Genomic DNA, 54,614 nt, shown 5'->3' on the forward strand with positions numbered 1-54,614 from the left:
ATTCCGCCGCGCAAGAACGCCAAGCCATGGAAACCCGACACTCCTGGCGCGATCGCGCGGAACGAGGCCCTCCGCGCGTCGAAACGCTTCGGCCGGACGATATGGCGACGATGGAGCGGCTATCACCGCCGAAGCCGCGTCGAAACAAAGATGCACTGTGTCAAACTGCTGGGTCAGCGCCTTATGGCGCGGGACTTCGACCGTCAGGTCGCGGAGTTCCAAGTTCGTGTTGCCGTCCTGAACGGCTTCACCACTCTCGGCACGCCCATTACAGAAGTCGTGGGATAAGTCTGTCCGGGGATAGGGGAACCCTCACCGTCAGACCATTTGTGCAACAGAGCCGCTTCACTCCATAAATGTATTTTGTCGCATCAATCGCCAAATGCGTTGATGTGAAGCGAGACGACACAATGCCGTCTGGTTACACTGCCCTTGGACAAATTTCGAAATTGCTAAATCAGATGGACAAACCCTGAAAAGCCCGCCCGATTTTAGTTTCTTTGAAAAGCTGACAGCCCACTCTAACTTTGCAACTTCGCCGCCGTATAAATCCGCCCCAAATCACCAGCCCACTCACCGTTGTACAACGCCAAATACCGGTCCGCCTGCGTCATCCCCGTTGCCAAACTCGCCTCCAATGGGGCCAAAAGCGCCGCTTCCCCCTGCCCCCGTGCGGCCAACCCGGCCGTCGACAAACCAACGGCAGCCCGCGCCAAATCCAGCAGTTTCACGCCGCCCGCCTCGCCCGCCAGCCCGGAAACGGAGGCCGCCACGCGCAGCCCTTCGCGGGTTTCGGCGTCCAGCCCTTTGACCAAATCCCAGGCCGCATCCAGCGCAGCAGAATCATACATCAACCCCACCCAAAACGCGGGCAGCGCCAATGTGTAATCGCGGCTGCCTATATCGGCCCCGCGCATTTCAATGTATTTCTTCACCCGCGCTTCGGGGAAAACGGTGGTCATATGGTCCGCCCAATCAGACAGAGTTGGTTTTTCGCCCGGCAGCGCAGGCAGTTCCCCTTTCAGGAAATCACGGAACGATTGGCCCAGCGCGTTGATGTAAACCCCATCGCGGTAAACAAAATACATCGGCACATCCAGCACCCAATCAACGTAGCGTTGAAAGCCCATGCCATCTTCAAACGCCCACGGCAGCATGCCCGTGCGGCTGTTATCAAGCCCCCGCCAAATCCGGCTGCGCCACGATTTATGCCCGTTCGGCTTGCCATCAAAAAACGGCGATGACGCGAACAGCGCCGTCGCCACAGGCTGCAATGCCAGCGACACCCGCAGTTTTTTCACCATATCCGCCTCGGACGCGAAGTCGAGGTTCACTTGCACCGTGCTGGTCCGGTACATCATCTGCGTGCCATGCGTGCCCACGCCGCCCATATAATCGGTCATCAACCGGTAGCGGCCTTTGGGCATCCGGTCCATCTGGTCATGCGACCATTCGGGCGCGGCCCCGACCCCGAGGAAACCCACGCCCATCGGGTCTGCGATCTGCGCCACCTCGGCCAGATGATTGTCAAATTCCGCCGCAACCTGCCCAACCGTCTCCAGCGGTGCGCCGGACAATTCAAACTGCCCGCCGGGTTCCAAACTGACGTTCGCACCATTGCGCACAAGGCCAATCAAATGGCCTTGCTCGCTGACAGGCTCCCAGCCGAATCGGTCGCGCAGCCCTTCCAGCATGGCGCGCACGGACCGCGGCCCATCATAAGGCAACGGCGCATGGGTATCGGTTAAAAATCCGAACTTTTCATGTTCCGTTCCGATGCGCCAATCGGCGGCGGGTTTGTTGCCGCTTTCCATATAGGCGGCAAGCTGGTCGAAACTTTCAATGGGGCCGCCACCGGATTGGGGAATGGACATGGGAAAGGCCTCGCATTGGGGGTTATCAATATCGGCGTAACGACTGATGTTTTGCGCGGCTCAAGTCAAGGCTGCGCGTGCAGGATGCCGCCAGATCACGCGGGTGTCAGGGCCGATGGTAAGGGCGTGACCAGCGGGGGCGGTGGTTTTGGGCGCAAGGGCTGCGACCAAAGCGCCCGTATCCATGCCGGGCAGACTGGCAAAAGCGTCAAACAAACGGTCCGCGCCCATCGCGGCCACGGGAATGTGCAAGGTTTGCCCATCGGTTTGGCGCAACCGCCAAACGCGCTGGCCGTGTTGGGTCAGCAACCGCAGCTCCTCCAACTCGCGCAGAGCCAATGCGCCGCCGGATGTGGGGCCGAAATAGCTGACTTGGCCTTCAATCAACTCCACCACGCCCGGCGCATCATCGGTTTGCGCGAAATGCAGGCGCCGCCATGCCAACAGGCCAAGGCCAAGCGCCAGCGCCACGATCAACGCGCCGATAGGCAGCAGCAAGAACCCGCCAAGGAGGGCCAGCCAAAGACCGATCACGCCAAGCGCAGCCGCGCCAAACACCCCGCGCCAGCGCCACAGGGCCGCGCGCGCTTCCTCGCGGACAAAGCTCATGCCCAATCGCCCAAATGCGCTTGCCACAGCGCCAATGCGGCCACCGCCGCCGTATCGGCGCGCAAAATGCGGGGGCCAAGGCTGGCCTGCACCACTTGCGGCATCGCGGCCAATTGCGCTTGTTCTGGTTCGGAAAAACCCCCTTCGGGACCAATAAGGATCGCCCAAGGGCCAGCGTTCCCTGCCCCCGCATCCCGCGCAGGCAAGGCCGTCACCACCCCCGCCAAATCTTCATTGCACCACAAAATGCGGCGGTCTGCGGGCCAACCTGCCAACAGCTTTGCCAGCAGCACCACATCATCGACCACAGGCAAAAAAGTGCCGCCGCATTGCTCCGCCGCCTCCACCGCATGGGCGCGCAGTTTATCGACCCTTATGCGGTCGGCATTGGTGAAGCGGGTTTGCACGGGCATAATGCGCGCGGCCCCCAATTCGGTGGCTTTTTCCACAATAAAATCCGTGCGCGCCTTTTTGATGGGGGCAAACAGCAGCCACAGGTCCGGCGGCATCTGCAACGGCTTGGTTTGCGCCACACACACCAGCAAACCCTTACGCTTGCCCGCCTCCGCCACCTCGGCCCGCCATTCACCGCTTATGCCGTCAAACAGCAACACCGCAGACCCGACGCCAAGCCGCATCACGGCAAACAGGTAATTTGCCTGCCCTTCATTTAGGGCAACGACTTGCCCCGCCCCAAGCGGGTGATCTACAAAGAGTCTGATTTTTGCATCATTCATCGGGGCAATCTATGACCGCGCCACAGCAAACACCAGAGGGCGGATATGTCGCCGATGCCCCCGCCGGCAATTGGGTGGACCGCTTTGCGCCCGCGCGCAGCCGCCCCTATCTGCGCCTGTCGCGCGCGGACCGGCCCATCGGCACATGGTTGCTGCTTATTCCCTGCTTTTGGGGGCTGGCGCTGGCCGCAACGCCCACGGGTTTCACCGCGTTCGATCTGTGGATTGCGCTGGGTTGCACGCTGGGGGCTGCGTTGATGCGGGGTGCGGGCTGCACGTGGAACGACATCACCGACCGCGATTTTGATGCCGCCGTGGCCCGCACCAAAAGCAGGCCCATCCCATCGGGCCAAGTCACCGTGAAACAAGCGCTGGTTTGGATGATCGGGCAATGCGCGCTTGGCGCGGCGATACTGTTCACGTTCAACACGCTGGCGGTTACGCTGGGCGTGGCATCGCTGGCGCTGGTTGCCGTGTACCCTTTTGCCAAACGCTTCACATGGTGGCCGCAAATGTTCCTTGGGCTGGCGTTCAATTGGGGCGTTTTGGTCGCTTGGGCCGCACATGCAGGCACCTTGCCCCCTGCTGCAATTCTTTTGTGGCTGTCCGGCATCGCATGGACCCTGTTTTACGACACCATCTATGCCCATCAGGATAAGGAGGATGACGCGATGATTGGCGTCAAATCCACCGCGCGGCTGTTTGGCGACAAAAACACCAAAATCTGGCTGCGCGGGTTTTTCATCGCCGCCACCTTGCTAATGACCGTGGCCGTTATTCAAACCCTTGCCCCGCACGCGCCCAGCTTGCCCAAACTGGTCGTCGCCTTGGTTGGCGTCTGGGGGTTTGGCTGGCATCTGGCGCAGCAATTGGCGCGGCTGGACACCACAGACCCTGCCAAATGCCTTGTGCTGTTTCGCTCCAACCGAAATGCGGGCCTGATCGCTGCGCTGTTTTTTGCCGGTGCGGCATTGCTTTGATTGAACCTTGCGCATCAAAGGCCTATGGAATGTGCAGTCGTCTATAGCAGTGGCCTGATGCATCTTCGTAAAACAGTTCTTACCGTCGCTGCCGTGCTGCTCGCCGGCCTTCTTGCAACGCTTGGGGCGTGGTGGTCGGCGCTGGCCATTGAAAACCGGTCTGCCGCTGCCGTGAAAACCAAAATCCTGACCGAAGGAATCACTTGGGTCAGCGTTGAGGCGAACGGGCTGCAAGTGCGCCTGATCGGCGTCGCCCCGAATGAAGCATCGCGGTTTCGCGTGGTGAATATGGCAGGCACCGTGGTGCAATCCAGCCGCGTGCGCGACCAGCTAGAGGTGACGGCGATGCGCGCGATCGAGGCACCGCGATTCTCGCTGGAAATTCTGCGCAATGATGATGGCATCTCCCTGATCGGCCTTGTGCCGGGCAAAGAGGTGGACGAAACCCTGACCACCAGCATCGCGGCAATCACCCAAGGGGCCGAAATTTCTGACATGTTGGAAAGCGCGGATTATCCCGCCCCCGACGGTTGGGATGACGCGCTGACCTATGGTTTGGCGGCGCTGCGCCTGCTGCCCCGGTCCAAAATCTCGGTGGCCGCCGATGCTGTCACCATCACCGCCATTTCCGAAAGTGTCGACCAAAAGCGCAAGCTGGAGGCCGATCTGGCCCGGCTTGCCCCTTCCAACCTACGGGTAAAGCTGGATATTTCTGCCCCCCGCCCGGTGCTGACGCCCTTTACCCTGCGCTTTGTGCTGGATGATGCGGGCCCCCGGTTTGATGCCTGTTCCGCCGATACCGAACGGGCGCGCACGCGTATTTTGGCGGCAGGTGTGTCGGCGGGTATCACGGGCAAAACCAGTTGCACCATCGGGCTTGGGGTGCCATCGCCGCGCTGGTCCGAAGCGGCCGAACTCGGGATCAAAGCGATAAAAACCCTTGGCGCGGGCACCATCACCTTTTCGGATGCGGATGTGACCCTGCTGGGGGCCACAACCACCACGCAGGCCGAATTTGACCGCGTTGTTGGCGATTTGCAGGCGGGGCTGCCGCCCGTGTTCTCGCTTGATGCCACCTTGCCGCCGAAGGCCGCGACCAGCGTGGCAGGCCCCGCCGAATTTACCGCCGTTCTGTCGGATGATGGGCGCGTGCAGTTGCGCGGTCGCCTATCGGATGATGTGCTGCGCTATGCCGCCGACAGTTATTCCAAATCGCAATTTGGCGCGGACCGCGTGTACACCGCCACCCTGCTGGATGAAGATTTGCCAGATGGTTGGTCCGTGCGCGTGCTGGCGGGCCTCGAATCACTGGCGCTGCTGCATCATGGGTCGCTGACCGTGCGCGCCGACACGGTAGAGGTGACGGGGGTTACCGGGAAACCCGATGGGCGCGCGCGCATTTCGCAAATTTTGTCGGACAAGCTGGGGCAAGGCAAAACATTCCGCATCAGCGTGACCTATGACGAACAGTTTGACCCGCTGGCCGCCCTACCCACCCCGCAGGAATGTGCCGCCGATATGAACGCGGTGATGAAGCGCGAAAAGATCACATTCGCGCCCGGCTCTGCCGAAGTTGATGGGGCCGCGTCCAAAATCATGGGCGATCTGGCCGCGATTTTGGGCAATTGCCCCCCGTTGGAACTTGAAATTGGCGGTCACACCGACAGCCAAGGGTCGGACGCAGGCAACCGCGCCCTAAGCCAAGCGCGCGCGGAGGCGGTATTGACCGCGTTGCAAGGGCGCGGGTTGCAAGTCGCCGGGTTCAACGCCAAAGGATACGGCGCGGACACGCCCGTCGCCGACAATGGCACCGAACCGGGCCGAGAGGCGAACCGCCGGATCGAATTTAAGCTGTTGAACGTGCCCGCAGATGTCGCCCCATCGCCAGTTGCGTTGGCGGATGCAGCACTTGCTGGGCAGCAAAACGCAGCCCCCAGCGCGCAAACCGTTGACGGTGAAACCTTTGTCTTTGCGCCCACCGATGAAAAATGGCGGCGTCCCCGCCGTAAGCCTTAAACTGTGAACTGTAAGCCGCAACTGACCTAAATCCGCCCTTCTCTACAGGTAACGCCCCCCATGAACCGCACCGAATTTATCATCGCCACCACCATCATTTTGTTCGTGGCTTTCATGCTGGGTTGGTTCACGCATTGGGTCCTGCACCGCTTTACCCGCGTGGCAGGCGGCGATGTGACAGAGGTGGATAACCTTGCTCAATCCCTGCATGAGGCCGAGGAGATGCGCGACCAAGCCATCTTGTATCTGGAACAGCGCGAGGCGGAATTGACCAACCAAATCAGCCAGACAGAGGCCGAACTGCGCGCCGCAATGGAAGGTCTGCGCGAGGCGCGGCACGAGGCCGAAGAAATGCGCGCCTATATCGAACGGATGCACAGCGCAGCCAGCTAACGGTCGCAGGCGCAAACGGCGCGCCCGCTATTTGGGCAGTCGTTAGGATTTGGCGTTAGGGTTTGGCGTTAAGGTGCGGCGCAGCCTTTTACTTCTACCGCGCGGTGTTTGCCCAACACGGTCACCACAATCGCATCGCGTTGCAGCCCGAACGCACCGCCCGTTGGCCCCACCATATCCACTACCGCGCGCAACTGCCCGCCGTTGCGGGTCACATCGGCAGGCGACACCCAAACACCCGGCAGCCCCGGTTCCAGCACAACCACTTCTGGCCCGCCGGTCGATGGCATGGTCAGCACCGCCGTCACCCGCAGCCCATCCTTTTGCGGCGTCACCTCACATGTGACACCCGTCACCCCCGCCTCCTTGGCGGTGGAGGGTCGCTGGCCCAGCGCGCGGCGAATGGTGGCATCGGCCACACCGGGGCGCGGCAAATTTGCGCCCACCTGAAAGGATGCGGGCACGCAAATATCCGAACACACGCCCACATCGACCGCCGCCCGCAGGTTGACGGGTTTTGTGGGGTCAATTGGCACCACCTCAACAGGCAAAACCAATTCATGGCTGTACCCGATGGATTGCATGCCGCCCACATGAAACACCTCGGGGCGCGGCCAATGAAAGCGCACTGATTTCACGTTCTGCGACCCCGACCAGTCAAAATGCGGCGGTATCCCCGCATCGCCCGGCGCGCGCCAATAGGTTTTCCACCCATCCTGCAACGTCAGATGAAACGCCACCATCTGCCCGCCGCCTTCGGTCTGCCAGCCTGCGCGCAAATCGGCGCGCAACACGTCAGGCTGCGCATGCACCGGCCCGCCCATCAGGCAGGCGACAAGGGAAAACGCGATCATAAAGGGTCTATGTGTCATACCGCCCAATTAGACATCCCGCGCGCCATTGCACAACTGCACGCGCGCCAAATTTTGCCAACAATCGCGTGATCTTGCCGCAAGGGCCAATTAGAACTTGAGGAATGGCAACCCCCGGCCCATGTTACAGGTATGGAAACGCACGCGATGAACCTGACCGGCAGCTTGCTGATCGCCATGCCGGGGCTGCAAGATCCGCGCTTTGATGCAGCGGTGATCTTGATCTGCGCCCATTCCGCAGATGGGGCGATGGGGTTGATTGTCAACAAACCCGTCACCGATCTGACCTTTGCCAAACTGTTGGAACAACTCGGCATCCCGCACCAACCGCAGGGGCGCGGCATTTCGGTGCATTTTGGCGGCCCGGTGGAACGCGGGCGCGGTTTTGTGCTGCATTCGCCCGATTACAAAACCAAAGATGGCACGATGGACATCGCGGGCCGCTTTGGCATGACCGCGACCCAAGATATCTTGCGCGCGCTTGGCCGGGGCGAAGGGCCGTCCACCGCCCTGCTTGCACTTGGATACGCCGGATGGGGACCGGGCCAGTTGGAGGAGGAGATTGCCCGCAATGACTGGCTTACCTCTGATGCGCCCGACACGCTGGTGTTTTCGACCGAGGATGCGGGCAAATGGGCCACCGCCCTGCGCCATATCGGGGTGGAACCGTTCGCGCTGTCGGCCACGCCGGGCCGCGCCTGACCCTTTGGCACGGCACTAAATAAGGGCGTAGGGTGGGTGCAACCCACCGCCCCCTGGGCGCCCTAACCAACGCGCCCGGCTAACACCTCCTTAAGGCCCAATCGTGAAACATTGCATGGCGCGGGCTTGCAGCCGCCGACAGGCCAAATCCGCCTGTTCTTGCGTCAATCCCATGTAATTTGCGTCATATCCGCCTTTGCGCTCCATCACTTTGCGCAACCCATCGCGCAACGTGGTGCTTTCGGCCAATGCGATCTGCATCAGGGTCCGTTCCGCTGTGGCGCGTGACGCATAGCGCCCCACATTCACACCCCAATGCCGCCCGCCCGATGTGGACACCCGCGTGACCACAACCGGGGCCGCTTTTGGTGCATCCTTTGCAGGCTCTGCCGATGCCATCAGCAATTTGGCTGGGCGGCGCTGGGGGGCCGCGTCTACGGCAGGCGCACCAACCACACCCAGCGGCTTTTCAATCGTCACCACTTCGGCCCAATCGGCCGCCGCAACCTCTACCTGCTCTGGCTCTGGCGCGGGTTCGATTGCGGCCACCACGGCGGGGGCCGCCGACGCTTGCGCCACCACTTCGGGCGCCACGCCCGTCACTTGCGCCAACATGCTGGCAATATCATCCTGCATTGCCACAACCGCGTTCGCTGTGGCCGCAATTTTATCATCACTCATGGGCCGCGATTTGGGCCGGGGCGATGATTTCACCGATGTCACCAAGCGGATCGTCTTGCCTGCACTGCGCCCTTCACCATTGCCTTGGGTGGACCCGGTGCCCACATCCAGCGTGGTATCGGCCACCACTTCGACATCGCCGCCGGGCACATTGGCAGGCGCAGGGCGGCGCACCGCCACATTATCCTTGGCCGCGCCAAAGCCCAAATCCATCAGCCCGGCCATCTTGGCATTGCGGTGCGCAGTGGATTGCCCGCCAAAAACGGTTGCAATAATCCGCTTGTTGCCGCGTTCCGCCGATGCGGTCAGGTTGAACCCCGCCGCGGATGTGTACCCGGTCTTGATCCCATCCGCGCCCTTATAGGCGTCCAGAAACCGGCGGTTGGTGTTGCGCACCGTTGTCATCCCTGCATCGGTCGAACGCCGCGAGAAAATGTTATAATATTCGGGAAAATCATAAAACAACCGCCGCCCCAGCGTGTTCATGTCCCGCGCGGTTGACAGATGCCCGGCTTGCGTCAATCCATTCGCATTCTTAAACGTGGAACTGCGCATCCCCAGCGCCTTGGCTGTCTGGGTCATGCGGGCCGCAAACCGCGCCTCATTGCCACCCAGATGGTCGCCAATCGCCGATGCCGCATCATTGGCCGATTTCACCGCCGCCGCCCGGATCAAATACCGCAGCGCAATCTTTTGCCCTGACTTCAACCCCAACCGCGATGGCGGCTTGGACGCCGCATTTTTCGACACCGTAATCATGGTGTCCAGCGTCACCTCGCCGCGCCGAATGGCGTCAAACGCGATGTACAGCGTCAACATTTTGGTCAGCGATGCCGGGTGCAACCGCGCATCGGCGTTTTGTTCAAACAATGTCTCGCCGCTGCGGGCGTCAATCACCACCGCCGCATAAGGGGCAGAATGCCCCGCCCGAACGGAGATGCCTGCGAACAACGTCGCCAATGCTAACAATAGAAAAATTCGGGCGAATAGCCCTTTAAGCGATGCCAATTCGCTGGTCCCTTTTTCTGCCTCATCATGCCCCTATTTTTTGTGGGGCTTTTACTGCTTACGAAAACCTAGCACGGAAGCGGCCAACCGGAAAACCCCAAATTTATTGCAGTATCAATGGGTTTCGGCCCGTTCCTCATATTCAGCGGCAACTTGCCTATATCTAGGGGGCGCGGGCCCCGCTATCCCCTAGCTATTGGGGTGTGCGAATATGCAACGCCTGCAACAAAGCTGTCAGCCCCCCCAAATCGGGCAGGCTGTGAAAGCGCGGGTGGCCCAGTGGCGCCTCCGCCTCCTCCAGCGCCCAGGTGACGCCATGCGGAATATGCACGCCGTACCCGCCCAGCGCGATCACAGGCAGCACGTCCGATTTCACCGAATTGCCCACCATCACCGACCGTTCCGCAACACCGCCATGCCGCGCAAACACCCGCGCATAGGCATCTGGCGTTTTGTCCGACACAATTTCAACGCCGTGAAACAATTCCCCCAGCCCCGATTGCGCCAGCTTACGCTCTTGGTCCAGCAAATCGCCTTTGGTGATCAACAGCACTTGGTGGTCGGCGGCGGCCGCGATTACCGCCGCGCGGGCATGGGGCAACAATTCAATCGGATGGGCCAACATCTCGCGCCCCACTGCCAAAATCTCGGCAATCACCGGGCCTGCCACGCGGCCTTGCGTCACCTCAATCGCGGTTTCGATCATCGACAAAACGAACCCTTTGATGCCAAATCCGTAGTGCCCCAAATTGCGCCGTTCCGCCGCCAGCAGGCGTTCGCCCAGATGCTCGGGCGCGGCATAATCCGACAGCAGGTCCAAAAACCGCGCTTCGGTCAGCCGAAAAAACGCCTCATTCTGCCAAAGCGTATCATCTGCATCAAATCCAACTGTCGTGATCGCCCGCATCTTGCACCGCCCCTTTTGCCTTGGGCAGAAAAACGCTATATATGAGCGTAACGCAACAACCCGAATCCCAACGGAGCAGTCCCAAGTGCCGCAAAAGCCTTTCCAGATGTCTGAAAAGCCGGATGGACCCGATGGTGATGCCTCCCTGTTGACCAAGCCCAAAACCAACACCCAGCGTCCACCGATGTACAAGGTGATGATTCTGAACGACGATTACACACCGATGGAATTTGTTGTGCATATCCTTGAACGGTTTTTTGGCCTGTCCCATGCGCAGGCGTTTGAAATTATGCTGACCGTGCATAAAAAAGGGTTGGCGGTGGTTGCGGTGTATTCGTTTGAAGTGGCCGAAACCAAAGTGGCGCAAGTCATGGATTTCGCGCGCCGCCATCAGCATCCATTGCAATGCACCATGGAAAAAGAGTAAGTCCGCAGGTCTGCGCTTTGCGCATCCTGTTCCCCCTATAAAAAGGATGATGGCCGTGTCTTGCGGCTGCCCATGCGTTCAGATCGTTTGACTTTCGCCTTGCGCGAAAACTCCCTCAGCTTGCCCGATGCGGGCGATATTTTGGTTCTGCGCCCTGCAGGCAGCGACAATTTGTCGGCGCTGCCCAAAGCGCGGTTGACCGTGGTGCAAGGGATGCGCCCCGATTATGACGCCTTTGCGCGGCTGGGCTATAACGTCCTGCCCGACCTTCCGCAAAACCACCGTTTTGCTGCTGCACTGGTCTGCGTGCCGCGCGCCAAGGCGCAGGCCCGCGCGCTGTTGGCCGATGCCGCAAGCGCCGTGGGGCCAAAGGGGTTGATCATCGTTGACGGCCAGAAAACCGATGGCATCGACAGCCTGTTGCGCGATTTGCGCCAGCGGTTCACCCTGTCCGATACGGTCGCCAAGGCGCATGGCAAACTGGCGACCTTTCAGCCCGGCGATGATCTGATGGTCGATTGGCGCGCCAAACCGCTGCAGCTTGATGGCGGGTTTCAAACCCTGCCCGGCGTGTTTTCCGCCGATGGTCCAGATGCAGGCTCCGCCTTGCTGGCCAGCCATTTCCCCGAAAAACTGGGCAATCGCATCATTGATCTGGGTGCGGGCTGGGGCTACCTCGCCCATGCCGCCTTGCAGAACGCCGCCGTCAAAGAGGTGCATCTGGTAGAGGCAGAGGCGTCTGCCCTAACTTGCGCCCGCGCCGCGATCACCGACCCGCGCGCGCAGTTTCACTGGGCCGATGCCACCAGCTTCAAACTTGATCGCGGCGTGGATACGGTGATTTGCAACCCGCCGTTCCACACCGCCCGCGACCCCGATCCGGCCTTGGGCGAGGCGTTTATCCGCGCCGCTGCCCGCCTGTTGGCCCCGCACGGCACCTTGTGGTTGGTGTCCAACCGCCACCTGCCCTATGCGCGCACCATCGCCACCCTGTTTCGCGAGGTAGAGGAGTTGGGCACAGATCCGCGTTTCCGCATCACCCGCGCCGCCCGCCCCCACCGCGCCATTCCCTAACCCAAAGGACCGCCCATGTCGTTTTCCCTAACCGGCAAAACTGCCATCGTCACCGGCTCCGCCGCTGGCATCGGCCTGTCCATCGCCCGCCATTTTCTGGCCAAAGGGGCGAACGTCATGTTCGCGGATGTGGATGAGGTCCGCTTGGAAAACGAATGTTCGGTAGAGGCGCGGGCCGAAGGCGCTTTGCGCTATTTCGGCGGTGATCTGCGTGAAAAACTGACCATCAACAACCTGTTGTCCGCCACCATCGACGCCTTTGACCGGGTGGATATCTTGGTCAACGCGTCACGCAAAATGGTCCCTTCCGATCCCCTGAACCCCGACGAGGATGCGGTGGAACAAATGTGGCAGCAAAACCTGCTGACCAGTCTGCGCCTGTCGCAAATGACCGCCAAACGCATGATATTGCAGGCGGAAAAACAGGCGGAAACCTCGGGGGAACCCGATGGGGTGATCGGCTCCATCATCAATCTGTCGTCCATCGCCGCGCGCCACACGCAGCCGCAACTGCTTGGTTATTCCATTTCCTGTGCGGCGGTCGAACAAATGACGCGCTCGCTGTCCGTGGCGCTGGCCCCGCACCGTATTCGCGTCAACGCGGTGTCGTTCGGCTCCGTCCTCAGCGACAGTTTGCAAGCGGCGATCAAGGAAAACCCCGATTACCGCGATGCCATCACCGCCGCCACGCCGCTGGGCCGCATTGCCGCCGCCGATGAATTGGCCGAAACCGTGCAATATCTTGCGTCCGATGCCTCTGCCTTTATGACCGGGCAAATCATCACGCTGGATGGTGGGCGCGGGTTGATCGACGCGGTAAACGCCCCCGCCCACTAACCTATTTCGGGTGTTGCGCCTTGCAACTGGCCACATCGCGCACCGCCGCGCGTTCCAGTTCCGCGCGTTTTTTGCGCATTTCCGCCAGCTTCACGCGTTCATCCGCTAGGTTGATCGCTTGGGGCCGGGTTTCGGTGTAATATTGGTCGTCCATGCACATTTGCGCCGATTGTGCGGGGCTGGTCGCGGTCGCTGCCTGCGCAGGCACGCACACGACCCACACGGTCCGGCTTCTTTGCACCTCCACATAGGCAAAGCCGCGGTCGATATTGCCCTGCGTCTCAGTGATCAAGCGGTCCAAAATCCGCGCGTCGCGGGTGGCGCTGGCAATGCAGCGTTCCTGCGGCGTGCCGCAGCCTGCCAACAGGGCCAATCCCAAAACCATCAAGCCCAAACGTCCCATATCAGCCCCCAAAACCATTTCCCAACCCTAACGCAAGCCAAGCGCCCCCACCATCCCCTCCTCACAACGCTGTGTAACACTGCGCGGCGCTAAGGGGCTTTTCGTACCCCGCACTTCTGCTACATAGAACGCACACAGCAAGGGAATGGATGTCATGCGGCTGATCGGATTACTTTTGGGGCTAACCTTGCTGGCAGGCTGCGTGGTCCCCGCGCAAACACCCCAATCCCAAACCCGCCCCGCACAATCGGCCGCCCCAGCGCAAACTCTGCCGCCCGCCACCGTCGCGCGCAATTTCGTCAGCGCGGTCGATGCGGTCGAACCCGTGGCCGAGGCGTTTTGCCGCGCGCGCACCCGCAACCAAAACTGCGATTTCCAAATCGTGGTGGATGATCGCCCAAATCAAGCCGCCAACGCGTTTCAAACGCTGGATGCGAATGGCCGCCCCATCCTTGGCTTCAACCTTGCGCTGATCGCCGATGCCCGCAACATCGACGAAATCGCCTTTGTCATGGGCCATGAGGCGGCGCACCACATCCTTGGCCACATCCCCCAGCAACAAAAAAGTGCGACCAGCGGCGCGCTGCTTGCAGGCATCTTGGTCGCGGTTGGCGGCGGCGGCGAGGCGGCGGTCCAACAGGCCCAGCGCATGGGGGCCACGGTCGGCGCGCGCCGCTTTTCCAAAGGTTTTGAACTGGAGGCAGACGCGCTTGGCGCCGAAATCACCCAGCGCGCCGGGTTTAACGCCTTGCGCGGGGCCGCGTTTTTTGACCGTCTGCCCGATCCCGGCGATCAATTCCTTGGCAGCCACCCGCCCAACGCCGCGCGCCGTGAAACGGTACAGCGCGTGGTCAGCGGGCTGCGCTAACCGCCCCTGCCCCGCGCCACACCGCCCTTGCCAGCCCGCCCCCCAACGGCCAAGCTGGCTCAAAGGCAAAAGGGGATTGCGATGATTTCCAAATGGCGGCTGTTTTTGAAAGACTCGCTGCAAAAGCTGTGGGTCGTGGCGCTGCTTTACGCCGTGCTGGCGCTGGTCACCAATCTGGCGGCCACCATGATCGGGCCGCTGTTGCCCCAAGGTTTGGGCGGGTTGCTGGGCGCAGGCGCGGTTGAGGCGGTTCTGACCATCCTTGCGTCATCCATGCTCACGGTGGTCACCTTTTCGCTGGGCATTATGGTGTCATCCCTGACCGGGGCCGCCGCCGCTGTCACCCCGCGCGCAATTGCGCTGCTCAAGGCGGACCGCACCACCCAGCGCGTGCTGGCCACCTTCCTTGGGTCCTTTCTGTACAGCTTGATCGGCATTGTCGCGCTAAAGGCGGGGGTGTTGACCGACAATGACCGCCTTGTGCTGTTTGCTGTGACCATCGCCGTTATCTTGATCGTGGTCGCAGCGATTTTGCGCTGGATTGACCACCTTACGGTGTTTGGCCTGATGACCGATTCCATCGACAAGGTCGAAACCGCCACCGAACGCGCCATCGCCGAACGCATCAACGCGCCCTATCTGGGCGGCCACCGCCACGCAGGCCCGCCGCCGCCCGCCGCCCATGCGGTCTATCCCGCGACCATCGGTTATATCCGTTATATCCACATGCAAGCGCTGCAAAATTGCGCGGCCGATATGGATTGCCAGATCTACCTTAACGCCCTGCCCGGCAGCTTTGTACATCCCGGTTGCCCGCTTTTGCACCTGCTTGGTGATTTGCCCGATCATAGCCGCCATATCCTGAACGCCTTTACCATCACCGACACCCGCAGCTTTGACCAAGACCCGCGTTTTGGCCTGTCCGTCATGGCCGAAATCGCCGAACGCGCGCTGTCGCCCGCCGTCAATGACCCCGGCACCGCGATTGATGTGTTGGGCCGCGCTGTGCGTTTGCTGGCCCCCTTGGCCGCACCGCGTGCCGCCAGCCTGTCCTTTTCGCGGCTGTGGGTTCCGCCCATTGCATTGGCCGATATGTTCGATGATGTGTTCCCCCCCGTTGCGCGCGATGGGGCGGGGTTGTTTGCCGTGCAAATGCGGTTGCAAAAGGCGCTGCTGGCGCTGTCCCAGATCAACCCGGTGTTTTTCGGCAAAACCGCTTATGTGCAATCGCAACAGGCGCTTGCGCGTTGCACGCCGCAGTTGATGGCGCATGAAATTGACGCGATCACCACGATCGGCGCCCAGATCGCAGACACCGCTGGCCCGCATCCCACACCCAAATCAATTTAACCCCCGCATTTGATCTGCGTCAAAGCGGCGCAGGCGCGCGTGCCCCATGCTGACCCCAGAACGCATAAAGGGAACGCACCATGATCGGATATGTAGACGCGCCTGTAACTTGGGGTTTGGTCCGTGGCATGGCCCGGCGTGCCGGGGTCGATGTGCCCCGCGCTGTGATGGATGGCTGGATGACCCGCGCCGATCTGGCCAAAATCGTCGCCCGCTGTCAAACCGGCGATTGCGCCAAAAGCTGCATGGATGTGCTGGCACACCCCAGCACGGCCAACCAATCCCCACCCGCCTTTTGCGCCATCCGCGCCGAGCTGGAGGCGCTGGCCCCCGAAACACCCGCGCATTGATAAAGGTATCGGGCTAGGGCATCCCCCCCCACCTAGCCCTTTTTGCCAATCCGCGGTTCAGTGCCCGCGCGGATACGCCTGATATTCTCGGCATGCCGCCAATAGACCATCAGCGTCAACACCACGCACAGCGCCACCATATCGCCATGCCCAAACATCAACATCCACAGCGCAGCAGAGGCCGCAGCAACCAATGCGGCCAGCGACGATATGCGCCCCAGTGCCGCCACCGCCAACCATGTACCGCAGGCCGCCAACCCCACAGGCCAGGCCAGCGCCAACAGCGTGCCAAGGAATGTCGCCACCCCTTTGCCGCCGCGAAACCCCGACCACACCGGGAACAAATGCCCGAAAAACGCCGCAAACCCCGCCAATTGCGCAGCATCCGGCCCGACAATCGCGCGCGCGATCAACACCGCAATCCCGCCTTTGCCCGCATCCAAAATCAACGTGGCCGCCGCAGCCCCCTTGTTGCCCGTGCGCAAAACATTGGTCGCCCCGATGTTGCCCGACCCAATCGCGCGCAAATCCCCAAGGCCCAAGCCGCGGGTAATCACCACCCCAAACGGGATCGACCCCAGCAGATAGGCCAGCACGGCCACCACCGCCAAAACCATCGGCGCGCTTGTGATCTCAGGCATCGGCAAACCCTTCTGGTCCGAACACTTGGATGCCCGCGACAAAGGTGGCAATCACCCGCCCCTCCATCCGCTGACCGTCAAATGGTGTGTTCTTTGATTTCGACTGTAGCGTCCAGCGATCCAGCATGAAAGGCGCGTCCGGGTCAAACAAAACCAGATCGGCGGGGGCGCCCAACGCCATGCGCCCTTGCGGCAACCCCAACCGTTTGGCCGGGTTCAACGCCATGGCCCGAAACAGCGTGGGCAAATCCATCGCACCCGCATGGTACAGGCGCATCGCGGCAGGCAAGAATGTCTCCAACGCGACAGCGCCCGCCGCCGCCTCTTCAAACGGCAAACGCTTGCTTTCTTCATCTTGCGGGCTGTGCATGGAACAGATGATGTCGATCAGGCCGGATGCCACCGCCTCGACCACCGCCACGCGGTCCTCCTCCGCGCGCAAAGGCGGAGTGAATTTGAAAAAGCTGCGGTAATCGCCCACGTCCAACTCATTCAAGGTCAGATGGTGGATCGACACGCCTGCGGTCACATCCAACCCATTCGCCTTGGCGCGGGCCAGCGCAGGCAAGGACCGCGCGCAGGTGATTTGGTCCGAGTGATAGCGCACACCCGTCATTTCAACCATGCCAATATCGCGGTCCAACCCAAGGCGTTCGGCCATCGGATGCACACCCGGCAGGCCCAAAAGCGAGGCAAATTTGCCATTGGTCACCGCCGCCCCGCGCGACAAGCCGGGGTCTTGCGGATGCCCTATCACCAAGGCCCCAAGGCCGCGCGCATAGGTCAACGCGCGGCCCAAAACCTTGGTATCGCTGACCACATGGTCGCAATCCGTGAACGCCAGCGCCCCCGCGTCCAGCATGAACCCAATTTCCACCATTTCACGGCCCTGCCGCCCCTTGGTCAACGCCGCCATATGATGAATGCGGACCAAAGATTGGGCGGCGCGGCGGGTCACAAATTCCAACACCTCGGGCGTGTCAATCGCGGGGGCCGTATCGGGGCGCGCGATGATGGTGGTCACCCCACCCGCCGCCGCCGCCCGCCCGGCAGAGCGAAAGGATTCGCGGTGGCGTTCCCCCGGCTCGCCGATCTTGACCCCCAGATCAACGATGCCGGGGGCCAGGCATTTGCCGCCGCAATCAATCACTTGCGCGCCTTTGGGGGGGGACGCTGCCCCAATCGCTGCAATCACGCCTGCGTTCAAGATCAGGTTGCCGATACTCTCGGTCCCTGCCTCGGGGTCGATAATCCGCGCGTTTTCAAAGTAAAGGGTCATGGGCGGGGTCCTTGATGTGAAACGGCGCATTCGGGGGCGCGGACAGACAGGAGGTATTTAAGCCAAGCCGAAGGGGGAAGGCAGATCATTTGGCCAGCCCCGCTTTGGCCGCGTCAATCGCTGCGACCACGGCGGCCCCATCGGCCAGATATTTCATCAGATATTTGTCGCCGCTATGGGTGATGACCTGCACATCACCAAGGAAACGCCGCGCCAAACGCAGCCGCGCCAAAGGCACCTCGCGCCCGCCGGGGCCTTGCAGGCGTTGGTCGGTCAACCGCCAGCGCGCCTCCAGCGCCTCGGACGCGACATACCAACCGCGCGCGCCCAGCGCCAACACCGCCGCCACCGGCCCGACCCAAGGCGAGGGGTTGCCGATTGCCACCAAAACCACGCCCGCGATCACACCACCAAGGGCCGCCATAACCGCGTGACTGCGCCAATAGGCGGCGGGGTCGGCGGGCCATTCGGCCAGCACATGTTCGCCCGACCGCAAGGGGGACATCGCGACAGCCCCCATGATCGAATCGCGTGGCAGTTCAGCCATCAACAGCCCCCTTTGGTTGTATGGCAGGGCAACCCCGCACCGCGCGCACCATCAGCCAGCGCCCCAGATAAACAAGCCCAAGAACACCGCCAAAAACAGCAACACCACCGTGGCAACGCGCCCCGACATGGCCGCATCTGATGCAGGCTTTTTGGGCGGTTTTTGGTCGTTCTGGTCGTTTTGATCGGTCATACCATCACTCCTGCCGCTTTTGCCCCACGTTCCGCCCGCAAATTGCGCGCCAATAGATCCATGCAGGCCATGCGCACGGCCACGCCCATTTCCACCTGTTCTTGGATCACGCTGCGGTTGATGTCATCGGCCAACTCGCCGTCAATCTCGACGCCGCGGTTCATCGGGCCGGGGTGCATGACAATCGCATCGGGTTTGGCATGGGACAGCTTTTCTGCATCAAGGCCGTAGCGGTGGTAATATTCGCGTTCGGACGGAATGAACCCGCCATCCATCCGTTCTTTTTGCAGGCGCAGCATCATCACCACATCCGCGCCCTCCAACCCCTCGCGCATGTCGTCAAACACCTCGCAGCCAAATTCGGCGACACCCGCAGGCATCAAGGTGGGGGGGGCCACCAACCGCACACGGTTTTCCATTTTCCCCAGCAAAATCAAGTTGCTGCGCGCAACCCGGCTGTGCGCCACATCGCCGCAAATCGCCACGGTCAAGCGTTGAATCCGCCCTTTGGCGCGCCGGATGGTCAGCGCATCCAACAGCGCCTGTGTGGGGTGTTCATGCCGCCCATCGCCCGCATTCAGCACCGCGCAATTCACCTTTTCGGCCAACAAGTTCACCGCGCCGGACGCGCCATGCCGCACCACCAGCAAATCGGGGTGCATCGCGTTCAGCGTCAGCGCGGTGTCAATCAGTGTCTCGCCCTTTTTCACACTCGATTGCGCGACGGACATGTTCATCACATCCGCGCCCAACCGCTTGCCCGCCAATTCAAAACTGGCCTGCGTGCGGGTGGACGGTTCAAAAAACATGTTAATCTGTGTCATCCCCGCCAGCGCGTCCGATTTTTTGATCGAACGGCGGTTCAGGTCGACATATTTATCGGCCAAATCCAGAATGGCGCGGATTTCATCCGGGGCAAGGTGCTGGATGCCCAGCAAATGGCGTGCGCGAAAACTCATGTCTGCCTCCCCGGTCTGGCGTGTCTTGCTTATGCCAAAGCGCGCGAGGCATCGCAACCGCTTGCGCACCGCTTGCCCCGCCGCTGTCACGGCCCTACTCTGCCCCACATGGGAATCAACACGCCACTAGCTGATTATGACTGGCACGCCGCCCTTGCCGCCCTTGCGTGGCAGGTCGACCTTGGCGTGGCTGAATTTTCGGTGGACGACCCTATTGACCGTTACGCCCTGCCTGAAAAGCTGGAACCGATTGTCGCGCGGTTCAAAGCGGCCGCAATCGCCCCTGCGCCCGCAAATCCGGCCCAAGACGCCATCGCTGCCGCAACCCACGCTGCAAACGCCTGCCAAACCTTGGATGATGTGCGCGCGGCCCTGACCGCGTTTGATCTGTGCGATTTGAAAAAAGGCACGCGCGGGTTGGTGTTTGCGGATGGCACCCCCGGCGCCCTAATGGTCATAGGCAATCCCCCAACCCGCGAGGAGGAAGGTGAGGGCCGCCCCTTTACCGGCCCCGCAGGCAGCCTGTTGGACAAAATGCTAGCCGCGATTGGCCATGAACGCAGCAGCAACAACCCCGCCACATCCGCCTATCTGGCCGCCGCCCTGCCGTGGCGCATTCCCGGCGACAACGACCCCGGCGACGCCGATATCGCCATGCTGCGCCCGTTCCTGTTGCGCCATATCGCGCTAGCAAAACCCCGCGTTATCATTGCGATGGGGGCCGCCCCCTGCCGCGTGGTGCTGGGCCAAAACCCGCCGCGCGGTGTGTGGACCGATGTGGCAGGCATCCCCGTTATGCCCATGCAGCACCCCACCAATCTTTTCAAAAGCCCCGCCGCCAAACGCGACGCTTGGGCGCATTTGCTGGCGGTCAAGGCGCGGCTGGCGCAATGATCTTCCCCGTTGACCCCCTGACACTGTTGGCCTTTTTGCCCGCCGCCTTGGCGCTGAACTTGACCCCTGGCGCGGATATGATGTTCGCGCTTGGCCAAGGGTTGCGGTCCGGCCCCCGCGCCGCGATTGCCGCAGCGGCGGGCATTTCCGCAGGCGGCATGGTGCATGTGGGGCTGGCGGGGCTTGGCCTCGGTGCAGTGGTCGCTGCCCATCCCGGCCTTTTTGATGCGATCCGCTGGGCAGGCGTCGCCTATCTTATCTGGCTGGCTGTGCAATGCTTGCGCCAAACCCGCCTTCCCCGGTCCACCGCCTCTGCCTTGCGTGCGCACATCGCCTTTCGCAATGGCGCGCTGGTCACGCTGACCAACCCCAAGGTCATCTTGTTCACCCTCGCCTTTATTCCGCAATTTATCGATCCGGCACGCGGCCAAATCCTTGCGCAGTTCCTTGTCTTTGGCGCGGTGATCGGCATGGGCGGCATGCTGATCAATGGCGCGGTCGGCCTGTCCGCCGCAGGTTTGGGCCGACACATGGCCACCTCGCAACACTTTGCCCGCACGCTTGGCCTTGTCAGCGCGGGCATTTTCGCCACCCTCGCCCTGCGCCTTGCGCTGTTCCAAAAGGCTTGAACCATGTCCCGTATTGACGACACCAAACCCTTCATCCCCGTGCGCATCGCCGTCCTTACGGTGTCCGACACCCGCCAAACCCATGATGATAAATCCGGCGACACGCTGGTGGCGCGGCTAACGGGTGCAGGCCACACCCTTGCTGCGCGCCACATCCTCCCCGATGAACGCGCCCAGATCGCGGACCAGTTGCGCGCATGGTGCGCCGACCCCGCGATTGACGTCATCCTGTCCACCGGCGGCACCGGCCTAACAGGCCGCGACGTCACCGTAGAGGCGCACCGCGATGTCTATGAAAAAGAGATTGAAGCGTTTGCCACCATCTTCACCCTGATCTCCATGCAGAAAATCGGCACATCGGCGGTGCAAAGCCGCGCGACCGGGGGCGTGGCCAATGGCACTTACCTGTTCGCGCTGCCCGGCAGCCCCGGTGCCTGCCGCGATGCGTGGGATGAAATCCTCAAATTCCAACTCGACTACCGCCACCAGCCCTGCAACTTTGTCGAAATCATGCCAAGGCTGGACGAACACCACCGCCGCAAATAATCAATCCCCTCCGCGCAACCCACACCGCGCAACCCACACTGCGACGGAAAAACCGCAGGCCCGCGTTAAACCCCGTATAATCCAATCGCGCCCGCAAGACGTATCCCTTGCAGCACCAACAAAAGGCGACCAGATGCGGTTTTTCAGACGGTCGCTGACCGGACTTCTTATCTTCGCCCTCACACTTGGCCTGCTCGCCCTAACCGCGCACACCTTGCGCAGCGCTTACACCACCCGCAACGCCCAAAACACGCCCGCACGCCCCCCGGCGGAACGCGTGTTTTCCGCCAATGTCACCCTTGCCACGCCCGCGCCGTTCACCCCCGTCATCACCGCCTACGGCGAAACGCTGGCCAGCCGCAGCCTTGAACTGCGCAGCCCGCGCCCCGGCACCGTCCAAACCCTTGGCCCCGGCATTGGCGATGGCGCAGCCGTCACAGCGGGCCAGCTTATCCTCACGCTCGACCCGGCCGATGCCACCACCGCCCGCGATCTGGCCCGCAGCGATCTGGCAAGGGCGCAAGGTGAGGTGCGCGATGCCAAATCCGCCCTCACCCTCGCCGCCGCCGATGTGGCCGCTGCCCAAACCCAAGCCGATCTGCGCGCCACCGCCCTTGCCCGCCAGCGCGATCTGGAACAACGCCGCGCCAGCACCACGGCAGCCGTGGAAACCGCCGCATTGGCCGCCTCTGCCGCCGATCAATCCGTCCTCTCGCGCCGCGCCGCGTTGCAACAAGCCACCGCCCGCGTGGATCAGGCGACCACGGCCCTAGACCGCCAGAAAATCACCCTGAACGATGCCGACCGCGCCTTGCGCGACACCCAGCTTTTTGCCGCATTCTCGGGCGTTCTCAGCGATTTTACCCCCGTCCCCGGTCGCATCCTTGGCACCAATGAACGCGTGGCAGACCTGATCGACCCCACAGCGCTGGAGGTGTCTTTCCGCCTGTCCACCGCGCAATTTTCGCGGCTGTTGGGCGAAAACGGCAGCCTAACCCCCGCCGCCCTCACCGCATCGCTTGACGTGTCGGGGGCCAATATCACCGCCACAGGCCAAATTGATCGGTCCAGCCCCGCCGTGGGCGCAGGCCAAACCGGGCGCTTGCTTTACGCCACCCTGAACGCCGCCCCCGGCCTGCGCCCCGGCGATTTTGTGACCATCCGCATCTTTGAACCCACCTTGCCCCGCGCAATCGCCCTGCCCGCCACCGCGTTGGGGGCCGACAATACCGTGCTGGCCCTGACCGATGATGACCGCCTGCAATCGGTCCCTGTGCAACTTTTGCGCCGCTCTGGCGATCAAGTCCTCCTCGCCCCCGACGGTATCGAAAACCGAGAGGTTGTGCGCGAACGCTCGCCCCTGCTGGGTGCGGGCATCAAAATCAATCCCATCCGCAGCACGCCCCCCCAAACGGGGGCTGAAACAGACGCCGCCAACACCGCCGCGCCCCACCCCCCCATCGGCGGCTAAGGCATGACCACGCGCCCCATTCCACGCGGCATCCTTTCCACCTTCACCCGCCACCGCACGCTGTCCAACCTGCTGCTGGCGGTGATGATCGTCGCAGGCCTTGCCGCCGCCACCCGCATCCGCGCGCAGTTTTTCCCCGATGTGATCATATCCGAGGTGACAGTGACCACCACATGGTCGGGTGCTGGCGCCGAGGATGTGGACCGCGCGATCGTTCAAACCCTAGAACCCGCGCTGTTGTCCATCGACGGTGTCACCGATGTCACCTCCCTCTCCTCCGAAGGTCGTGCGCGCATCACGCTGGAATTTGAACCGGGCGTTGATCTGCAACAAGCAACCGACGATGTGCAAGCCGCCGTTGATGCCATTCGCACCCTGCCAGATGATGCCGATGACCCGCAAGTGCGGCGCGGTGCGTGGCGCGACCGCGTGACAGATGTGGTGATCACAGGCCCGGTTGGCGTGGCCCAGCTTGGCCGCTTTGCGGATGAATTTACCGCCCGCCTGTTCGCCGCAGGCATCACCCGCACCACCATCCAAGGCCTCGCCAGCCCCGAAATCATGGTGGAAATCCCCTCCATCGCCTTGATCCGCCATGACGTGACCATGGCCGATATTGCCACCGCCATCGCCGCCCGCGTCCAATCCGCACCCGCAGGCGATGTGGGCAGCGGTGCCGCCCGCGTCCGCACAGGGATTGAGGCGCGCGACCCAGACGCCATTCGCGCCATCGTGCTGCGCCAAGCCGCAGACGGCACCACCCTGACCATCGGTGACGTGGCCGATGTGCGCGCCAGTGCCCCCGACCGGGGCCGCGCCACCTTTATCGGGCCAAACCCCGCCATGACCGTGCGCGTGGACCGCAACGACACCGGCGACGCGATCAAAATGCAGGCAGAGGTCCAAGATGTGGTCGATGAACTGGCCCCGCTTATGCCCGCAGGCACCAAAATCGAACTGGTCCGCGCCCGCGCCGAATACATCTCGGGCCGCCTCAACCTGCTGCTGGATAACGCGTTGATGGGGCTTGGTCTTGTGGTCATCTTGCTGTTTTTGTTCCTAAACGTCCGCACCGCCCTGTGGGTCGCGCTTGGCATCCCTGTATCCCTCATGGCGGCGCTTGCGGTGATGTACGGCTTTGGCCTCACCCTCAACATGATCTCGCTGTTCGCCCTTATTATCACCCTTGGCATCGTCGTTGATGATGCGATCGTGGTGGGCGAACACGCCGATTTCCGCGCCCGCCATTTGGGCGAAAGCCCGGTGGAGGCTGCCGAAAACGCAGCCAGCCGCATGGCGATGCCCGTCATCGCCTCCACCCTCACCACCGTAATCGCCTTTGCGGGGCTGGTGACCATCGGCGGGCGTTTCGGCGCGCTGATCGCCGATATCCCCTTCACCGTCATCGCCGTATTGCTCGCCAGCTTGGTGGAATGTTTCCTAATCCTGCCCAACCACATGGCCCACGCCCTGCGCGCCGCCAAAGATGCCGCATGGTACGATTGGCCGTCGCGCCAAACCAACCGCGGGCTGCAATGGCTGATCCGCACCACCATCCGCCCGCTGGTCGCCATCATCATCCGCGCCCGCATGGCCACAATCGCGCTGGCGGTCTTGCTGCTGGCATCCCAAGCCGCCCTGTTCATCAGCGGTGACCTGAAATTCCGGTTCTTCAACTCGCCCGAACAATCCTCCATCTCCGGAAACTTTGCCATGCTGCCCGGCGCCACCCGCCGCGACACGCTGGCGATGATGCGCGAATTGCAACGCGCCACCGACACGGTCAACGCCCGCTATGTGGCCGAACATGGGGCCACCCCCACCACCCTTGTGCTGGCCGAAATTGGCGGCGGTTCGGGGCGCGGGCTGTCCAGCGCGGACACCAAAGACGCCGATCTGCTGGGCGGCCTGTCCATTGAATTGATCGACCAAGACGACCGCCCCTACACCACCGCCGCCTACCTGTCCGACCTGCAAGATGAGGTGCAAAACCACCCCCTGCTAGAGGAACTCAGCTTTCGCGGCGGTCGTTTCGGCCCCGGCGGCGATGCCCTGTCGGTCGATATGTCCGGCGCCGAGGCGACAGTGCTAAAAGCCGCCGCCGAAAGCTTAAAAACCACCATGGCCGCCTTCCCCGAAGTGTCCGCGCTGGAAGATAGCCTGTCTTATGACAAGGATGAACTCGTCCTGTCGCTGACGCCCCAAGGCCAAGCGTTGGGGTTTGATACGCAAACCTTGGGCCGCGCCCTGCGCGACCGCCTGAACGGAATTGAGGCCGCGACTTTCCCCGATGGCCCCCGCTCTGCCGCCATCCGCGTCGAACTCCCCGCTTCCGAACTAACGGCCGATTTCCTTGACAGCACACAACTGCGCGCCGCCCCCGGCGTGTATGTACCACTGGGCGATATCGTTACCGTCACCCGCCAATCCGGTTTTTCCACCATCCGGCGCGAAAACGGGCTGCGCATCGTCACCGTATCGGGCGACGTGGCCGAAGATGACCCCGCCCGCGCGGCGGAGGTCCAACGCGCCCTGACCGCCGAAATCCTGCCCAAACTGGAACAAGATTTCGGCATCACCACCCGCCAATCCGGGCTGGCCGAACAAGAGCGCGAATTTCTGGGCGATGCAGGATTGGGGTTCCTGCTGTGCTTGCTTGGCATCTACATGGTGCTGGCATGGGTATTCGCCAGCTGGACACGGCCCGTGGTGGTGATGGTCGTCATCCCCTTTGGCCTGATCGGCGCGATTTACGGCCATCACGCGTGGGGCGTGCCGATGTCGCTGTTTTCCATCGTCGGCATGATCGGGATGACTGGGATTATCATCAATGACAGCATCGTTTTGGTCTCAACCATCGACGAATACGCCAAAAAACGTGGGCTGTATCCCGCGATCATCGACGCCGTGGCAGACCGCCTGCGCCCGGTGTTCCTAACCACCGCCACCACGGTTTTGGGCCTCGCGCCGCTGCTCTATGAACGATCATCCCAAGCGGAATTTTTGCGCCCCACGGTTATCACGCTTGTCTATGGCTTGGGGTTCGGGATGTTTTTGGTCTTGCTGCTGGTGCCCGCCGTTCTGGCAGTGCAGGCCGATTTTGGCCGCCAAATCCGCGCCCTGCGCCGCGGCTTGCGTGCCACCGCCGCGCCGCGCGCCCGCGCCATGCTGTGGGGGGCACTGGCCCTGATTTTGGCTTGGTTCGCGGTCACGCTGGGGTGGTTTACGGCCACGGGGACTGCCCTTGGGCCAATGCCCACCACCGCCGCCGCGCAGTTTGGTCTGTTCATGGCAGGGGTTTTGGGCATCCTTTTGGCCACGATTGCCCTGTCGCTGCTGGCCCCGCGTTTTGGGGCCAGCAGATAGCGGCGTGCCGCCGCTGGCCTGCGGCGCAGGTATTTGGGCCAATACGAAATAGCAAGATCACAGCGTAGCGATCAGCGCTGTGACCAGATCGGATGCAGGATCCTCCATCGCGTCGATCACATCGAAATGATGTTTGCCGGGGGCGACGGTCCAATCGCAGGCCCAGTTTTCGGACAAGAGCCGCGCTTGCCATAAAAAACTGGGACGCTCGCCGCCGCCGACCCAGACATGGGATGAGATGTTGGGTTTAAGGTTCAGCCGTGCGGGGCTTTCTGCCGCAATCTCTGCCGCATCCAGCCGCAAATCAGTGTGCATTTTGGTGTGCGTCAACGGCTCCAACTCCGCCACCGGCGAAATCGGCACCACGCGCACCACGCCGGGCACCTCCAGATCGATGCAACCCATGCGCGCCGCCAAATGCCCGCCCGCCGAATGGCCCGTGACCACCTGCAGCCCCGGCACGCGGGCCGCAATCACCGCCAGCGCGCGCACCATTTCCTGCGTCATACCTGCAATCCGCGCGTCAGGGGCCAGCGTGTATCCGGGCATCGCACAGGCCCAGCCGCGCGCCAGCACCCCCGCCGCCAAATGCGACCACAGGCTGGGATCGAACCGCAGCCAATATCCGCCATGAATGAAGGTCACACAGCCGCGCACCGCGCCTTCGGGCAGGAACAAATCCCCCCGCTGCCGCGCCCCCGGACCGTATTCAAACGCATGCGCCCGCGCGCCCAAACTGGCGCGAAACGCCGCCGCCCGCGCCGCCCAGCGTGCAGGATACGCATCCGCCCCCGCAATAAACGCCCCGTTGGCATAAGCCAAATCCATATCCATCGCGCACCCCCTCGCCCTAGACTTCCCCGCCCGCCCATGATTTGCATAGTCCAAACCGAAATGGGAGGCCCGAATGACCAACACCGCAACCGACCTGCGCGCCATGCTGAAAGACCCCAGCCTTTTGGAAACCCGCGCTTATGTCGCAGGCGAATGGATTGCCGCCGATGATGGCGCGGTGTTTGAGGTGACAAACCCCGCGCGCGGCGATGTGATTTGCACCGTGCCCAACCTTGGCCGCGATGAGACGGCCCGCGCCATTGCCGCAGCCGACGTGGCGATGAAAGATTGGGCCGCCCGCCCCGCCAAAGAACGCGCCAACATTCTGCGCGCGTGGTATAATTTGATGATGGCGAACCAAGACGATCTTGGTGCAATTCTGACCGCTGAGATGGGCAAACCGCTGGCGGAGGCCAAGGGCGAGGTCGCATATGGCGCCAGTTTCATCGAATGGTTCGCCGAGGAGGCCAAGCGCGTTTACGGCGAAACCATCCCCGGCCATATGCGCGACAAACGCATTACCGTTTTGAAACAACCCATTGGGGTCGTAGGCTCCATCACCCCATGGAATTTCCCCAATGCCATGATCACCCGCAAATGTGGCCCGGCCCTTGCTGCGGGCTGTGGTTTTGTGGCGCGTCCCGCCGCTGAAACCCCGCTGTCGGCACTGGCGCTTGCGGTATTGGCCGACCGTGCGGGCCTGCCCAAAGGTATCTTTTCGGTCATCACCTCCAAAAAATCATCCGACATCGGCAAAGAGTTTTGCGAAAACCCAACCGTGCGCAAACTCACCTTCACAGGCTCCACCGAAGTGGGGCGAATTTTGCTAAAACAAGCCGCCGATCAGGTCATGAAATGTTCGATGGAACTGGGTGGCAACGCGCCGTTCATCGTGTTTGATGACGCCGATCTGGACGCGGCGGTGATCGGGGCGATGGCATCAAAATTCCGCAACAACGGGCAAACTTGCGTTTGTGCGAATCGGATTTATGTGCAGGTCGGGGTCTATGACGCGTTTGCCGCCAAACTCGCTGCTGCTTTGGCCAAAACAAAAGTCGGTGACGGGCTGACCGAGGCGGTGGAATTTGGCCCGCTGGTCAACACCGCCGCAATCGACAAGGTCGAAGAACACATCAAAGACGCCGTTGCCAAAGGTGCGAAAATCCTGACCGGCGGCAACCGCCACGCGCTGGGTGGGTCGTATTTTGAACCCACCATCCTGACCGGCGTTACCCAAGATATGCTGGTCGCACAGGAAGAAACCTTTGGCCCCATGGCGCCTTTGTTCAAATTCGACACCGAAGACCAAGTGATCGGCTACGCCAACGACACCATCTTTGGCCTCGCCGCCTATTTTTACGCCCAAAACATCGGCACCATCACCCGCGTCCAAGAGGCGCTGGAATACGGCATCGTTGGCGTCAACACCGGCATCATCTCTACCGAGGTGGCCCCCTTTGGCGGCGTCAAACAATCCGGTTTGGGCCGTGAAGGGTCGCATCACGGGATGGAGGATTATCTGGAGATGAAATACATCTGTCTGTCCGTCTAACCCCAAAATCCTAACCCCAAAACCCCCGCGATAACGCCCCAAATCCGGCGGTGTTATCGCATATCACCCCACCGCTTTTGCCTATCAAACCGCCAACAGTCATTCTCCTCTCATCGCCCCACCTGCAAAGGCGCGCCATGAAAGGACCAACCATGCTGCTGAAAACCAAACTCATCGCCACTCTCACCGCGCTGTCGCTAACCATCGCCGCCCCCGCCCACGCCTTGGGCAAGAATGAGCGTAATGTGCTGAAAGGGGTCGCGGCCACCGTGATCATCGGCGCGATCGTAAATGACCTGAACAACAAAAACGCCCAAACGCGCCATGTTGAACAGCCCAGCCACCGGGGCCGTTACGTCGAACCGCAATACGTCCAGCCGCGCTATGTCGAACCGCGTTACGTCCAACCCCGCTATGTCGAACCCCGGCACAGCGAACCCCGCCGCGTCAAATCCCACTACGGCTCCAGCGTTCACAACACCGCCGCTGCCAAAGTTTTCAACAATTACTCCCGCGCGGAACGTGTGGAAATTCAGCGCCAACTGGCCCGCCATGGCTATTACCACGGCAGCTATGATGGTGCTTTTGGCCCGCGCACGCACCGCGCCATCGCCGCATTTGCCCGCGACTACGGCAACCACAACGCGCTGGACACCCGCCGGGGTGCCTACCGGGTGTATGAGGCGCTGCTGGGCTAAGCCCTGAAACGCAAATGGGGGCGGCCATCGCTGGCCACCCCCATCCAATTCCGCCAAAAGGCAGATTATGCCAGCGACAGGTTCACTGCCGACTCGCGGCCATCACGGCCGGATTCGATATCAAACGTCACGGCTTGGCCGTCGTCCAACTGGCGAATCCCAGCGCTTTCCAACGCCGACACATGCACGAACACGTCGCGCGCGCCGCCAGCTGGTGCGATAAACCCAAAACCTTTGGTTGCATTAAACCATTTCACGGTGCCATTGGCCATCGTGTATACTCCTTCAGTTCGCTGCCCGCAAAACGCAGCAGCCCGGCTCTGTCAGATCAAGATCGAAAGACTGAAAGCCGCAAGGGAACCAGAAGGTCGAAAAAGAAAGCGTCGCACCCGCTACATAGGCCCGCCCCCCCCCGATTGCAAGGGGAGGTGACACCCCCCCTCCCCTTGCGCCAATCCGCGCGCCCCCCTACCCTTGCCAAACCCAACCCAAAAGGCCGCTATATGTTCGACCGCATCCTTACGCTGTTCGCCCCCGTGCAATCTTACCGCACGCCCTTACCGCCCGCCGATGCACAACACGCGCTTGGCGCGCTGCTGGTCCGCGTGGCCCAAGCTGACCGCGCCTATCTGTTCCAAGAGGTGGAACGGATTGACCGCATCCTTACCAAACGCTTTGCCCTTTCCCCGCTGGACGCTGCCAAAATGCGCGCAGGCTGCGAACGGTTGGCCGCCGAAATGCCCGATACAGACGCCCTTACCGCCATTTTGCACGAGGTGATCAGCCAACAAGACCGCGAGGATACGCTGCTGGCGCTCTGGCAGGTCGTCTATGCCGATGGGCACCAACATGAGGATGAAAACGAACTGGTAACTTTGGTGCAAACCGCCCTTGGCGTTGATGCCGCCACCTGCGCCCGCTTGCGCAGCACCGCCCGCGCCGCCGCCTAAACGCCGCCTAACCGCCCACCCTTTGGCAAAACAGGGCGGCTTTTCGCCCACCCCACCCAGCGTGAACTCTCTGCGCCAATCCCCGCCGACCGCCCCCCGCGGTTTCGGCGGTTTCGCGCAGCCCGCACCGCTGCGCACGACCATGCCTTGCGCCTGCCCCCCCCTTTGCCCCCATGCTGCGCCAAACCGCCATGCAAAAGGGCCGCGCGTGCAAGACATCATCGAACCCATCCTTCACAAGGCCGCCGTGTGCGACCTGACCCGCCCCATCCGCCAATCCGGCCTGTCCATCGGGGATGCCGCACAATTGCACCTGACCGAGGATGGTCACGTCACGGTCTGGGCCACCATCCGCCACCGCCGTTTTTTCCTGCCCCGCCGCACGCTGCTGGCCTTGGGGCAGCTTGGCGCGCAGGCGGCCCAAATCCTAACGCCAGCCTTGCGCCGGGGCGACCATCTGCGCGTGCGCGTTGTGGGCCTGACGCCCGAACATCTGGCCCCCAACGGGCAGGCCGAAATGCATATTTCGGTTTGGGGCAATGCGCGCTACCTTCCCGCCCCCCTCACGCGCAAGGGCATCGGGTAACCCCACCGCCTTCAGGCTTGCAACCCGCCCCCGCGCGGCTATCCTTTCGGCACATCCCGCAGTTTGCCAAAAGGTCGCTCATGTTCCCCTCGCTTGATGATCTGCACGCCCAATTGACCCGCGACCACGGCGCAAAAACCGCCGCCCGCTTGCAGCCTCATGCGGTGCCCTGCCTTCTGTTGAACGGCGCCACCGCCAGCCCCTCTCAATTGGGCAGCCTGCCACGCATGGCGCGCGACACCGCGTGGCCGATGCGCACGCCCCCAAAACCCGCGCCCCAAACAGATACAACAGCGCTTGACCCCGATATTCAATCCATCCGCCAAGATTGGGTATTGGCCAACCCCGATGTCCCGTTTGATGCAGATGCCATCCGCGCCACCATCCTCATCCCCACCACTGCCCTTGCCACAGCCCTTGCCACAGCCCTTACAATTCACGACTTTTCGCTTTGCACATTGGTCTATCAACAAACCTAATCGCGATAAAACCCCTGCAAATCGCGCAATCCAAACCTTAAGATTTGGTTAACAAAAAATACGTTTCCAATCTAATACAATGGGTTAACCGCCGCATCGCGCGCGATGCAAAACAAAACTGCACCCGCGACCAAGGATTGCGCCCGCCACCGCGTCTGATCTATCGTGATGCTCATGGAAACCCCAGATGAAATCCTCGCAGATGCCGCCGCCTCCGGCGACAGGGCGGCCTTTGGCCAGCTTTTGGCCCGCCATTATGACCGCATTTTCAGCCTGTCTTGGCGGCTCACAGGCACCAAAACCGATGCCGAGGATTTGACCCAAGATATCTGCGCCGCCTTGCCCGCCAAACTTCAATCCTTTCGTGGGCAGGCCCGGTTTTCAACTTGGCTGTACCGGGTCACCGTGAACGCCGCCCATGATCGCCGCCGCCGCCGCGCCACCTATGCGCGCGCCACCACAGGCTGGGGCGACTGGGAAACCGCCCGCCAGACCGAAATATCCGAAGGGGCCACCGCCACCGATTGGCTGACCCAAGCCATGACCCAGCTTTCCCCCGAACTGCGCGACACCGTGGCCCTCACCTTGGGCGAGGACCTGACCCAAGCTGAGGCCGCCGCGATTCTTGGCCTGTCCGAAGGCACCATCGCCTGGCGCATGGCCGAGGTTAAAAAACACCTGCGCCGCATCGCCGAACAGGAGGCCATTCAATGACCGATGATCTGACCCGCCTGCGCGCCCAGTTGCGCGCCGCCCCCGCCCCAGATGCCGATGCCCGCGCCGCCGCAATCAGGCTGGCGATGGAAAGTTTTGATGCCCTCCCCCAAGGAACCGCGATCGACCCGCGTCCTATCAACAACCACCCCCAACGGGTGGGGTTTTTGATAGGATTGCAGACCATGCTCGCCACCCTCACCGCCCGTCCCATCCTCACCGCGACCACCTCCGCCGCCGCCCTTTGTCTGGGCCTTGTCATCGTGCTGCCCCAAATCTGGGTCACCCCCGACATTTCCGCGCAGCAGCCCACCGCCGTGACCAATGACGTCCAATCCATCGCAGCGCCCGAATCCGCTGCACTGGCCGACCAAGCCCAACCTCTCGCACTGCCTGAAATCGCCCCCGCAGCCCCCCCCGCACCGGCACCCGCCCCCCCCCAATCGCACGCCCTAACCAAATCCGCCGCACCCGAAATGATGCGCAACCGCGAGGCCGCAGGCATGACCCTGCAATCCGCCCCCACCTTCGATTCCGCCGCCACCTTCGCCCCCATAATGGCGGACCAAATCGCCAGCCCCGCACCCAATACCGAAACCTTTGCTACCGCACCGGCGAACCCGGTCAAGACCACCGCAATCAACCCCGTTTCCACCTTTTCCATCGACGTGGATACCGCCAGTTATGCGATCATCCGTTCCTCTTTGATGCGCGGCGAATTGCCCCCGCCCGACGCGGTGCGGGTCGAAGAAATGATCAACTATTTCCCCTACAGCTATCCCGCCCCCGAACCGGGCGCTGCCCCCTTCACCTCTACGGTCACCGTCATGCCAACGCCGTGGAATGCCGGCACCCAATTGGTCCGCATCGGGCTCCAAGGCCGCCTGCCCGCCATCGCCGACCGCCCACCTTTGAACCTTGTCTTGCTGATCGACACCTCCGGTTCCATGCAAGACCCCGCCAAACTGCCTTTGCTGGCGCAATCGCTGCGCCTGATGCTGCCCCAACTGCGCCCGCAAGATGAGGTGGCGATCGTCGCCTATGCCGGGTCAGCGGGCACCGTTTTGGCCCCCACCCCGGCCAGTGATCAAGCCACCATTCTGGCCGCGATGGACCGCCTGTCGGCAGGTGGCGGCACCAATGGCGCGGCGGGGCTGGAACTTGCCTATCAAACCGCGGCCTCCATGACTGCAGCGGGCGAGGTATCGCGCGTCCTGTTGGCCACCGATGGCGATTTCAACCTTGGCATTTCCGACCCCGACGGGCTGGAGGCGTATATCGCCAAAAAGCGCGACGCCGGCACCTATCTGTCCATCCTCGGCTTTGGGCGCGGCAATCTGGACGATACGACCATGCAAACGCTGGCCCAATCGGGCAATGGCACCGCCGCCTATATCGACACGCTGCAAGAGGCGCGCAAAGTGCTGGTCGATCAGCTGTCGGGCGCGCTGTTTCCGATTGCCGATGATGTAAAGTTGCAAGTGGAATGGAACCCGGCGCAGGTCGCGGAATACCGCCTGATCGGCTATAAAACCCGCGCCTTGGCCCGCGAGGATTTCAACAATGACCGTGTGGATGCGGGCGAAATTGGCGCAGGCCATGCGGTGACCGCGCTTTTTGAAATCACAGCCCCCGGCAGCCCCGCGCAGGCAAACACGGCCCTACGCTATGCCGAACCGACCGTTGATACGGGCACGGATACGGGCAATGGCGAACTTGGGTTCCTGCGGCTGCGATACAAAGCGCCGGGGGAAAGCAAATCCTTGCTAATTGAGACCCCAATCACCGCCGCCGATGGGCAAACCCCACCCGACACAGAGGCAAATTTTGCCGCCGCCATCGCAGGCTTTGGCCAGTTGTTGACGGAGGCTACATACTTGGGCGATTGGGGCTGGGATGACGCGATTGCCCTTGCCCTATCTGCGCGCGGCGATGATCCGTTCGGTTATCGGGCCGAAGCGGTGACCCTGATGCGCCTTGCCGCCGCGATGCCAGCAAACCGCTAGAACCCCCATGGCCTTTGTCGCGCGCCGCGCATAGCATGGCGCAAACCAAAAGGGGCACGTGATATGGCCGAGCAAAAGACAGTGGTGTTGACGGGGGCAAGCCGGGGGATTGGCCATGCCACCGTCAAACGCTTTTCCGCCGAAGGCTGGCGCGTGCTGACCTGTTCGCGCCAGCCGTTTGATGATCGGTGCCCCTGGCCGGGCGGCGAGGAAAACCATATCCAGATCGACCTTGCCGACCCAAGCAAGACTGTGCAAGCGATTGAGGTGATCCGTGAAAAGCTGAACGGGCGGCTGGATGCGCTGGTTAACAATGCGGGGATTTCCCCCAAGGGGCCGGATGGTGCGCGGCTGTCCACGTTGGACACCGATTTGCGGACATGGGGGCAGGTGTTTCACGTTAATTTCTTTGCGCCGGTTGTTATGGCGCGCGGGTTGCAGGTGGAATTGGTGGCGGCAAAGGGCGCGATTGTGAACGTCACGTCCATCGCGGGGGGGCGGGTGCATCCGTTTGCGGGCGCTGCCTATGCCACGTCAAAGGCCGCGCTGGCCGCTCTGACCCGCGAAATGGCGCATGATTTTGGCCCCTTGGGCGTGCGGGTGAACGCGATTGCGCCGGGGGAGGTGGAAACAGCCATCCTAAGCCCCGGCACCGATAAAATCGTCGACCAACTGCCGATGCGCCGCCTTGGCCAACCGTTTGAGGTGGCCGATGCGATCTGGTTCCTGTGTTCACCGCAATCCAGTTATATTTCGGGCACTGAAATTGAGGTGAACGGCGCGCAACACGTTTGAGGCGCGTTATTCCAGCGTGGCGATCGTCGCGCGCAGGGTTTCAATGCCCAAACCCTTTTCGGACGATGTCACGATCAATTCGGGATAGGCCGCCGGATGTTTGGACAGGGCCGCGCGCGATTGTTCGATGTTTTGTTCCAACTCTGCGCGGCTGACCTTGTCGGCCTTGGTCAACACGGCTTGGAACGTGACGGCGGACCGATCAAGCAGGTCCATAATCTCTTCATCCACCGCTTTTACGCCGTGCCGCCCGTCGATCAGCACGAAAGCGCGGCGCAGGGTTTGGCGGCCCGAGAGGTAGCTTTTCAACAGGGCTTGCCATTTGGCGACAATCGCCACCGGCGCCTCGGCATACCCATAGCCGGGAAGGTCGACCATATAGCGGGCATCGCCCAACGCGAAATAGTTGATTTCCTGCGTGCGGCCGGGGGTATTTGAGGCGCGCGCAAGGTTTTTGCGGCCCGTCAGCGCGTTGATCAAACTGGATTTACCGACATTGGAGCGGCCTGCAAAACACACCTCCACCCTATCTGCCGGGGGCATGCCGGACATGGCCACCACGCCTTTGACAAAATCAACCGGGCCTGCGAACAAAAGCCGCCCCGCCTCACGCGCTGGGAAATCGGGTTCTTCGGCTAGGGGGAAAGGCAGTTGGGTCACGCGACGCTCCAGTCATCATTTACGGCGATTGTGCCGCCTTGTTTCACCACGGCGTAAACCCCGAAATCCTGATGGCCATAGGTGGTTTGCAAGGCGGCCAAGGTATCGGCATCAACCTGCCCAGTTTGCGGGTTGGTCATGGTGGCGCGGCAGCGGGTGATGCGTTCGCGCACGGTCAAGACTGCGCCGCCAATGGTAATATCGCGGCCAATCCAGTCAAATTCGGCAAAGGGGGCAGCGCCATCCAGCCACAGATTGCCGCGAAACCGGTCCGCCGACAAAGGGGTTTGCATCAGGTCCGACAACGCATCCAGCGACGCGGTAGTCTGGATTGAGACGGAGGGCCAAGCGCTGTCGGTCATGCCACGATCTGCGGAGACGATGCGCGCGGGCTGGGCACGATCGGGCGGCGACGATGGGGTAATCCACGCCAAAAATGCGGGCAAATCTGCGGGATCATCGGGATGAAAGGTTAGGTTCGGGCGGTCAGGGTGGCGCAGGGTCACGGCGTCACCTTGCAGTTGCGCCGTGATTGCCATCAGTTGCGGGGCCTTGGCGCCGCGATGAAAATTGGCGCAAGGGTTCCAGCCGGGGGTCAGCTTTGCCGCTTCATGCGCCACGGCCCACCGTCTGTCACCGGGCAAGCACGCCCCCGCCAAAAGCAGAACGGACGCGAGATCCTCGCGTCCGTGTGCTTTGATGGGGTGGCGGCAGATTTGCGCCAGCCGCCCTGTCATTTTTTGCCAGACTTTTTGGCCACAGCGACCGGCACCGGGGCTGGCTTGCGCTTGAACCCCGCCTTGATGTTGCCAAACAAATCGGGCGTGTGGCCGTGGCTTTTCATGATCGCGTATTGCTGGCTGAAGGTGATGATGTTGTTGGTGATCCAGTAGACGACCAACCCGCTGGCGAAATGCCCCAGCATGAACATGAACACCCAAGGCATCCACGCGAAAATCATCGCTTGGGTCGCATCGGTTGGTGTTGGGTTCAGCTTTTGTTGCAACCACATCGACACGCCCAGCATCAACGGCAAGACACCGATGAAAATCAGCGCAAGGATGCTGCCCGGTTCTGGTGATGCCCACGGCAGCAGACCAAACAAGTTGAACAGGGACGAGCTGTCGGGGGCGGACAGGTCATTCAGCCAGCCAAAAAACGGCGCGTGGCGCAGTTCGAGGGTTACGAAAATCACCTTGTACAGCGAAAAGAAAATAGGGATCTGGATTAGGATCGGCAGGCAGCCCGCGGCGGGGTTCACCTTTTTCTCCTTGTACAGCTGCATCATTTCTTTCTGCATCTTTTGCTTGTCGTCGCCAACACGCTCCTTCAGCGCCTCCATTTCTGGCTGCAATTCCTTCATGCGAGCCATGGAAACATAGGATTTATAGGCCAACGGCAACACCAGCGCCTTGAGCAAGAAGGTGAGTGCGATGATCGCCAGCCCCATATTGCCGATATGCGCATTCAGCCAATGCAGCACGGAAAAAATTGGCTTGGTGAAGAAGAAAAACCAGCCCCAGTCGATCGCATCAATAAAACCTGCGATGCCCCCGTTATCTTGATAATTGCGCAGCGATTCCCATTCTTTGGCCCCAGCAAACAGCCGCGAATTGGCGGTGCCCGTTGTGCCTGGGGCGACCGCCATCAAAGGTTGGCGGGTTTCGGTTTGGTAAATATCGGCGCTGGCCACATATTTGGTGACAGCGGTAAACGGTTTGCCCTGTTCGGGAATAAGCGCGGTCATCCAATATTTGCTGGTGAAACCTGTCCAGCCATCCGTCACCGCTTCGGTCACTTCGGCCTGTGCAGCCTCGCGGGCGACCAAAGGCAATTTGGCGGCGTCTTTGTATTTAACTTCCTCCAAAGTGCCATCGGTGCGCATCACAACGCCTTCATGGCTTAGGTAGAACCCTTCCAGATCGGCGGGCAGGCCGTGGCGGGCCACGATGCCATAAGGGGCAAGCCGCACTTCCGCGCCCGTCTGGTTGTCCACGCTTTGCGTGACATTAAACATATAGCGATCATCAACCGACAGTTCCCGCTTGAAAATCAAACCCTTGCCGTTGTTCCACTGCAAGGTGATCGGGGTTTGCGGCGTCAGCGTGTTGTCGCCAACCTGCGACCACAGAGTGTTCGCGCCCGGCACATCTTCGAACCCCAGATCGCCTGCGGGCGTCCAACCGTACAGCGCATAATAGGCCTGCGCCTGCCCCACGGGCGACAGCAGCGTTACGATGTCGGATGCCGGATCAATCGTATTGGTGTAGTTTTTCATCGCCAGATCGTCGAAACGACCGCCGAGCAAGGAAATTGTGCCTTTCAGGCGCGGGGTGTCGATAACCACGCGAGGTGCGGATGCCTGTTCAGGCGCAGCGGCGGTCTGCGGGTCTGCGCCAGCCGCAGGCGGGGCCAATGCGTCAACCGTGCTGGATACCACGCTGGGCGCGTTGGGATCCGTCACCGACTCCTCTGGCGGGAAAAACACGAACCAGACCAGAATCACAAGGAAACTGAGGACTGTCGCAAGGATAAGATTCTTGTTCTGATCGTCCATTTTGGGCCACACCGTTCCTGTTCAGGTTTAGCGGTGGTTCAACGATAGGGGGCTGGAAAGGTCAAGGGGTTTTCCCTGGTTTCGGGGCAATGCGGGCCGAATACCGCAGCAAATTGATGTGACAGGGGCCGGAAACAGCGCGGCCCTGCGGCGGACCGGGTTTTAAGCCTAGCGATCACCGCGCACGGCTGCCGATACGGGGCGGTGCTGCGCGGCGCGATTGGTGCTGAATGATCCAATCATGAGTATCATCAAACGGCATCGGGCGCGCGAACAAGAACCCCTGCACATGCCCGCACCCCAGTTGCGCCAGCATCGCATGTTCGCCTTGGGTTTCCACCCCTTCGGCCAAGGTTTCCAATCCCATCCGTTCAGCCAGCGACAAAATACCTGACACCAGTTTTTGCTGCTCGCGGTCCTCATCCACCTTAATCACAAAACTGCGGTCAATCTTGATTCGCCGCACCGCGAACCGCCGGATGTTGGTGATCGACGCATGGCCCGTGCCAAAATCATCCAGATCAATCCCGCAGCCCAGTTTGGCCAAGGCCGAAATATTTAGCACGATCACATCATTGTCGGTTTCCGCAATCACGGTTTCCAAAATCTCGACGCACAAACGATCTGGTGTTAGATCAAAGCGGTCCAGTTCCCATTTCAGCTTTTCGGCCAGCCGTGGGTTGCGCAGTTCAGCCGAGGAGAAGTTGACCCCCACATTCGGCACCCGCAACCCGGCCTTGTCCCAGCGCACGAGCGCCGCCAGCGCGTGGTACAGAATCACCTCACCCAGCCGTTCAGACAGGCCAGCATCCTCAATCGCGGGCAAAAATTCGATGGGGGGGATGGTGCCGCGTTCGGGATGCACCCAGCGGGCCAGCGCCTCAAACCCTGAAATTGCCCCGGTATCGGTGCAAATCTGTGGCTGGAAAAACGGCCGAATTTGGCCATTGTCCAGCGCTGCCTCTAGGTCGCTGCGCAGGGCGTCACGGTCAGCGCGTTTGCGCGCCATGCCGGCTTGGAACACCCGGATAGCGCCCGGTCCGTTGCGCTGCGCTTCATCCGCCGCAACTTGGGCCGCGTCCAACAGCGCCGCGCCATTGGGCAAGGGCGATTGCGCCCCCAGACAAAAGCCGATGGAGCAGGTGACATACAGCCGCGCGGCATCAATGCTGATGGGTGGCGCAAGGGCGGATTGCAGGCGCGCGGCGGTTTGCACCATCTTTTCCAGATCCATCCGGCGCACCGGGGCAAGGGCGATGGCAAACCCGCCACCTTCCAGCCGCGCCACAGTATCGCCTTCGCGCAAGACCGCACAAAGGCGTTCGGCGCTGCGGGCCAACACCTCGGTCTGCACGGCGCGGCCATGACGGTCCAACAAGACATCGGCATCATCAAATTGCACAACAAAACAAACGGTTGATCGCCCTGTGATCGCCGTATCCTGCAGCGCCCGGTCCATGAACTGCGTGATGTGTTGGCGCAACGCCAAGCCGCCCAAAGCGTCGGGCAAAGGCATGCCTGCCGGGTCGCGTCCCCGAAACGCCCCGCCAAAAGCGAACAGCAGCGGCAGGCCAAGGGCTGTCATCATCATAATCGCCTCACCGCCCACCCAAAATGCGGCGAGGGACAAGGCGGGCAGGAACACAAGCAATTCGGGTCGCCGCAACGCCCCGCCGATCCGCGCGGACCAGTTGGGTTTGTCACCGCGTGGTGGTGGCTGCTGTGGTCCTTACATCGCGTATCCCCTGTATCACGCCGGGGCAGAACATCCCCGGGTTGATCGCAAGCTAAAGCGCCGGGATTGACTGAGATGTTAACGCGCTACAGAAAATTACTTAAGGGCACCTCTATTAATACCATAAATGGTCAATGATCGCCCCGTAAGTAATTGTTTTCATTGCGGTCCCCTTTGGCGGTTCTGAATTAATAGAGGTGCCCTTAAAACTCGACAGATATATGCGATCTACCGCCGTGCGCGACGTTAGCGCGTCTTGCCTTTCGGCTTTGGCACCGGGTCATAGCCGGACCCGCCCCAAGGGTTGCAGCGGCAGATGCGGTGCGCGGTCAAATAGCCGCCTTTCAGGCCGCCATGCACCTCCAGCGCCTCCATCGCATAGGCCGAACAGGTGGGCAAAAAGCGGCACCCATGCCCCACCCACGGGCTGAGGAGGAGGCGATACGCCCGCACGGGGGCGGCGAGAACATGGGCCAGCGGGCTCATTTCAGCACGCCATTTTTGGACTGTGCAGGCCCATGCACGCGGGCCAGCGCGCATGCCAAATCCTGCAACAACATCGCGAAATTGCGGTCGATCGTGACCTGTGGACGGCCCACCAGCACATAATCCCAGCCCGTTTGCGCCAACAGCGGCAGCATCGCGCGCGCCACCTCACGCAGGCGGCGTTTAGCGCGGTTGCGGGCGACGGCGTTGCCGATTTTCTTGGAGCAGGTAAAGCCCACGCGCACGGCCGCATTATCATCGCCGCGCGCACGCGCTTGCAGCAAAAACCCTGTTGTTGCTTGCCTGCGGGCGGACGCCGCGCGCAGAAAATCGGCGCGTTGGGTCAGGATTTGAACGCGCAATCCGATTGGCGCGGCAGGATCGGCGCATGACAAAACCGCCGGGGGCTGCGGGGGGGGGGCATTGCTGCGCTGTCCCTTTGCCTCCGGCGGTGTCATGTCATTTGTCCTTGCAAAACGGTCCGACAAAAATCGGGGCTTTATGGCCCCAACCCTTTAGGCGGACAGCTTTTTACGGCCTTTGGCGCGGCGCAGGTTCAAAATATTGCGGCCAGCCTTGGTTGCCATACGCAGACGAAACCCGTGGCGCCGCGCGCGGACCAGGTTAGACGGTTGAAATGTACGCTTCATCGCGGTTCTCCATCACATGTGCATCAAGGTGGTTTTCGAGCGGGATTCGCCACAAACCTACCGTTGCGCTTATTCGAAGCCCGGTCTTTACGCATCCCTTTGCACCAAGTCAATTCGACAAGCCCGCAATTCTTGCAACATTTCGCGGTTATTTCCGGCCATGTTACAGGCGGCGGCGCGCAAATGTTACAACATGCCCGGTTTTAAGGCCAAATGGTTCACCCCACATCAAGGCCGCGTGAGGGGGGTGTCGCAGCGCAGCACAATCACGCAAGGTCTGCGGCACAAGATTACCAAAAGATTATAGCCTGCACACGACCCCGGAAAGGGATGCCTGATATGCCGACGACCCATAATGCCGCCCCACAAAACGATATGCGGCCAAAATCGGGGTGGCGCCAAAAGATGCCGATTCTGATCATTCTGGTCGTGGCGGCAGCGGGCGCGTTTTTTCTGCGTGACAAGATCAGCTTTGCCGCCTTGGCCGAAAACCGTGAGGCGCTGATTGCCTTTCGCGATGAGAATTATCTGGTGGCCGTGCTGGCCTTCATCGCCGCCTACACCGCAATCGTGGGGTTTTCATTGCCCGGCGCGCTGATTGCCACACTGACGGGTGGTTTTTTGTTTTCAACGTTCCCCGGCGTTTTGTTCAACGTGACCGGGGCCACATTGGGGGCCATTGCGATATTCACGGCGGCGCGCAGCGGGTTTGGCGCAAAATTCGCGGAAAAACTGGAAGGGCGCGGCGGCGCTGTGGCGAAGCTGCAGGTGGGGTTGCGTGAAAACGAATGGTCCGTGCTGTTTTTGATGCGGCTGGTGCCTGCGGTGCCATTTTTCATCGCCAATCTTATTCCGGCCTTTGTCGGGACCGCCCTGCCCCGCTTTGCAATCTCTACCTTTCTGGGGATTTTGCCCGGCACGTTGGTGTTTACATCCGTGGGCGCAGGGTTGGGTGAGGTGTTTGCGAGGGGCGAAACGCCCGATCTGTCGATCATCTTTGCGCCTCATATTTTGGGGCCAATTCTGGGGCTTGCGGCATTGTCAGCGCTACCCATTATTCTGAAATTCTTTCGTAAAAAGGGCGCATGAGCCATGGAAACCATTAACACAGACATTTGTATCATCGGGGCCGGGTCGGGCGGGTTGTCCATCGCGGCGGGGGCTGTGCAAATGGGCGCGCGCGTGGTGCTGATTGAAGGCGGCGAAATGGGCGGCGACTGCCTGAACGCGGGCTGCGTACCGTCCAAAGCGTTGATTGCAGCGGCAAAACACGCCCATGCCATGACCACAGGGGCGGCGTTTGGCATCACACCCAGCCAGCCGCAAATCGACTTTGCGGCGGTAAAGGCCCATGTGGCCCGCGTGGTGGAAGGCATCGCGCCCGTTGACAGTCAGGAACGGTTTGAAGGGCTTGGGGTGCGCGTGATCCGCGATTGGGCCAAATTCACGGGGCCAGATTGCGTGGAGGCGGGCGGATACCGCATCAAGGCGCGCCGCTATGTGGTCGCCACAGGGTCGCGCCCGTTCGTGCCGCCGATTCCCGGTATTGAAGGCGTGCCTTACTTTACGAATGAGACGATTTTTGCCCAAACCGACCGCCCCGACCATTTGATCGTGATTGGTGGCGGCCCGATTGGCATGGAAATGGCGCAAGCGCACCAGCGCCTTGGCTGTCGCGTGACGGTAATCGAAGGGGCAAAAGCCTTTGGCCGCGATGACCCGGAAGCGGCGGCGGTGGTGCTGTCGCGGATGCGCACGGAGGGGGTTGAGGTGATGGAGGACGCGCCCGTGGTGCGGGTGGGCGGTGCTGCGGGTGCGATTGAGGTGGAAATTAAGGACGGCCGCGTGGTGCGTGGCACCCATTTGCTGATGGCTGTTGGCCGCAAGGTCGCATTGGACAAGCTGGGGCTGGAGGCGGCGGGGGTGGAATTTACCCGCAAGGGCGTCACCGTGGGGGCCGATCTGCGGTCCAGCAACAAACGCGTTTATGCGGTGGGCGATGCGGCGGGGGGCCTGCAGTTTACCCATGTCGCGGGCTATCATGCGGGTGTGGTCATTCGCCAAATGCTGTTTGGCCTGCCTGCAAAGGCGGGCACGGCGCATATTCCGTGGGCCACCTATACCGACCCGGAACTGGCGCAAATTGGCCCGACGGAAGCCGAGGCCCGCAAACTGCACGGCGATGCGCTTCGTGTGGTGCGGTTCGAATTTGCGGAGAATGACCGTGCGCAGACGGAACGCAAAACCGAAGGCTTGATCAAAGTGATGGTTTTGAAGGGCCGCCCCATCGGGGCCACGATCGCAGGCGCACAAGCGGGCGAGTTGATTGGCCTATGGGCGCTGGCGATCGCCAATAAGGTAAAGATGAGTGGTGTGGCGGGAACTGTGTTGCCTTATCCGACGTTGAATGAGGTATCAAAACGCGCGGCGGGGGCCTATTTTTCCCCGCAGTTGTTTGATAATCCGATGTTGAAACGGGTTGTGGGGCTGGTGCAGCGCTTTGTGCCGTAAGATTTGCCTTTGGGCAGGCGCTGGGGTGGGCTGTCTGCCCTCCCCAGACCCCTCCCGAGGATATTTGTGACCAAATGATGGGGGTAGGGTTGAAGGAAAGAAGGTCGGGATTTTTTCGGACGCTATCGGGGCGGTTTTTGCTGCTGACCGTGGTGTTCGTTATGCTGGCCGAAGTGTTGATTTTTGTGCCGTCGATCGCGCGGTTTCGCGAAGATTACCTGCTGTTGCGGCTGGAAAAGGCGCAAATTGCATCGCTGGCGCTGTTAGCGACAGATGGGATGATCAGTGCGGAATTGGAAAAGGAACTGCTGGCCAATGCCGATGTATACAACGTGGTGTTGTGGCGCGACCAAATCCGGCAATTGATCCTTTCCTCGCCCGTCACCAATGACGTGTCCGCGACGTATGATCTGCGCAGGGCCACGCCACTGATTTTGCTGCGCGATGCGTTGGTGGTGTTGGTGGACACGCAACCCCGCGCCATCCGAGTGCTTGGCAATCCGGTGCAGGATGCGGGGTCGCTGATTGAAGTGACGATGCCGACCCAACCCTTGCGCCAAGCCATGCTGGAATATGGCTTGCGGATTTTGGTCTTGTCGGCATTGATTTCGGTGGTCACCGCCGCGCTGTTGTTTTTGGCGGTGCAGCGGTTGTTGGTGGTGCCCATTCGCCGCGTGGTCCGCCACATGGCGCTGTATGCAGAGGCGCCCGAGGATGCGCGCCGGGTGATTGCGCCAACATCCACCGTGGTGGAATTGCGCGATGCCGAGGAAGCGTTGCAAAGCCTGCAAACACAGATGACCGGCGCGTTGCGCCAAAAGGAACGCTTGGCGCAGCTAGGGTCGGCGGTGGCAAAAATTAGCCATGATTTGCGCAATATTTTGACTACGGCGCAGTTGTTTGCCGACCGGATGGAGCGTAGCGCGGACCCCGCCGTGGCGCGCATCGCGCCCAAATTGGTCGGGTCGATCACCCGCGCGGTGTCACTGTGCGAATCAACGCTCGCCTTTGGCAAGGCCGAGGAGCCGCCGCCGCGCCTGTCGCGTTTTGCCCTGCGCCCTTTGATTGATGAGGTGATTGAGGCCGAGGCGCTGGACGAACGTCCGGGCGTGACCTGTCTGGTCGATGTGCCCATGGGCATGGTGTTGCGCGCCGATACCGAGCAATTGTACCGCATCCTTGCCAACTTGATGCGCAACGCCATGCAAGCGTTGGAGGCGACAGGCAAGGACGGCGTGATTGAGGTTTCGGGCGGGGAAAGCGACACGGAATGGTGGATCAAGGTGGGCGACACCGGGCCGGGACTGCCCCCCCGCGCACGCGAGCATTTGTTCACCGCGTTTCAGGGCGGGGCGCGCAAGGGCGGGTCTGGTTTGGGGTTGGCGATTGCGTTTGAATTGGTGCGTGGGCATGGCGGGCGGTTGGAATTGCTGCGCAGTGATGAGGCAGGCACCGAGTTTATCATCCATTTCCCCAAGGTTGACGGGCTGGATGCGATGGTCGCATGAAACTTGCGCCAATCCGCTTTTCCCCCCTTGCAATGGTTTGCGCAGGGCGTTAGATCGCCCTTGTTGCACCCGTAGCTCAGCTGGATAGAGCATCAGACTACGAATCTGAGGGTCGGGCGTTCGAATCGCTCCGGGTGCACCATTTCCCCAATACCCAAGCCGATTGCGCTGCCAAACCAACGGCTTGCGCCGCGCCTTAGAAATCTGTGGGCGCGCCGCCTTCCTGTTTGCGTTTGGCGACAAAGCGGGCCAAATCCTCGCGGTGATCGCCGTTCATTTCCGGCGCTTCAAATTCGGCCATGATTTGTTTGAAAATCTTGTGTGCGCGTTCATGTGTCCAAACCGCGCCGTCTTGTTCCCATGCTTCATAATTGCGCCAATCCGATACCATCGGCGCATAAAACGCGTCTTGGTAACGGTCTTGGGTGTGCTGGCAGCCGAAATAATGCCCGCCTGCGCCCACTTCTTTGATCGTGTCAAAGGCCAGGTCTTCGTCGCGGGTGGCGAATGTCGCCTCCTCAAAATAGCGCTGGATCATTTGCAGCACTTCGCAATCCATGATGAACTTTTCGGGGCTGGCGATCAGCCCGCCTTCCAGCCAGCCCGCCGCGTGGTAAACCATGTTGGTGCCCGATTGCACGGCGGCCCACAGGCTGTTCGAAGTTTCCCACATCGCCTGCCCGTCCGGCGCGTTGGCGGCACAGACACCTGATGACCGCAGCGGCAGCCCGTAAAACCGCGCCATTTGCCCGGTCATTTGTGTGGCGCGCATATATTCCGGCGTGCCAAAGGCAGGCGCACCCGACTTCATATCGACGTTGCTGGTGAATGTGCCCAGCGCCACTGGGCAACCGGGGTTGATGTATTGCAGCAGTGCAATCGCTGCCAACCCTTCGGCGATTGAAAGTGCCACCGCGCCCGACATGGTCACGGGGGCCATCGCACCTGCCAGCGTGAAGGGCGTGACCACCACAGGCTGGCCGCGTTTTGCCAGCCGCATCGCGCCGTCCAGCATCGGGTAATCATGCTTTAACGGGCTGACCGAGTTGATGTTAGTGTACATGCGCGGCTTGGCGTCAAATTCCGCGTGCGACAACCCGCCCGCAAGCCGCACCATTTCCATCACATCCTCCACCCGCTCCGCACCAAGGCTGTAAGCGTGAACGACCTTGTCCGTCAGCGTCAGCTTTTCATACAGGCAATCAAGGTGGCGCACCGCGGGGTGAATATCAATCGGTTCCACCGGGTAGCCGCCCGCGATGTGAATGCAGTTGAAATACTGCGTCAACTTCATGAATTCCTTGAAGGATTCAAAATCGCCGGACCGTTTTCCCCGTTCCATATCCCACGCATTGGGCGGCGAGGAGACGTTGACAAACACCATATGCTTGCCGCCGATAATCAACTCTCGGTCGGGGTTACGCGGCGTGATGGTGAACTGTTCTGGCGCATGGGCCAGCATTTCCATCACGAAATCTTCGTCCATCCGCACGTTTTCGCCGGTAATTTTACAGCCCGCGCGTGCCAAAATGGCGACCGCATCGGGGTTCAAAAACACGATGCCAATTTCGGACAAAATCCGCATGGCGGTGCGGTGGATGGCCTGCACGCCATCGGCGTCAAGCGGTTCCACGGGTCGGTCGGGGTTTACGGGGATACGCCACGGCATTTGGTCAATCGCCGCCGACCCTGCACGGGTTTTGTTGCCTGCCCGCCCGCCTGCCCGCCCGGTTACTCTGCGGCGACGTCCTGCGTCCTCATCCATGCCAAAACTCCGTGCCTGTGTCCGTTTGGCAAACCATGCCGCAAGAGGGGGCATAAGGCCCCCTTCAACAGCGACACAGATACGTCGTTTTTGGCAAATGCCTTAGCGCAGGCTGTCAATCCATGCACCCAAATGACCAATATCGGGCAAAACCACATCGGCATGCGGGGCCAGATCGGCGGCGACCGCGATGCCTGTCAGCACCGCCGCCGTGCGCATGCCCGCCGCGCGCCCGGCCTCCAGATCATGCAGGCTGTCGCCCACCATCACCACGCGCGCAGGCGCCAACCCTGTGGTGCGCGCAAAGGCCAAACACATCCCCGGCCCCGGCTTTGCGCCGTGCCCGCTGTCAAACCCCGCAATGAAATCAAATAGATCTGCAATGCCATGCGCGTTCAGATGTGCGCGCGCAGGCCCTTCGCTGTCATTGGTGGCAAGGCCCAACTGCAGGCCCCGCGCGCGCAACGCCGCCAAAACCGGGCGCAGCGGCACCGCAGGTGCCATGACCGCATCCTGCGCGCAGGCGTTCAGCACCGCCGCCAAACCCACTTGGTCCATCCCCGGCATCAACGGCAACAACACAGCGGAAATATCCATCGCCGTGCCTGCAATGACCGGGCTAGTGCGCACAAAATCTTGGGTTTCACGGTCATAGCCCATCGCGACCGCCAACGCATCGGCATGGGCATCATCCACCGCAATTTGCCCCAACAGGCGCTGCACCCAGCCGCCCCAACTTGCCCGAAAATCAAACAGCGTCCCGTCCTTGTCGAACACCACCCCGTCAATCATACCCGCGCCCCCCTTTACGTCCAATTGATCTGTGCGCCCCCCGGCAGCATGGCGCGCGCTTGCATCGGCACCTCATAGCGCAGCTGCGCATCGTCGCAAAACGCCATCACCCAAGCGTCATCCGTTAACAAAAAGTCCATAACGGCGGCCAAAAATGTGGGTTGCGTCGCCGCTGTTGCCAAATCTGATACGTCGGCACCTGTTGCACCCAGAAAAACCGGAAACAAATCTTCATTCCCGGCCAACCAGCCAAGGGCCTGCAAGGCCACCGTTTCAGCTTTGTCTCGCGCAATCATCGGCGGAATCCCTCTTATAGCTTGGCCATTACGGCCTATTACCGCCCATTTCACGCACATGTCACCTGTTCGTGAAATAATTGCGCTGATTGATGCCAATTTAGAAAGAGTTTCTTAACCACTTCCTCACAATTATGAACGTAATCTTACCTGTGCGTAACGTAGGTGTATCCGAATGTCTGGCAAAATTCTTATCGTCGATGACGTGGCGACCAACCGCATCGTTTATAAAGTCAAGCTGGGGGCAGCTTGCTATGCGCCCATGATGGCCGCAGATGGGAAAACATGTCTGGCGATGGCCCGCAGCGAAAAGCCGGATTTGATTTTGTTGGACCTTGTGCTGCCCGATATGTCGGGCACCGAGGTGCTGCGCCATTTGCGTGCAGATCCTGCCACCGCCAGCATCCCTGTAGTGGTATTTTCGGCCGAGGCGGACGCGGCCGCACGTTTGGCGGCGCTTGCGGCAGGCGCGGATGATTTTTTAACCAAATCGGTGGATGATCAAACGCTGATGGCACGTTTGCGCAACCTGCTGCGCGGCCGTGAAGCGTTGACAGAGCTGGAAAACGGCACCGCCCCCTTGCGCACTTTGGGTTTTGCCGAACCAACGGCGGCGTTTGCCTTGCCTGGGTCCATCGCCTTGGTCACCCATCGCCCCGAAACCGCGCTGCGCTGGCGGCGTGACCTTGGGCCCCATTTGCGCGATCAGATGATCATGTTGTCGCGGGAAACGGCTTTGTCTGACACGCCCAACCTGCCACCGCCCGATGTCTATGTGATCGAATCCGATCTGGCCGACCCGATGGGCGGGTTGCGCCTGATGTCGGAATTGCGCAGCCGCACCCTGACGCGTCACGCCGCGATTTGCATTGTCAAAACCGGGGACGCACCGGGTGATGCCGCGATGGCCTTTGATTTGGGCGCGAATGAGGTGGTGCTGACCGGGGTGGACCCGCGCGAATTTGGTCTGCGCATTGCCCGCCTGATGCAGCGCAAACGTGCTGCGGATCAATTGCGCGCCTCTGTCCGCGATGGGCTGCGCCTTGCGGTGATCGACCCGTTGACCGGGCTTTACAACCGCCGCTACGCCCTTAATCGTCTGTCAGAGATCGCGGAGCTGGCGCTAACCACGGAGCGCCCATTTGCCGTCATGGTCCTTGATCTGGACCGCTTCAAAGAGGTGAATGACACCCACGGCCACCCCGCAGGCGACGCGGTGTTGACCGAAGTGGCGCGGCGCATGACCATCAACATTCGCCAAAACGATCTGCTGGCCCGCATCGGCGGAGAAGAGTTTTTGATTGCCCTACCCGAAACCGATCTGGCGCAGGCCAATATGATCGCGCAACGCCTGTGCGAAGCTGTGCAAGAGGCCCCGTTTGACGTGCCGGGGGCGGCGCCCCTGCGCCTTACCACCTCTATCGGGCTGGCGATTTGGTCGGGCGCGCGCATGCTTGGCCATGCATCGGTGTCTGAGGTGATTGACCGCGCCGATCAAGCGCTGCTGGGCGCGAAATCGGCGGGCCGCAACCGCGTCACCATTGGGCGCAGCGCCGCTTAATGGTCCCGCTTGCGGTCGCCCCGGCGGCGCAGCGATTTTTCCAACCGATCCGCAAGGCCAGCCCGTTGTGCTGCGGACATGCCGTTCAATCGGTCCAGCAACAAGGTTTGCCCCAATTCTTGTCGCTGCGCACCACGCGCCATTCCGACCTGCAAGGTGGCGCGAAACGCTGCCGCATCAAACGGATCGGTCCGCAATCCCGTCAGCAACTGCCCCAAATCATCGCGCATCTGCCGCCGTTCTGCCCGAATATCAGGCTTTGCGCCCACATACCCCCGGCGCAACGCGCGGCGGTCTTCCTCCTCCAACGCCTCGGCGAACAGACCAAACCCAATGTCGCGGGCGGCAAATTCGGCGCGTTCTGGGCCACCAAACCGGCCAAGTGCGGCCCCACCGACCACCCCCAGCACAGCCAAATTCAGCGCCAGTGACACGAACAAAACCAACCGCCCCCAGCGAAAGGGCGGTTTGATTTGGGGCGGGGAAACAGGGGCGGTCATCATCTATCCTTCAATCACGAAATCATCGAACGCGGGGAAAACATCCAGCGTTTCGGTTGTCGTATTGCCCACCAGCAACAGGTCGGACACCTGCCCCGGCTGGGCAAACCCAATCCAAACGCCCGCAAGGGCGGCCGCAGACAGCCCCGCCAGCGCGGGCCCGCCGCCAATCGCCGCCAAAATCCTGCGCCACAGCGTCTGCGACTGCGACTGCGACTGCGACTGCGACTGCGACGGGCCCTGCGTTGGGCCCTGCGCGGGCACAACCATCGCGCGCGGCTGATGCAGTTGCGCATCCGCCAAAACCCGCGCCATCACCCCATCAGACACCACAGGCACATCGCGCGCTGCTGCAAAAAGATCATCCAAGTCCTTGTCTTGCATGCTAAGTTCCGTCCTCATATCCCAAATCCTCTTGGCGTCCAGCCAGCGCTGCGGCCAAGGCCCGCTTGCCCCGCGCAGTCAAACTTTCCACCGCTTCCACCCCGATGTCCATCACCAGCGCAATCTCGGGGTTGGTCAAACCCTCAAGATGACGCAGCACGACGGCTTGGCGTTGGCGGTCTGGCAACAAGTCCAGCGTCGCGTAAAGCGCGGCTTTGCGGTCCCGCGCCACCATCCCTGCCACCACACCGGGCGCGCCATCGGCCACGTCCGGCGCATCGTCCAATGTCACGGCCCGGCGGCGCACGCGCCCGCGCAGACGGTCGGTACACAAGTTGGCAACCACGCGGTACAGCCACGTTGATACCCGCGCCTCGCCCGGTCGCCAATCGGGGGCCACCCGCCACAACCGCAGCATCGCCTCTTGCGCGACATCTTCCGCCTCGGCCCGGTCACCGCCCAACATCCGCGCGGCAAACCCCATCACACGCGGCACATGGCGGGCCGCCAACACGCGTGCGGCCCCTGGATCCCCACTGGCATACAGCACCATCAAGGCATCATCAGGCGTATCTGTGGCATCGTCAAAGGGCATGGCCATCCTATGGTCAGTAGCGTCAAGCCACGTCATTTTCAATCGCGCAACGCTTGGGCCCCCGCCCCACACATGGCGCGGCGCAGGGGGAAAAACGTATCAGCCTTTATCGTCTTTACGGTCGCCACTGCGGCCCTCACCATGCTTGCCACCGCGTTTTTCCATCCGCGCGGCCCGCTTTTCCATCGCCACATCGGCTTAGACCTTGGTGATCGCGCCGTCTTTGTCGGTGTCCACGCGGTCAAACATCTTGTCGACGCGCCCTGCTGCTGGCGTCATTTCTGCAAGTGACAGCACACCGTCTTTGTTCGCGTCTTGGCGTTCCAGCATCCGCGCCGCCCGCTTTTCGCCGCGCTTTTGGTCCTGTTCTGCCTGCCCGGCCGTCAATTCCGCCGCGGACAGATTGCCATCTTTGTCGGTGTCCATCGCGGTCAATCGGGCAGTGCGGTAAGCCGCCACTTCGCCTTTGGTCACGCGGCCATCGGCATCAACATCCATCGCGGCAAAATCAAACATCGGCCCCATATGGTCGCCGCCACGCCCTTGCGCCATCGCAACGGTCGACAGACTGGCGGCAACCAGCCCGGCCAAAGTAACAGCGCTCAACAACTTCTTTGTATGGATCATCATCGTGTTCCTTGTAATCGGGCGGTGTCGCCCTGTTTCATACATAGTCAAACGCACGTTACGCTGCGTTCCGTCGCAAGCCGCGCAAGATTTTTGCGACATCGCGCCGCAACCGTGATCTGCCCCTCCCCTTTGCGCCCAAACCGCGCTATACTTGAACTTCTCAAAACACCGCAGCGCGAGGATGCCATGCCCGATCAAACCCTGTCGATGGAAGAGGATCGCCCCCTCGGCCCCGCCCTGCGCAACGGGTGGAAATGCCGCTGCCCCAGTTGTGGTGCGGGACCCATGCTGCGCGGCTATTTGACCGTGCGGGACAGTTGCCCGGTGTGTGCCGAAGAATTGCACCACCACCGAGCCGATGATGGACCTGCCTATCTGACCATTTTGATCGTCGGGCATTTGATGGCACCACTGCTGCTGTGGGCCTTTGTCAAATACCGCCCCGATCCGCTGGTTTTGGGCACCATCTTTTGCATCGGCACGGTTGCGCTGTCGCTGTTTTTGCTGCCCCGGCTGAAAGGGGCGATCGTCGCGTTGCAATGGTCCAAACGGATGCACGGCTTTGGCAAGCGCGCCTGATGTGGGCAAGGCGGGGGGCGATAAAACCGCCCTGCGCCCCGCCGCAACGATCGTTTTATGGCGTATAGGGCCTGACAGTGCCCCTGAAGTTTTGATGGGCCAACGCGGGGCCGCCGCCGCGTTCATGCCGTCAAAACACGTCTTTCCGGGCGGCGCTGTGGACCCTGCTGATGCAGATGTCACCTTGGCCCACCCCCTGCCTGCCCTTTGTGCCGTGCGTTTGGCCCAAAACACCGAAATCGCCCCCCAAACCCTTGCGGCAGCCGCGATACGCGAGTTGTGGGAGGAAACTGGCCTTGCCCTTGGCACCCCCGGCGATTGGTGCAGCCCCCCGCCTGATGCGGATCACGATTGGGCGGGGTTTGCCGCGCGCAGGCTGCAACCGTCAGCCCGCGATATGCAGTTTATCTTTCGCGCGATCACGCCCCCCGGTCGCACCCGCCGCTTTGACGCCCGGTTTTTCCTTGTTCCGGCCACCGCAATCGCGGGCGATATGGATGATTTCAGCGCCGCCTCGGATGAGTTGTCGCACCTGCATTGGATCGCCCTTGCGCAAACCCGCAGCCTTGATCTGCCGTTTATCACCGAAGTGGTCTTGGCAGAGGTAGCGGCCCATCTGGCATCAGCGCCCAGCACTGGCGTGCCGTTTTTCGACAATTCCACCGACCGCCCTCAGTTTCGCCGCATCGCCTAAGCGATCAAAACGATCAACGCGATGGACGCGGCCAACAGGGCCATGCCCGCCACCTCGCGCGGTTTTGGCCGTTCCCCAAACACAAAAACCGACACCAAAATGGAAAAAATCAGCTCTACCTGCCCGACAGACCGGACATACGCGGCGTTTTGCAGTGCAAATGCCGTGAACCACCCCAGCGACCCCAGCACCCCCGTCACCCCCACTGGCAAGGTCGCCCGCCACGCGCGCAGCACGCGGCCCACCTCACCGGGTTCGCGCCACCGCAGCCAAAGCACCATCGCCACAGTTTGAAACGCAGTCACACAGGCCAGCGCCAGCACCGCACGAAACAGCGGGTCGTCATTGGCAATTGCCAGCGTTGCCCCGCGATATCCGATCGCAGACAGCCCGAAAAACGCCCCCGCCAGCAGGCCCAAAACCGTGGCCCGGTTGAATATCCGCCCCGACCGCCACCCGTCTGGTGGGCGCGACAACAGCAAAACCCCGGCCAGCCCGATCAGAATGGCAACGATGCCCATCCCCGATACCGCCTCAGCCAGAAACACTGCGGAAAACAGCGCAACCTGCACCGTTTCGGTCTTGGTAAAGGCAATTCCCACCGCGAAACTGCGTTCCGAAAACAGCGCCACAGTGCAAAAGGTTGCCACGATCTGCCCAATCCCGCCCGCAATCGCAAAACCCCAGAACGCAAGGCCCAGCGGTGGCAACGCATGGCCGCGCGCCAAGATCATCGCGCAAACGCCTGCCCCCGCCAGCGGCACCGCGAACAAAAACCGTGAAAACGTCGCGCCGCCTGTGGACAGGCCCAGCCCCTTTAACCGCTTTTGCAGCATAAACCGCACGGTTTGCACCGCAGCCGCCGCCACGGTTGCCACAATCCACAGCGCCATCGCTATGGCTTGGCTGCGGGATAATGCGGATGCACCAGCGGATCCTTGGCGCGCAGAAAATACCGCGCAAACACTGCGCCATAGCTGCGATAGACATAACCATCATTGCGCGCCAAAACTGCCCCCCGGCTGGCCGTATACAGGGCGGGCAATTGATACCATGGCACGCCGGGATGCGCATGATGCACAGCATGAAAATTATTGTTCAAAAACAAGATCGAAAGCGGCCCACGATCCTCCACCACCACGGTGCGCCCAGCGGGGTCCACATGTGCGCGATGTTCCAAAAACGTGCGGATTTTCAGCAATCCATGCCCCAGCCATGCCGCCAGCAAATAAGCCCACCACGGCATCGCGGCCATCCAAAGCCACGCGACCACAGGCACCAACCCCAGCGCATGCAGCCCCCAATCGCGGCGCAGGCCGGGGGCATTTTGCGCAAACAGCGCCGCCTCGCTGCGCAGCCACATCGCATTGCCCACAATCGGCCCCAGCACAATCCGCCCCAGCAGGGTGTTGTTGGCTGAAAACAGCGCCCGCGCCCAGCCCGGCAGCCGCACCCACACCGCAGGGTCAAAGAAATTACTTTCAG

61 protein-coding genes and 1 tRNA gene (1 of these 62 running past the window's edge) are annotated in these 54,614 nt (G+C 61.6%); 31 read left to right on the top strand and 31 right to left on the bottom strand.

Going from position 1 to position 54,614, the window contains the following annotated elements; translation table 11 throughout:
* A partial coding sequence (locus BMY36_RS06855) for a transposase (RefSeq protein ID WP_336469875.1) occupies positions 1-288 on the top strand: 288 nt, incomplete at its 5' end.
* Positions 289-521: 233 nt separating this feature from the next.
* On the opposite strand, the gene BMY36_RS06860 is transcribed toward BMY36_RS06855, so the two are convergent.
* Genes BMY36_RS06860 through BMY36_RS06870 form a run of 3 tightly spaced genes read right to left on the bottom strand, consistent with a single transcriptional unit; the run spans position 522 to position 3,220 of the window.
* Positions 522-1,874 carry a glutamate--cysteine ligase gene (locus BMY36_RS06860; RefSeq protein WP_050518398.1) on the bottom strand — a complete coding sequence of 451 codons (1,353 nt, stop codon included), beginning with the start codon at positions 1,872-1,874 and terminating at the stop codon, positions 522-524.
* A 60-nt stretch (positions 1,875-1,934) separates the two neighbouring features.
* Positions 1,935-2,483 (bottom strand): hypothetical protein, encoded by a 549-nt coding sequence (locus BMY36_RS06865; RefSeq protein WP_050518397.1) that lies wholly within the window; start codon positions 2,481-2,483, stop codon positions 1,935-1,937.
* Positions 2,480-3,220: a 16S rRNA (uracil(1498)-N(3))-methyltransferase gene (locus BMY36_RS06870; RefSeq protein WP_050518396.1), complete on the bottom strand. Its 741-nt coding sequence runs from the start codon at positions 3,218-3,220 to the stop codon at positions 2,480-2,482. Before BMY36_RS06870 ends, BMY36_RS06865 begins: the two co-directional genes overlap by 4 nt.
* A gap of 11 nt (positions 3,221-3,231) precedes the next feature.
* On the opposite strand from BMY36_RS06870, the gene ubiA reads away from it, so the two are divergent.
* The 3 genes from ubiA to BMY36_RS06885 are packed head-to-tail and all read left to right on the top strand — an operon-like array spanning position 3,232 to position 6,609.
* A complete protein-coding gene (gene ubiA / locus BMY36_RS06875) occupies positions 3,232-4,200 on the top strand; it encodes a 4-hydroxybenzoate octaprenyltransferase (RefSeq protein ID WP_050518395.1) in 969 nt (322 codons plus the stop codon).
* Between the two features lie 57 nt (positions 4,201-4,257).
* The gene (locus BMY36_RS06880) at positions 4,258-6,216 is read left to right on the top strand and encodes an OmpA family protein (RefSeq protein WP_050518403.1); all 1,959 of its coding nucleotides are present in this window, start codon (positions 4,258-4,260) and stop codon (positions 6,214-6,216) included.
* Between the two features lie 60 nt (positions 6,217-6,276).
* Positions 6,277-6,609, top strand: coding sequence for a hypothetical protein (locus BMY36_RS06885; protein ID WP_050518394.1), 333 nt, complete (start codon positions 6,277-6,279; stop codon positions 6,607-6,609).
* A gap of 68 nt (positions 6,610-6,677) precedes the next feature.
* Here BMY36_RS06885 and BMY36_RS06890 read toward each other — a convergent pair whose 3' ends face one another.
* Entirely contained in the window at positions 6,678-7,481 is an 804-nt protein-coding gene (locus BMY36_RS06890) for a protein-disulfide reductase DsbD domain-containing protein (protein WP_074818528.1), read from the bottom strand.
* A 147-nt stretch (positions 7,482-7,628) separates the two neighbouring features.
* Here BMY36_RS06890 and BMY36_RS06895 point away from each other — a divergent pair, with 147 nt between their 5' ends.
* Complete coding sequence (locus BMY36_RS06895) at positions 7,629-8,183, top strand: YqgE/AlgH family protein (protein ID WP_050518402.1); 555 nt, start codon at positions 7,629-7,631, stop codon at positions 8,181-8,183.
* Between the two features lie 90 nt (positions 8,184-8,273).
* Here BMY36_RS06895 and BMY36_RS06900 read toward each other — a convergent pair whose 3' ends face one another.
* Both BMY36_RS06900 and BMY36_RS06905 read right to left on the bottom strand, forming a co-directional pair.
* Positions 8,274-9,833 (bottom strand): D-alanyl-D-alanine carboxypeptidase family protein, encoded by a 1,560-nt coding sequence (locus tag BMY36_RS06900; protein ID WP_244888659.1) that lies wholly within the window; start codon positions 9,831-9,833, stop codon positions 8,274-8,276.
* Positions 9,834-10,065: 232 nt separating this feature from the next.
* Complete coding sequence (locus tag BMY36_RS06905; RefSeq protein WP_050518391.1) at positions 10,066-10,779, bottom strand: HAD family hydrolase; 714 nt, start codon at positions 10,777-10,779, stop codon at positions 10,066-10,068.
* Positions 10,780-10,885: 106 nt separating this feature from the next.
* Between BMY36_RS06905 and clpS the strand changes: the two genes are divergently transcribed.
* The 3 genes from clpS to BMY36_RS06920 all read left to right on the top strand — a co-directional run bounded on the left by clpS (position 10,886) and on the right by BMY36_RS06920 (position 13,117).
* Positions 10,886-11,206, top strand: a complete 321-nt coding sequence (gene clpS, locus BMY36_RS06910) for an ATP-dependent Clp protease adapter ClpS (RefSeq protein ID WP_050518390.1) — start codon at positions 10,886-10,888, stop codon at positions 11,204-11,206.
* 72 nt (positions 11,207-11,278) lie between these two features.
* Entirely contained in the window at positions 11,279-12,280 is a 1,002-nt protein-coding gene (locus tag BMY36_RS06915; protein ID WP_050518389.1) for a class I SAM-dependent methyltransferase, read from the top strand.
* A 15-nt stretch (positions 12,281-12,295) separates the two neighbouring features.
* Positions 12,296-13,117 (top strand): SDR family NAD(P)-dependent oxidoreductase, encoded by an 822-nt coding sequence (locus BMY36_RS06920; protein WP_050518388.1) that lies wholly within the window; start codon positions 12,296-12,298, stop codon positions 13,115-13,117.
* A 1-nt stretch (position 13,118) separates the two neighbouring features.
* Here the strand turns inward: BMY36_RS06920 and BMY36_RS06925 are convergent, their stop codons facing one another.
* Positions 13,119-13,520: a hypothetical protein gene (locus BMY36_RS06925; RefSeq protein ID WP_050518387.1), complete on the bottom strand. Its 402-nt coding sequence runs from the start codon at positions 13,518-13,520 to the stop codon at positions 13,119-13,121.
* Positions 13,521-13,674: 154 nt separating this feature from the next.
* Between BMY36_RS06925 and BMY36_RS06930 the strand changes: the two genes are divergently transcribed.
* From BMY36_RS06930 to BMY36_RS06940, 3 genes are all read left to right on the top strand, one after another.
* A complete protein-coding gene (locus tag BMY36_RS06930; RefSeq protein ID WP_050518401.1) occupies positions 13,675-14,388 on the top strand; it encodes a M48 family metallopeptidase in 714 nt (237 codons plus the stop codon).
* 81 nt (positions 14,389-14,469) lie between these two features.
* A complete protein-coding gene (locus tag BMY36_RS06935; protein WP_050518386.1) occupies positions 14,470-15,738 on the top strand; it encodes a DUF2254 domain-containing protein in 1,269 nt (422 codons plus the stop codon).
* Positions 15,739-15,818: 80 nt separating this feature from the next.
* Entirely contained in the window at positions 15,819-16,088 is a 270-nt protein-coding gene (locus BMY36_RS06940) for a DUF6455 family protein (protein ID WP_050518385.1), read from the top strand.
* A 32-nt stretch (positions 16,089-16,120) separates the two neighbouring features.
* Here the strand turns inward: BMY36_RS06940 and plsY are convergent, their stop codons facing one another.
* The 5 genes from plsY to BMY36_RS06960 form a co-directional block, all read right to left on the bottom strand.
* Entirely contained in the window at positions 16,121-16,729 is a 609-nt protein-coding gene (gene plsY / locus BMY36_RS06945) for a glycerol-3-phosphate 1-O-acyltransferase PlsY (RefSeq protein WP_050518384.1), read from the bottom strand.
* Entirely contained in the window at positions 16,722-18,008 is a 1,287-nt protein-coding gene (gene pyrC / locus BMY36_RS06950) for a dihydroorotase (RefSeq protein WP_050518383.1), read from the bottom strand. The genes plsY and pyrC overlap by 8 nt, the downstream gene beginning before the upstream one ends.
* A gap of 85 nt (positions 18,009-18,093) precedes the next feature.
* Entirely contained in the window at positions 18,094-18,555 is a 462-nt protein-coding gene (locus tag BMY36_RS06955; protein ID WP_231579653.1) for a hypothetical protein, read from the bottom strand.
* A gap of 51 nt (positions 18,556-18,606) precedes the next feature.
* The gene (locus BMY36_RS19870) at positions 18,607-18,747 is read right to left on the bottom strand and encodes a hypothetical protein (protein WP_156215080.1); all 141 of its coding nucleotides are present in this window, start codon (positions 18,745-18,747) and stop codon (positions 18,607-18,609) included.
* Positions 18,744-19,706, bottom strand: coding sequence for an aspartate carbamoyltransferase catalytic subunit (locus tag BMY36_RS06960; RefSeq protein WP_050518382.1), 963 nt, complete (start codon positions 19,704-19,706; stop codon positions 18,744-18,746). Before BMY36_RS06960 ends, BMY36_RS19870 begins: the two co-directional genes overlap by 4 nt.
* A gap of 108 nt (positions 19,707-19,814) precedes the next feature.
* On the opposite strand from BMY36_RS06960, the gene BMY36_RS06965 reads away from it, so the two are divergent.
* The 5 genes from BMY36_RS06965 to BMY36_RS06985 all read left to right on the top strand — a co-directional run bounded on the left by BMY36_RS06965 (position 19,815) and on the right by BMY36_RS06985 (position 26,612).
* Positions 19,815-20,600, top strand: a complete 786-nt coding sequence (locus tag BMY36_RS06965; protein WP_050518381.1) for a uracil-DNA glycosylase — start codon at positions 19,815-19,817, stop codon at positions 20,598-20,600.
* The gene (locus tag BMY36_RS06970; RefSeq protein WP_050518399.1) at positions 20,597-21,229 is read left to right on the top strand and encodes a LysE family translocator; all 633 of its coding nucleotides are present in this window, start codon (positions 20,597-20,599) and stop codon (positions 21,227-21,229) included. Before BMY36_RS06965 ends, BMY36_RS06970 begins: the two co-directional genes overlap by 4 nt.
* A 3-nt stretch (positions 21,230-21,232) precedes the next feature.
* The gene (gene moaB, locus BMY36_RS06975) at positions 21,233-21,775 is read left to right on the top strand and encodes a molybdenum cofactor biosynthesis protein B (RefSeq protein ID WP_050518380.1); all 543 of its coding nucleotides are present in this window, start codon (positions 21,233-21,235) and stop codon (positions 21,773-21,775) included.
* Between the two features lie 133 nt (positions 21,776-21,908).
* On the top strand, positions 21,909-23,246 hold the full coding sequence (locus BMY36_RS06980) for an efflux RND transporter periplasmic adaptor subunit (RefSeq protein ID WP_050518379.1): 1,338 nt from the start codon (positions 21,909-21,911) through the stop codon (positions 23,244-23,246).
* 3 nt (positions 23,247-23,249) lie between these two features.
* Entirely contained in the window at positions 23,250-26,612 is a 3,363-nt protein-coding gene (locus BMY36_RS06985) for an efflux RND transporter permease subunit (protein WP_050518378.1), read from the top strand.
* A gap of 57 nt (positions 26,613-26,669) precedes the next feature.
* Here BMY36_RS06985 and BMY36_RS06990 read toward each other — a convergent pair whose 3' ends face one another.
* Complete coding sequence (locus BMY36_RS06990) at positions 26,670-27,446, bottom strand: hormone-sensitive lipase (protein ID WP_050518377.1); 777 nt, start codon at positions 27,444-27,446, stop codon at positions 26,670-26,672.
* 73 nt (positions 27,447-27,519) lie between these two features.
* Between BMY36_RS06990 and BMY36_RS06995 the strand changes: the two genes are divergently transcribed.
* Both BMY36_RS06995 and BMY36_RS07000 read left to right on the top strand, forming a co-directional pair.
* Positions 27,520-28,998: an NAD-dependent succinate-semialdehyde dehydrogenase gene (locus BMY36_RS06995; protein WP_050518376.1), complete on the top strand. Its 1,479-nt coding sequence runs from the start codon at positions 27,520-27,522 to the stop codon at positions 28,996-28,998.
* Positions 28,999-29,135: 137 nt separating this feature from the next.
* Positions 29,136-29,696: a peptidoglycan-binding domain-containing protein gene (locus BMY36_RS07000; protein WP_050518375.1), complete on the top strand. Its 561-nt coding sequence runs from the start codon at positions 29,136-29,138 to the stop codon at positions 29,694-29,696.
* 65 nt (positions 29,697-29,761) lie between these two features.
* Here the strand turns inward: BMY36_RS07000 and BMY36_RS07005 are convergent, their stop codons facing one another.
* Positions 29,762-29,968, bottom strand: coding sequence for a cold-shock protein (locus BMY36_RS07005; protein ID WP_050518374.1), 207 nt, complete (start codon positions 29,966-29,968; stop codon positions 29,762-29,764).
* Between the two features lie 156 nt (positions 29,969-30,124).
* On the opposite strand from BMY36_RS07005, the gene BMY36_RS07010 reads away from it, so the two are divergent.
* From BMY36_RS07010 to BMY36_RS07035, 6 genes are all read left to right on the top strand, one after another.
* On the top strand, positions 30,125-30,646 hold the full coding sequence (locus BMY36_RS07010; RefSeq protein ID WP_244888660.1) for a tellurite resistance TerB family protein: 522 nt from the start codon (positions 30,125-30,127) through the stop codon (positions 30,644-30,646).
* A gap of 208 nt (positions 30,647-30,854) precedes the next feature.
* Positions 30,855-31,232: a hypothetical protein gene (locus tag BMY36_RS19430; RefSeq protein WP_139193961.1), complete on the top strand. Its 378-nt coding sequence runs from the start codon at positions 30,855-30,857 to the stop codon at positions 31,230-31,232.
* Positions 31,233-31,312: 80 nt separating this feature from the next.
* Positions 31,313-31,711, top strand: coding sequence for a hypothetical protein (locus tag BMY36_RS07020; protein WP_050518099.1), 399 nt, complete (start codon positions 31,313-31,315; stop codon positions 31,709-31,711).
* Between the two features lie 174 nt (positions 31,712-31,885).
* A complete protein-coding gene (locus BMY36_RS07025) occupies positions 31,886-32,425 on the top strand; it encodes an RNA polymerase sigma factor (protein WP_050518101.1) in 540 nt (179 codons plus the stop codon).
* Positions 32,426-32,511: 86 nt separating this feature from the next.
* Complete coding sequence (locus tag BMY36_RS07030) at positions 32,512-34,431, top strand: vWA domain-containing protein (RefSeq protein WP_419186853.1); 1,920 nt, start codon at positions 32,512-32,514, stop codon at positions 34,429-34,431.
* A 63-nt stretch (positions 34,432-34,494) separates the two neighbouring features.
* Positions 34,495-35,226, top strand: a complete 732-nt coding sequence (locus tag BMY36_RS07035; protein ID WP_050520466.1) for an SDR family NAD(P)-dependent oxidoreductase — start codon at positions 34,495-34,497, stop codon at positions 35,224-35,226.
* Positions 35,227-35,232: 6 nt separating this feature from the next.
* Here BMY36_RS07035 and yihA read toward each other — a convergent pair whose 3' ends face one another.
* The 7 genes from yihA to rpmH all read right to left on the bottom strand — a co-directional run bounded on the left by yihA (position 35,233) and on the right by rpmH (position 41,314).
* Positions 35,233-35,886, bottom strand: a complete 654-nt coding sequence (gene yihA / locus BMY36_RS07040) for a ribosome biogenesis GTP-binding protein YihA/YsxC (protein ID WP_050520467.1) — start codon at positions 35,884-35,886, stop codon at positions 35,233-35,235.
* Positions 35,883-36,623, bottom strand: a complete 741-nt coding sequence (locus tag BMY36_RS07045) for an MOSC domain-containing protein (protein ID WP_050520468.1) — start codon at positions 36,621-36,623, stop codon at positions 35,883-35,885. The genes yihA and BMY36_RS07045 overlap by 4 nt, the downstream gene beginning before the upstream one ends.
* Positions 36,620-38,443 carry a membrane protein insertase YidC gene (gene yidC / locus BMY36_RS07050; protein WP_050520469.1) on the bottom strand — a complete coding sequence of 608 codons (1,824 nt, stop codon included), beginning with the start codon at positions 38,441-38,443 and terminating at the stop codon, positions 36,620-36,622. Before yidC ends, BMY36_RS07045 begins: the two co-directional genes overlap by 4 nt.
* A gap of 175 nt (positions 38,444-38,618) precedes the next feature.
* Positions 38,619-40,088 (bottom strand): putative bifunctional diguanylate cyclase/phosphodiesterase, encoded by a 1,470-nt coding sequence (locus BMY36_RS07055; RefSeq protein WP_244888661.1) that lies wholly within the window; start codon positions 40,086-40,088, stop codon positions 38,619-38,621.
* Between the two features lie 336 nt (positions 40,089-40,424).
* Entirely contained in the window at positions 40,425-40,664 is a 240-nt protein-coding gene (gene yidD, locus BMY36_RS07060; RefSeq protein WP_050520471.1) for a membrane protein insertion efficiency factor YidD, read from the bottom strand.
* The gene (gene rnpA / locus BMY36_RS07065) at positions 40,661-41,122 is read right to left on the bottom strand and encodes a ribonuclease P protein component (RefSeq protein WP_050520472.1); all 462 of its coding nucleotides are present in this window, start codon (positions 41,120-41,122) and stop codon (positions 40,661-40,663) included. Before rnpA ends, yidD begins: the two co-directional genes overlap by 4 nt.
* Positions 41,123-41,179: 57 nt before the next feature.
* A complete protein-coding gene (gene rpmH / locus BMY36_RS07070; protein WP_050520473.1) occupies positions 41,180-41,314 on the bottom strand; it encodes a 50S ribosomal protein L34 in 135 nt (44 codons plus the stop codon).
* Positions 41,315-41,719: 405 nt separating this feature from the next.
* Between rpmH and BMY36_RS07080 the strand changes: the two genes are divergently transcribed.
* The 4 genes from BMY36_RS07080 to BMY36_RS07095 all read left to right on the top strand — a co-directional run bounded on the left by BMY36_RS07080 (position 41,720) and on the right by BMY36_RS07095 (position 45,475).
* On the top strand, positions 41,720-42,403 hold the full coding sequence (locus tag BMY36_RS07080) for a TVP38/TMEM64 family protein (RefSeq protein WP_231579746.1): 684 nt from the start codon (positions 41,720-41,722) through the stop codon (positions 42,401-42,403).
* A gap of 3 nt (positions 42,404-42,406) precedes the next feature.
* The gene (locus tag BMY36_RS07085) at positions 42,407-43,825 is read left to right on the top strand and encodes a dihydrolipoyl dehydrogenase family protein (protein WP_050520475.1); all 1,419 of its coding nucleotides are present in this window, start codon (positions 42,407-42,409) and stop codon (positions 43,823-43,825) included.
* Between the two features lie 74 nt (positions 43,826-43,899).
* Positions 43,900-45,333 carry a sensor histidine kinase gene (locus BMY36_RS07090; protein WP_050520476.1) on the top strand — a complete coding sequence of 478 codons (1,434 nt, stop codon included), beginning with the start codon at positions 43,900-43,902 and terminating at the stop codon, positions 45,331-45,333.
* A gap of 65 nt (positions 45,334-45,398) precedes the next feature.
* Positions 45,399-45,475 (top strand) — tRNA-Arg (locus BMY36_RS07095).
* Positions 45,476-45,529: 54 nt separating this feature from the next.
* On the opposite strand, the gene BMY36_RS07100 is transcribed toward BMY36_RS07095, so the two are convergent.
* From BMY36_RS07100 to BMY36_RS07110, 3 genes are all read right to left on the bottom strand, one after another.
* Positions 45,530-47,098, bottom strand: coding sequence for a trimethylamine methyltransferase family protein (locus BMY36_RS07100; protein ID WP_050520477.1), 1,569 nt, complete (start codon positions 47,096-47,098; stop codon positions 45,530-45,532).
* 102 nt (positions 47,099-47,200) lie between these two features.
* Positions 47,201-47,890 carry an HAD family hydrolase gene (locus tag BMY36_RS07105; protein ID WP_050520478.1) on the bottom strand — a complete coding sequence of 230 codons (690 nt, stop codon included), beginning with the start codon at positions 47,888-47,890 and terminating at the stop codon, positions 47,201-47,203.
* Positions 47,891-47,904: 14 nt separating this feature from the next.
* Positions 47,905-48,186: a DUF3572 domain-containing protein gene (locus tag BMY36_RS07110; protein WP_050520479.1), complete on the bottom strand. Its 282-nt coding sequence runs from the start codon at positions 48,184-48,186 to the stop codon at positions 47,905-47,907.
* A 175-nt stretch (positions 48,187-48,361) separates the two neighbouring features.
* Between BMY36_RS07110 and BMY36_RS07115 the strand changes: the two genes are divergently transcribed.
* Positions 48,362-49,747, top strand: coding sequence for a diguanylate cyclase (locus BMY36_RS07115; RefSeq protein ID WP_050520480.1), 1,386 nt, complete (start codon positions 48,362-48,364; stop codon positions 49,745-49,747).
* Here BMY36_RS07115 and BMY36_RS07120 read toward each other — a convergent pair.
* Genes BMY36_RS07120 through BMY36_RS07135 form a run of 5 tightly spaced genes read right to left on the bottom strand, consistent with a single transcriptional unit; the run spans position 49,744 to position 51,853 of the window.
* Complete coding sequence (locus BMY36_RS07120) at positions 49,744-50,247, bottom strand: periplasmic heavy metal sensor (RefSeq protein ID WP_074818540.1); 504 nt, start codon at positions 50,245-50,247, stop codon at positions 49,744-49,746. The two genes, BMY36_RS07115 and BMY36_RS07120, sit on opposite strands and share 4 nt — an antisense overlap.
* Before the next feature lie 3 nt (positions 50,248-50,250).
* The gene (locus tag BMY36_RS07125) at positions 50,251-50,631 is read right to left on the bottom strand and encodes a hypothetical protein (RefSeq protein ID WP_074818536.1); all 381 of its coding nucleotides are present in this window, start codon (positions 50,629-50,631) and stop codon (positions 50,251-50,253) included.
* A 1-nt stretch (position 50,632) separates the two neighbouring features.
* Positions 50,633-51,232, bottom strand: a complete 600-nt coding sequence (locus tag BMY36_RS07130; protein WP_050520483.1) for an RNA polymerase sigma factor — start codon at positions 51,230-51,232, stop codon at positions 50,633-50,635.
* A gap of 32 nt (positions 51,233-51,264) precedes the next feature.
* Positions 51,265-51,420, bottom strand: a complete 156-nt coding sequence (locus tag BMY36_RS19875) for a hypothetical protein (RefSeq protein ID WP_156215230.1) — start codon at positions 51,418-51,420, stop codon at positions 51,265-51,267.
* 4 nt (positions 51,421-51,424) lie between these two features.
* The gene (locus tag BMY36_RS07135) at positions 51,425-51,853 is read right to left on the bottom strand and encodes an EF-hand domain-containing protein (protein WP_175469264.1); all 429 of its coding nucleotides are present in this window, start codon (positions 51,851-51,853) and stop codon (positions 51,425-51,427) included.
* Between the two features lie 189 nt (positions 51,854-52,042).
* Here BMY36_RS07135 and BMY36_RS07140 point away from each other — a divergent pair, with 189 nt between their 5' ends.
* Both BMY36_RS07140 and BMY36_RS07145 read left to right on the top strand, forming a co-directional pair.
* The gene (locus BMY36_RS07140) at positions 52,043-52,435 is read left to right on the top strand and encodes a DUF983 domain-containing protein (RefSeq protein ID WP_050520485.1); all 393 of its coding nucleotides are present in this window, start codon (positions 52,043-52,045) and stop codon (positions 52,433-52,435) included.
* The gene (locus tag BMY36_RS07145; protein ID WP_050520486.1) at positions 52,419-53,129 is read left to right on the top strand and encodes an NUDIX hydrolase; all 711 of its coding nucleotides are present in this window, start codon (positions 52,419-52,421) and stop codon (positions 53,127-53,129) included. Before BMY36_RS07140 ends, BMY36_RS07145 begins: the two co-directional genes overlap by 17 nt.
* Here the strand turns inward: BMY36_RS07145 and BMY36_RS07150 are convergent.
* Complete coding sequence (locus BMY36_RS07150; RefSeq protein WP_050520487.1) at positions 53,126-54,022, bottom strand: DMT family transporter; 897 nt, start codon at positions 54,020-54,022, stop codon at positions 53,126-53,128. The two genes, BMY36_RS07145 and BMY36_RS07150, sit on opposite strands and share 4 nt — an antisense overlap.
* A gap of 2 nt (positions 54,023-54,024) precedes the next feature.
* Positions 54,025-54,614, bottom strand: partial view of a fatty acid desaturase gene (locus tag BMY36_RS07155; protein WP_050520488.1) — the 3' portion only. The gene runs 307 nt beyond the window's last position; 590 of the gene's 897 nt are visible here — the last part of the coding sequence; its start codon lies beyond the right edge, outside the window; the stop codon is at positions 54,025-54,027.

Source organism: Pseudorhodobacter antarcticus (genome assembly GCF_900110135.1).
Taxonomy (GTDB): Bacteria; Pseudomonadota; Alphaproteobacteria; order Rhodobacterales; family Rhodobacteraceae; genus Pseudorhodobacter; species Pseudorhodobacter antarcticus.

Coding starts and splice junctions, on each gene's coding strand:
- BMY36_RS06860 (WP_050518398.1), bottom strand. CDS start 1,874: ATGTCCATTCCCCAATCCGGTGGCGGCCCCATTGAAAGTTTCGACCAG.
- BMY36_RS06865 (WP_050518397.1), bottom strand. CDS start 2,483: ATGAGCTTTGTCCGCGAGGAAGCGCGCGCGGCCCTGTGGCGCTGGCGC.
- BMY36_RS06870 (WP_050518396.1), bottom strand. CDS start 3,220: ATGAATGATGCAAAAATCAGACTCTTTGTAGATCACCCGCTTGGGGCG.
- ubiA (WP_050518395.1), top strand. CDS start 3,232: ATGACCGCGCCACAGCAAACACCAGAGGGCGGATATGTCGCCGATGCC.
- BMY36_RS06880 (WP_050518403.1), top strand. CDS start 4,258: ATGCATCTTCGTAAAACAGTTCTTACCGTCGCTGCCGTGCTGCTCGCC.
- BMY36_RS06885 (WP_050518394.1), top strand. CDS start 6,277: ATGAACCGCACCGAATTTATCATCGCCACCACCATCATTTTGTTCGTG.
- BMY36_RS06890 (WP_074818528.1), bottom strand. CDS start 7,481: ATGACACATAGACCCTTTATGATCGCGTTTTCCCTTGTCGCCTGCCTG.
- BMY36_RS06895 (WP_050518402.1), top strand. CDS start 7,629: ATGAACCTGACCGGCAGCTTGCTGATCGCCATGCCGGGGCTGCAAGAT.
- BMY36_RS06905 (WP_050518391.1), bottom strand. CDS start 10,779: ATGCGGGCGATCACGACAGTTGGATTTGATGCAGATGATACGCTTTGG.
- clpS (WP_050518390.1), top strand. CDS start 10,886: ATGTCTGAAAAGCCGGATGGACCCGATGGTGATGCCTCCCTGTTGACC.
- BMY36_RS06915 (WP_050518389.1), top strand. CDS start 11,279: ATGCGTTCAGATCGTTTGACTTTCGCCTTGCGCGAAAACTCCCTCAGC.
- BMY36_RS06920 (WP_050518388.1), top strand. CDS start 12,296: ATGTCGTTTTCCCTAACCGGCAAAACTGCCATCGTCACCGGCTCCGCC.
- BMY36_RS06925 (WP_050518387.1), bottom strand. CDS start 13,520: ATGGGACGTTTGGGCTTGATGGTTTTGGGATTGGCCCTGTTGGCAGGC.
- BMY36_RS06930 (WP_050518401.1), top strand. CDS start 13,675: ATGCGGCTGATCGGATTACTTTTGGGGCTAACCTTGCTGGCAGGCTGC.
- BMY36_RS06935 (WP_050518386.1), top strand. CDS start 14,470: ATGATTTCCAAATGGCGGCTGTTTTTGAAAGACTCGCTGCAAAAGCTG.
- BMY36_RS06940 (WP_050518385.1), top strand. CDS start 15,819: ATGATCGGATATGTAGACGCGCCTGTAACTTGGGGTTTGGTCCGTGGC.
- plsY (WP_050518384.1), bottom strand. CDS start 16,729: ATGCCTGAGATCACAAGCGCGCCGATGGTTTTGGCGGTGGTGGCCGTG.
- pyrC (WP_050518383.1), bottom strand. CDS start 18,008: ATGACCCTTTACTTTGAAAACGCGCGGATTATCGACCCCGAGGCAGGG.
- BMY36_RS06955 (WP_231579653.1), bottom strand. CDS start 18,555: ATGGCTGAACTGCCACGCGATTCGATCATGGGGGCTGTCGCGATGTCC.
- BMY36_RS19870 (WP_156215080.1), bottom strand. CDS start 18,747: ATGACCGATCAAAACGACCAGAACGACCAAAAACCGCCCAAAAAGCCT.
- BMY36_RS06960 (WP_050518382.1), bottom strand. CDS start 19,706: ATGAGTTTTCGCGCACGCCATTTGCTGGGCATCCAGCACCTTGCCCCG.
- BMY36_RS06965 (WP_050518381.1), top strand. CDS start 19,815: ATGGGAATCAACACGCCACTAGCTGATTATGACTGGCACGCCGCCCTT.
- BMY36_RS06970 (WP_050518399.1), top strand. CDS start 20,597: ATGATCTTCCCCGTTGACCCCCTGACACTGTTGGCCTTTTTGCCCGCC.
- moaB (WP_050518380.1), top strand. CDS start 21,233: ATGTCCCGTATTGACGACACCAAACCCTTCATCCCCGTGCGCATCGCC.
- BMY36_RS06980 (WP_050518379.1), top strand. CDS start 21,909: ATGCGGTTTTTCAGACGGTCGCTGACCGGACTTCTTATCTTCGCCCTC.
- BMY36_RS06985 (WP_050518378.1), top strand. CDS start 23,250: ATGACCACGCGCCCCATTCCACGCGGCATCCTTTCCACCTTCACCCGC.
- BMY36_RS06990 (WP_050518377.1), bottom strand. CDS start 27,446: ATGGATATGGATTTGGCTTATGCCAACGGGGCGTTTATTGCGGGGGCG.
- BMY36_RS06995 (WP_050518376.1), top strand. CDS start 27,520: ATGACCAACACCGCAACCGACCTGCGCGCCATGCTGAAAGACCCCAGC.
- BMY36_RS07000 (WP_050518375.1), top strand. CDS start 29,136: ATGAAAGGACCAACCATGCTGCTGAAAACCAAACTCATCGCCACTCTC.
- BMY36_RS07005 (WP_050518374.1), bottom strand. CDS start 29,968: ATGGCCAATGGCACCGTGAAATGGTTTAATGCAACCAAAGGTTTTGGG.
- BMY36_RS07020 (WP_050518099.1), top strand. CDS start 31,313: ATGTTCCCCTCGCTTGATGATCTGCACGCCCAATTGACCCGCGACCAC.
- BMY36_RS07025 (WP_050518101.1), top strand. CDS start 31,886: ATGGAAACCCCAGATGAAATCCTCGCAGATGCCGCCGCCTCCGGCGAC.
- BMY36_RS07030 (WP_419186853.1), top strand. CDS start 32,512: ATGGAAAGTTTTGATGCCCTCCCCCAAGGAACCGCGATCGACCCGCGT.
- BMY36_RS07035 (WP_050520466.1), top strand. CDS start 34,495: ATGGCCGAGCAAAAGACAGTGGTGTTGACGGGGGCAAGCCGGGGGATT.
- BMY36_RS07045 (WP_050520468.1), bottom strand. CDS start 36,623: ATGACAGGGCGGCTGGCGCAAATCTGCCGCCACCCCATCAAAGCACAC.
- yidC (WP_050520469.1), bottom strand. CDS start 38,443: ATGGACGATCAGAACAAGAATCTTATCCTTGCGACAGTCCTCAGTTTC.
- yidD (WP_050520471.1), bottom strand. CDS start 40,664: ATGAGCCCGCTGGCCCATGTTCTCGCCGCCCCCGTGCGGGCGTATCGC.
- rnpA (WP_050520472.1), bottom strand. CDS start 41,122: ATGACACCGCCGGAGGCAAAGGGACAGCGCAGCAATGCCCCCCCCCCG.
- rpmH (WP_050520473.1), bottom strand. CDS start 41,314: ATGAAGCGTACATTTCAACCGTCTAACCTGGTCCGCGCGCGGCGCCAC.
- BMY36_RS07080 (WP_231579746.1), top strand. CDS start 41,720: ATGCCGATTCTGATCATTCTGGTCGTGGCGGCAGCGGGCGCGTTTTTT.
- BMY36_RS07085 (WP_050520475.1), top strand. CDS start 42,407: ATGGAAACCATTAACACAGACATTTGTATCATCGGGGCCGGGTCGGGC.
- BMY36_RS07090 (WP_050520476.1), top strand. CDS start 43,900: ATGATGGGGGTAGGGTTGAAGGAAAGAAGGTCGGGATTTTTTCGGACG.
- BMY36_RS07100 (WP_050520477.1), bottom strand. CDS start 47,098: ATGGATGAGGACGCAGGACGTCGCCGCAGAGTAACCGGGCGGGCAGGC.
- BMY36_RS07105 (WP_050520478.1), bottom strand. CDS start 47,890: ATGATTGACGGGGTGGTGTTCGACAAGGACGGGACGCTGTTTGATTTT.
- BMY36_RS07110 (WP_050520479.1), bottom strand. CDS start 48,186: ATGATTGCGCGAGACAAAGCTGAAACGGTGGCCTTGCAGGCCCTTGGC.
- BMY36_RS07115 (WP_050520480.1), top strand. CDS start 48,362: ATGTCTGGCAAAATTCTTATCGTCGATGACGTGGCGACCAACCGCATC.
- BMY36_RS07120 (WP_074818540.1), bottom strand. CDS start 50,247: ATGACCGCCCCTGTTTCCCCGCCCCAAATCAAACCGCCCTTTCGCTGG.
- BMY36_RS07125 (WP_074818536.1), bottom strand. CDS start 50,631: ATGCAAGACAAGGACTTGGATGATCTTTTTGCAGCAGCGCGCGATGTG.
- BMY36_RS07130 (WP_050520483.1), bottom strand. CDS start 51,232: ATGGCCATGCCCTTTGACGATGCCACAGATACGCCTGATGATGCCTTG.
- BMY36_RS19875 (WP_156215230.1), bottom strand. CDS start 51,420: ATGTGGCGATGGAAAAGCGGGCCGCGCGGATGGAAAAACGCGGTGGCA.
- BMY36_RS07135 (WP_175469264.1), bottom strand. CDS start 51,853: ATGATCCATACAAAGAAGTTGTTGAGCGCTGTTACTTTGGCCGGGCTG.
- BMY36_RS07140 (WP_050520485.1), top strand. CDS start 52,043: ATGCCCGATCAAACCCTGTCGATGGAAGAGGATCGCCCCCTCGGCCCC.
- BMY36_RS07150 (WP_050520487.1), bottom strand. CDS start 54,022: ATGGCGCTGTGGATTGTGGCAACCGTGGCGGCGGCTGCGGTGCAAACC.